At 71.8% G+C, this 55,761-nt stretch carries 51 protein-coding genes and 3 pseudogenes (1 of these 54 running past the window's edge); 34 read left to right on the forward strand and 20 right to left on the reverse strand.

The window, feature by feature from the left end:
* Positions 1-618, forward strand: the 3' portion of a protein-coding gene (locus tag AB0G20_RS10665; RefSeq protein ID WP_361298978.1) for a nitronate monooxygenase family protein. Its footprint begins 492 nt before the window's first position; the window shows 618 of its 1,110 coding nt (coding positions 493-1,110); its start codon lies off the left edge, out of view; the stop codon is at positions 616-618.
* Positions 615-2,168 carry an acyl-CoA synthetase gene (locus AB0G20_RS10670; protein ID WP_361298981.1) on the forward strand — a complete coding sequence of 518 codons (1,554 nt, stop codon included), beginning with the start codon at positions 615-617 and terminating at the stop codon, positions 2,166-2,168. The genes AB0G20_RS10665 and AB0G20_RS10670 overlap by 4 nt, the downstream gene beginning before the upstream one ends.
* Positions 2,169-2,192: 24 nt before the next feature.
* Here the strand turns inward: AB0G20_RS10670 and AB0G20_RS10675 are convergent, their stop codons facing one another.
* The gene (locus AB0G20_RS10675; protein ID WP_361298984.1) at positions 2,193-4,619 is read right to left on the reverse strand and encodes a penicillin acylase family protein; all 2,427 of its coding nucleotides are present in this window, start codon (positions 4,617-4,619) and stop codon (positions 2,193-2,195) included.
* 188 nt (positions 4,620-4,807) lie between these two features.
* Here AB0G20_RS10675 and AB0G20_RS10680 point away from each other — a divergent pair, with 188 nt between their 5' ends.
* From AB0G20_RS10680 to AB0G20_RS10690, 3 genes are all read left to right on the forward strand, one after another.
* On the forward strand, positions 4,808-6,310 hold the full coding sequence (locus tag AB0G20_RS10680; RefSeq protein ID WP_361298987.1) for an acyl-CoA synthetase: 1,503 nt from the start codon (positions 4,808-4,810) through the stop codon (positions 6,308-6,310).
* Positions 6,311-6,370: 60 nt separating this feature from the next.
* Entirely contained in the window at positions 6,371-7,204 is an 834-nt protein-coding gene (locus tag AB0G20_RS10685; protein ID WP_361298990.1) for an alpha/beta hydrolase, read from the forward strand.
* A gap of 79 nt (positions 7,205-7,283) precedes the next feature.
* A complete protein-coding gene (locus AB0G20_RS10690; RefSeq protein ID WP_361298993.1) occupies positions 7,284-7,997 on the forward strand; it encodes an alpha/beta hydrolase in 714 nt (237 codons plus the stop codon).
* Here AB0G20_RS10690 and AB0G20_RS10695 read toward each other — a convergent pair.
* Together AB0G20_RS10695 and AB0G20_RS10700 are read right to left on the reverse strand one after the other, a co-directional pair.
* Positions 7,969-9,882, reverse strand: a complete 1,914-nt coding sequence (locus tag AB0G20_RS10695; RefSeq protein WP_361298996.1) for a sulfatase — start codon at positions 9,880-9,882, stop codon at positions 7,969-7,971. The two genes, AB0G20_RS10690 and AB0G20_RS10695, sit on opposite strands and share 29 nt — an antisense overlap.
* A 113-nt stretch (positions 9,883-9,995) precedes the next feature.
* Positions 9,996-11,615, reverse strand: coding sequence for an acyl-CoA synthetase (locus AB0G20_RS10700; protein WP_361298999.1), 1,620 nt, complete (start codon positions 11,613-11,615; stop codon positions 9,996-9,998).
* A 175-nt stretch (positions 11,616-11,790) separates the two neighbouring features.
* Here AB0G20_RS10700 and AB0G20_RS10705 point away from each other — a divergent pair, with 175 nt between their 5' ends.
* From AB0G20_RS10705 to AB0G20_RS10745, 9 genes and pseudogenes are all read left to right on the forward strand, one after another.
* Positions 11,791-12,591, forward strand: a complete 801-nt coding sequence (locus tag AB0G20_RS10705; protein ID WP_361299002.1) for a crotonase/enoyl-CoA hydratase family protein — start codon at positions 11,791-11,793, stop codon at positions 12,589-12,591.
* A gap of 18 nt (positions 12,592-12,609) precedes the next feature.
* Positions 12,610-13,551: an OB-fold domain-containing protein gene (locus AB0G20_RS10710; protein WP_361299005.1), complete on the forward strand. Its 942-nt coding sequence runs from the start codon at positions 12,610-12,612 to the stop codon at positions 13,549-13,551.
* On the forward strand, positions 13,548-14,612 hold the full coding sequence (locus AB0G20_RS10715) for a thiolase domain-containing protein (protein ID WP_361299008.1): 1,065 nt from the start codon (positions 13,548-13,550) through the stop codon (positions 14,610-14,612). Before AB0G20_RS10710 ends, AB0G20_RS10715 begins: the two co-directional genes overlap by 4 nt.
* On the forward strand, positions 14,609-15,775 hold the full coding sequence (locus AB0G20_RS10720; protein WP_361299011.1) for a thiolase domain-containing protein: 1,167 nt from the start codon (positions 14,609-14,611) through the stop codon (positions 15,773-15,775). Before AB0G20_RS10715 ends, AB0G20_RS10720 begins: the two co-directional genes overlap by 4 nt.
* A gap of 82 nt (positions 15,776-15,857) precedes the next feature.
* The gene (locus AB0G20_RS10725) at positions 15,858-16,100 is read left to right on the forward strand and encodes a DUF397 domain-containing protein (protein ID WP_097214820.1); all 243 of its coding nucleotides are present in this window, start codon (positions 15,858-15,860) and stop codon (positions 16,098-16,100) included.
* 161 nt (positions 16,101-16,261) lie between these two features.
* Entirely contained in the window at positions 16,262-17,164 is a 903-nt protein-coding gene (locus tag AB0G20_RS10730) for a universal stress protein (RefSeq protein ID WP_361299015.1), read from the forward strand.
* Between the two features lie 40 nt (positions 17,165-17,204).
* Positions 17,205-17,348 (forward strand): annotated as a pseudogene (locus AB0G20_RS10735) (ABATE domain-containing protein); the annotation flags it as partial.
* Between the two features lie 210 nt (positions 17,349-17,558).
* A complete protein-coding gene (locus AB0G20_RS10740; RefSeq protein WP_361299392.1) occupies positions 17,559-18,164 on the forward strand; it encodes a CGNR zinc finger domain-containing protein in 606 nt (201 codons plus the stop codon).
* A gap of 117 nt (positions 18,165-18,281) precedes the next feature.
* Positions 18,282-18,779 carry a hypothetical protein gene (locus AB0G20_RS10745; RefSeq protein ID WP_031141380.1) on the forward strand — a complete coding sequence of 166 codons (498 nt, stop codon included), beginning with the start codon at positions 18,282-18,284 and terminating at the stop codon, positions 18,777-18,779.
* A gap of 69 nt (positions 18,780-18,848) precedes the next feature.
* Here AB0G20_RS10745 and AB0G20_RS10750 read toward each other — a convergent pair whose 3' ends face one another.
* Positions 18,849-19,988: an aminoglycoside phosphotransferase family protein gene (locus tag AB0G20_RS10750; protein ID WP_361299019.1), complete on the reverse strand. Its 1,140-nt coding sequence runs from the start codon at positions 19,986-19,988 to the stop codon at positions 18,849-18,851.
* Positions 19,989-20,220: 232 nt separating this feature from the next.
* On the opposite strand from AB0G20_RS10750, the gene AB0G20_RS10755 reads away from it, so the two are divergent.
* Positions 20,221-21,714 carry a hypothetical protein gene (locus AB0G20_RS10755; protein WP_361299022.1) on the forward strand — a complete coding sequence of 498 codons (1,494 nt, stop codon included), beginning with the start codon at positions 20,221-20,223 and terminating at the stop codon, positions 21,712-21,714.
* 5 nt (positions 21,715-21,719) lie between these two features.
* On the opposite strand, the gene AB0G20_RS10760 is transcribed toward AB0G20_RS10755, so the two are convergent.
* The 3 genes from AB0G20_RS10760 to AB0G20_RS10770 form a co-directional block, all read right to left on the reverse strand.
* Positions 21,720-23,126, reverse strand: a complete 1,407-nt coding sequence (locus tag AB0G20_RS10760; protein WP_361299025.1) for a SpoIIE family protein phosphatase — start codon at positions 23,124-23,126, stop codon at positions 21,720-21,722.
* Positions 23,127-23,456: 330 nt separating this feature from the next.
* Complete coding sequence (locus AB0G20_RS10765) at positions 23,457-24,551, reverse strand: chemotaxis protein (protein WP_361299028.1); 1,095 nt, start codon at positions 24,549-24,551, stop codon at positions 23,457-23,459.
* 50 nt (positions 24,552-24,601) lie between these two features.
* Positions 24,602-26,173, reverse strand: a complete 1,572-nt coding sequence (locus AB0G20_RS10770) for an alpha/beta hydrolase (protein ID WP_361299031.1) — start codon at positions 26,171-26,173, stop codon at positions 24,602-24,604.
* Between the two features lie 291 nt (positions 26,174-26,464).
* On the opposite strand from AB0G20_RS10770, the gene AB0G20_RS10775 reads away from it, so the two are divergent.
* Positions 26,465-27,130 (forward strand): chaplin, encoded by a 666-nt coding sequence (locus tag AB0G20_RS10775; RefSeq protein ID WP_361299034.1) that lies wholly within the window; start codon positions 26,465-26,467, stop codon positions 27,128-27,130.
* Positions 27,131-27,147: 17 nt separating this feature from the next.
* Here AB0G20_RS10775 and AB0G20_RS10780 read toward each other — a convergent pair whose 3' ends face one another.
* The 3 genes from AB0G20_RS10780 to AB0G20_RS10790 all read right to left on the reverse strand — a co-directional run bounded on the left by AB0G20_RS10780 (position 27,148) and on the right by AB0G20_RS10790 (position 32,831).
* The gene (locus AB0G20_RS10780; protein ID WP_361299037.1) at positions 27,148-27,882 is read right to left on the reverse strand and encodes a class I SAM-dependent methyltransferase; all 735 of its coding nucleotides are present in this window, start codon (positions 27,880-27,882) and stop codon (positions 27,148-27,150) included.
* A gap of 6 nt (positions 27,883-27,888) precedes the next feature.
* Positions 27,889-32,166: an aminotransferase class I/II-fold pyridoxal phosphate-dependent enzyme gene (locus AB0G20_RS10785; protein WP_361299395.1), complete on the reverse strand. Its 4,278-nt coding sequence runs from the start codon at positions 32,164-32,166 to the stop codon at positions 27,889-27,891.
* Positions 32,167-32,345: 179 nt separating this feature from the next.
* Positions 32,346-32,831: a nucleoside deaminase gene (locus AB0G20_RS10790; RefSeq protein ID WP_361299040.1), complete on the reverse strand. Its 486-nt coding sequence runs from the start codon at positions 32,829-32,831 to the stop codon at positions 32,346-32,348.
* Positions 32,832-32,978: 147 nt separating this feature from the next.
* Between AB0G20_RS10790 and AB0G20_RS10795 the strand changes: the two genes are divergently transcribed.
* Entirely contained in the window at positions 32,979-33,755 is a 777-nt protein-coding gene (locus tag AB0G20_RS10795; protein WP_361299043.1) for a GNAT family N-acetyltransferase, read from the forward strand.
* 90 nt (positions 33,756-33,845) lie between these two features.
* Positions 33,846-34,772, forward strand: a complete 927-nt coding sequence (locus tag AB0G20_RS10800) for an NAD(P)-dependent oxidoreductase (RefSeq protein WP_361299046.1) — start codon at positions 33,846-33,848, stop codon at positions 34,770-34,772.
* A gap of 126 nt (positions 34,773-34,898) precedes the next feature.
* Here the strand turns inward: AB0G20_RS10800 and AB0G20_RS10805 are convergent, their stop codons facing one another.
* Positions 34,899-35,339, reverse strand: a complete 441-nt coding sequence (locus tag AB0G20_RS10805) for an SPW repeat protein (RefSeq protein ID WP_361299049.1) — start codon at positions 35,337-35,339, stop codon at positions 34,899-34,901.
* A 228-nt stretch (positions 35,340-35,567) separates the two neighbouring features.
* On the opposite strand from AB0G20_RS10805, the gene AB0G20_RS10810 reads away from it, so the two are divergent.
* From AB0G20_RS10810 to AB0G20_RS10825, 4 genes are all read left to right on the forward strand, one after another.
* On the forward strand, positions 35,568-35,744 hold the full coding sequence (locus AB0G20_RS10810) for a hypothetical protein (RefSeq protein ID WP_248509719.1): 177 nt from the start codon (positions 35,568-35,570) through the stop codon (positions 35,742-35,744).
* 172 nt (positions 35,745-35,916) lie between these two features.
* A complete protein-coding gene (locus AB0G20_RS10815; RefSeq protein WP_361299398.1) occupies positions 35,917-35,994 on the forward strand; it encodes a putative leader peptide in 78 nt (25 codons plus the stop codon).
* Positions 35,995-36,203: 209 nt separating this feature from the next.
* Complete coding sequence (gene ssuE / locus AB0G20_RS10820; protein WP_361299053.1) at positions 36,204-36,758, forward strand: NADPH-dependent FMN reductase; 555 nt, start codon at positions 36,204-36,206, stop codon at positions 36,756-36,758.
* Between the two features lie 96 nt (positions 36,759-36,854).
* The gene (locus AB0G20_RS10825; protein ID WP_361299056.1) at positions 36,855-38,060 is read left to right on the forward strand and encodes a serine hydrolase domain-containing protein; all 1,206 of its coding nucleotides are present in this window, start codon (positions 36,855-36,857) and stop codon (positions 38,058-38,060) included.
* Here the strand turns inward: AB0G20_RS10825 and AB0G20_RS10830 are convergent.
* Positions 38,057-39,106, reverse strand: a complete 1,050-nt coding sequence (locus AB0G20_RS10830) for an acyl-CoA dehydrogenase family protein (protein ID WP_361299059.1) — start codon at positions 39,104-39,106, stop codon at positions 38,057-38,059. The genes AB0G20_RS10825 and AB0G20_RS10830 overlap by 4 nt on opposite strands.
* Before the next feature lie 106 nt (positions 39,107-39,212).
* On the opposite strand from AB0G20_RS10830, the gene AB0G20_RS10835 reads away from it, so the two are divergent.
* Positions 39,213-39,563 (forward strand): YciI family protein, encoded by a 351-nt coding sequence (locus AB0G20_RS10835; protein ID WP_361299062.1) that lies wholly within the window; start codon positions 39,213-39,215, stop codon positions 39,561-39,563.
* Positions 39,563-40,768 (forward strand): RNA polymerase sigma factor, encoded by a 1,206-nt coding sequence (locus tag AB0G20_RS10840; protein WP_361299065.1) that lies wholly within the window; start codon positions 39,563-39,565, stop codon positions 40,766-40,768. Before AB0G20_RS10835 ends, AB0G20_RS10840 begins: the two co-directional genes overlap by 1 nt.
* A gap of 19 nt (positions 40,769-40,787) precedes the next feature.
* Here the strand turns inward: AB0G20_RS10840 and AB0G20_RS10845 are convergent, their stop codons facing one another.
* Entirely contained in the window at positions 40,788-41,906 is a 1,119-nt protein-coding gene (locus AB0G20_RS10845; RefSeq protein WP_361299068.1) for a substrate-binding domain-containing protein, read from the reverse strand.
* Between the two features lie 79 nt (positions 41,907-41,985).
* Between AB0G20_RS10845 and AB0G20_RS10850 the strand changes: the two genes are divergently transcribed.
* The 4 genes from AB0G20_RS10850 to AB0G20_RS10865 all read left to right on the forward strand — a co-directional run bounded on the left by AB0G20_RS10850 (position 41,986) and on the right by AB0G20_RS10865 (position 45,932).
* Positions 41,986-42,423 carry a MarR family transcriptional regulator gene (locus AB0G20_RS10850; protein ID WP_361299071.1) on the forward strand — a complete coding sequence of 146 codons (438 nt, stop codon included), beginning with the start codon at positions 41,986-41,988 and terminating at the stop codon, positions 42,421-42,423.
* A gap of 229 nt (positions 42,424-42,652) precedes the next feature.
* Positions 42,653-43,543: a glycoside hydrolase family 19 protein gene (locus AB0G20_RS10855; RefSeq protein WP_361299074.1), complete on the forward strand. Its 891-nt coding sequence runs from the start codon at positions 42,653-42,655 to the stop codon at positions 43,541-43,543.
* 76 nt (positions 43,544-43,619) lie between these two features.
* The gene (locus AB0G20_RS10860; protein ID WP_361299401.1) at positions 43,620-44,981 is read left to right on the forward strand and encodes a phospholipase; all 1,362 of its coding nucleotides are present in this window, start codon (positions 43,620-43,622) and stop codon (positions 44,979-44,981) included.
* 42 nt (positions 44,982-45,023) lie between these two features.
* Positions 45,024-45,932: an oxidoreductase gene (locus AB0G20_RS10865; protein ID WP_361299077.1), complete on the forward strand. Its 909-nt coding sequence runs from the start codon at positions 45,024-45,026 to the stop codon at positions 45,930-45,932.
* Between the two features lie 7 nt (positions 45,933-45,939).
* Here the strand turns inward: AB0G20_RS10865 and AB0G20_RS10870 are convergent, their stop codons facing one another.
* Entirely contained in the window at positions 45,940-46,398 is a 459-nt protein-coding gene (locus AB0G20_RS10870) for a pyridoxamine 5'-phosphate oxidase family protein (protein WP_361299080.1), read from the reverse strand.
* Positions 46,399-46,445: 47 nt separating this feature from the next.
* Positions 46,446-46,847, reverse strand: a complete 402-nt coding sequence (locus AB0G20_RS10875) for a tautomerase family protein (RefSeq protein WP_361299083.1) — start codon at positions 46,845-46,847, stop codon at positions 46,446-46,448.
* Between the two features lie 138 nt (positions 46,848-46,985).
* On the opposite strand from AB0G20_RS10875, the gene AB0G20_RS10880 reads away from it, so the two are divergent.
* Together AB0G20_RS10880 and AB0G20_RS10885 are read left to right on the forward strand one after the other, a co-directional pair.
* Positions 46,986-47,378, forward strand: a complete 393-nt coding sequence (locus tag AB0G20_RS10880) for a VOC family protein (protein ID WP_104786424.1) — start codon at positions 46,986-46,988, stop codon at positions 47,376-47,378.
* 46 nt (positions 47,379-47,424) lie between these two features.
* Entirely contained in the window at positions 47,425-48,504 is a 1,080-nt protein-coding gene (locus AB0G20_RS10885; protein WP_361299087.1) for an adenosine deaminase, read from the forward strand.
* Here the strand turns inward: AB0G20_RS10885 and AB0G20_RS10890 are convergent.
* The 3 genes and pseudogenes from AB0G20_RS10890 to AB0G20_RS10900 all read right to left on the reverse strand — a co-directional run bounded on the left by AB0G20_RS10890 (position 48,486) and on the right by AB0G20_RS10900 (position 50,203).
* The gene (locus tag AB0G20_RS10890) at positions 48,486-49,001 is read right to left on the reverse strand and encodes a DUF664 domain-containing protein (RefSeq protein WP_361299090.1); all 516 of its coding nucleotides are present in this window, start codon (positions 48,999-49,001) and stop codon (positions 48,486-48,488) included. The two genes, AB0G20_RS10885 and AB0G20_RS10890, sit on opposite strands and share 19 nt — an antisense overlap.
* Before the next feature lie 41 nt (positions 49,002-49,042).
* Positions 49,043-49,162 (reverse strand): annotated as a pseudogene (locus AB0G20_RS10895) (carotenoid oxygenase family protein); the annotation flags it as partial.
* A 126-nt stretch (positions 49,163-49,288) separates the two neighbouring features.
* The gene (locus tag AB0G20_RS10900; protein WP_361299093.1) at positions 49,289-50,203 is read right to left on the reverse strand and encodes a LysR substrate-binding domain-containing protein; all 915 of its coding nucleotides are present in this window, start codon (positions 50,201-50,203) and stop codon (positions 49,289-49,291) included.
* 117 nt (positions 50,204-50,320) lie between these two features.
* Here AB0G20_RS10900 and mgrA point away from each other — a divergent pair, with 117 nt between their 5' ends.
* Positions 50,321-51,313: an L-glyceraldehyde 3-phosphate reductase gene (mgrA, locus tag AB0G20_RS10905; protein WP_361299096.1), complete on the forward strand. Its 993-nt coding sequence runs from the start codon at positions 50,321-50,323 to the stop codon at positions 51,311-51,313.
* A 41-nt stretch (positions 51,314-51,354) separates the two neighbouring features.
* On the opposite strand, the gene AB0G20_RS10910 is transcribed toward mgrA, so the two are convergent.
* Together AB0G20_RS10910 and AB0G20_RS10915 are read right to left on the reverse strand one after the other, a co-directional pair.
* The gene (locus AB0G20_RS10910) at positions 51,355-51,642 is read right to left on the reverse strand and encodes a DUF1905 domain-containing protein (RefSeq protein WP_361299099.1); all 288 of its coding nucleotides are present in this window, start codon (positions 51,640-51,642) and stop codon (positions 51,355-51,357) included.
* A 70-nt stretch (positions 51,643-51,712) separates the two neighbouring features.
* On the reverse strand, positions 51,713-52,096 hold the full coding sequence (locus AB0G20_RS10915) for a nuclear transport factor 2 family protein (RefSeq protein WP_361299102.1): 384 nt from the start codon (positions 52,094-52,096) through the stop codon (positions 51,713-51,715).
* Between the two features lie 337 nt (positions 52,097-52,433).
* Here AB0G20_RS10915 and AB0G20_RS10920 point away from each other — a divergent pair, with 337 nt between their 5' ends.
* The 3 genes and pseudogenes from AB0G20_RS10920 to AB0G20_RS10930 form a co-directional block, all read left to right on the forward strand.
* Positions 52,434-52,844 carry a hypothetical protein gene (locus tag AB0G20_RS10920; RefSeq protein WP_361299105.1) on the forward strand — a complete coding sequence of 137 codons (411 nt, stop codon included), beginning with the start codon at positions 52,434-52,436 and terminating at the stop codon, positions 52,842-52,844.
* A 60-nt stretch (positions 52,845-52,904) separates the two neighbouring features.
* Complete coding sequence (locus AB0G20_RS10925; RefSeq protein WP_361299108.1) at positions 52,905-55,244, forward strand: FHA domain-containing protein; 2,340 nt, start codon at positions 52,905-52,907, stop codon at positions 55,242-55,244.
* Between the two features lie 8 nt (positions 55,245-55,252).
* Positions 55,253-55,741: pseudogene (locus tag AB0G20_RS10930) on the forward strand (hypothetical protein); the annotation flags it as partial.
* Positions 55,742-55,761: the final 20 nt, after the last annotated feature.

Here is a 55,761-nt window from a genome sequence, read left to right on the forward strand (position 1 = left end):
CTCGCGGGCAGCGCCCGGCACGCCCGCAAGCACCGGGACGCCGGGATCGACATCGTCGTGGCGCAGGGCTACGAGGCGGGCGGGCACACCGGCGACATCGCCTCCATGGTGCTCACCCCCGAGGTCGTCGACGCCGTCGCCCCCCTGCCCGTGCTGGCGGCGGGCGGCATCGGCAGTGGACCGCAGGTGGCTGCCGCGCTCGCGCTCGGCGCTCAAGGGGTGTGGCTGGGCTCCCTGTGGCTGACCACCACAGAAGCGGACCTCCACTCGCCCGCCCTGACCCGCAAGCTCCTCGCGGCCGGCTCCGGCGACACCGTCCGCTCCCGCGCGCTGACCGGCAAGCCGGCACGTCAGTTGCGCACCGAGTGGACCGACGCCTGGGACGACCCGGACGGGCCCGGCACCCTGCCCATGCCGCTGCAGGGGCTGCTGGTCGCCGAGGCCGTCTCACGCATCCAGAAGTACGAGGTCGATCCGCTGCTCGGCACCCCGGTCGGCCAGATCGTCGGCCGGATGAACAGCGAACGCAGCGTCCAGGCCGTCTTCGACGACCTCACCCGCGGCTTCGAACAGGCCGTGGACCGCGTCAACCGCATCGCCGGAAGGAGCGGCCAGTGAACACCAGTGCTCCCGTGGGCTTCTGGGCCCAGGCCACCGCCGATCCCGACCGCGCGGTCCTGGTCGCCCCCGACGGCGAGGAGTGGACCGCCGGACGCCTGCACGCCGCCGCCAACCGGCTCGTGCACGGCCTGCGCGCGGCCGGGCTGGAACGCGGCGACACCTTCGCCGTGGTCCTGCCCAACAGCGTCGAGTTCCTCACCGCGTATCTCGCCGCCAGCCAGGCCGGGTTCTACCTCGTCCCCGTCAACCACCACCTGGTCGGACCGGAGATCGCGTGGATCGTCTCCGACTCCGGCGCCAAGGTGCTGCTCGCCCACGCGCGCTTCGCCGACGCCGCTCGCGACGCCGCCGACGAGGCCGGGCTGCCGGGCAGCCACCGGTACGCCGTGGGCACGGTCGAGGGCTTCCGCCCGTACACCGAACTCCTCGACGGGCAACCCGAGTCGGCGCCCACCGACCGCACCCTCGGCTGGGTCATGAACTACACCTCGGGCACCACCGGCCGTCCCCGCGGCATCCGCCGCCCCCTGCCCGGCAAACCGCCGGAGGAGGCGTACCTCGGCGGCTTCCTCGGCATCTTCGGCATCCGCCCGTTCGACGACAACGTGCACCTGGTCTGCTCACCGCTCTACCACACGGCCGTCCTGCAGTTCGCCGGCGCGTCCCTGCACATCGGCCACCGGCTGGTCCTCATGGACAAGTGGACACCCCAGGAGATGCTCCGCCTCATCGACGCCCACGGCTGCACCCACACCCACATGGTCCCCACCCAGTTCCACCGGCTGCTGGCCCTGCCCGGCGAGGTGAAGGAGCGCTACGACGTCTCCTCCATGCGGCACGCCATCCACGGCGCCGCGCCCTGCCCCGACCATGTGAAGCGGGCCATGCTCGACTGGTGGGGCCCCTGTGTGGAGGAGTACTACGCGGCCAGCGAGGGCGGCGGCGCCTTCGCCACCGCCGAGGACTGGCTGAAGAAGCCCGGCACCGTCGGCAAGGCCTGGCCCATCAGCGAGCTCGCGATCTTCGACGACGACGGCAACCGGCTGCCGCCCGGGGAACTCGGCACCGTCTACATGAAGATGAACACCGGCGGCTTCTCGTACCACAAGGACGAGGCCAAGACCCGCAAGAACCGCATCGGCGACTTCTTCACCGTCGGCGACCTCGGCCACCTCGACGAGGACGGGTACCTCTTCCTGCGCGACCGCAAGATCGACCTGATCATCTCCGGCGGGGTCAACATCTACCCGGCCGAGATCGAGTCGGCCCTGCTCGCCCACCCGGCCGTCGCGGACGCCGCCGTCTTCGGCATCCCGCACGACGACTGGGGCGAGGAGGTCAAGGCCGTCGTGGAACCGGCCCCCGGACACCGTCCCGGACCCGCCCTCGCCGCCGACCTCCTCGACCACTGCACTCACCGGCTCGCCGGCTACAAGCGGCCCCGGAGCGTCGACTTCATCACCGAGATGCCCCGCGACCCCAACGGCAAGCTGTACAAGCGGCGGCTGCGGGAACCGTACTGGGAGGGCCGGACGCGCCCGGTCTGAGAGCGCCCGGCCCCCGCGCCCCGGTCAGCGGCGCTCGTGCACCCGCACGACCTTCAGCTTCGGCGAGGACAGGATGTCCTTCTCGCAGAAGCGCGACGTCACCCACTTCTCACCGGAGAACAGCCGGGTCTGATCGGCGAAGTGCGGCGACTTCGGGTTCGACGACTGGGAGTACGTCAGCAGCGTGCGCGCCACCGGGCAGCGACTGCCGTCCCAGCCGACCGCCTGGAGGTGGCTGCTCCCGAACGGCACCTCCGTATAGCCGCCACCGGCCGCGTCCCACGTCGGCTCGATCACGTTCCACACCCCGAGCCGTCCCGCGCCGCCCGGCACGGGCAGGCGCTTGCCGTCGCGCACGACGAACTGGTGCGCGCCCAGCGGCGCGTCCAGCGCGATGCCCGCGGCCCGCAGCTCGGCCACCGCGTCGGCGAGAGCGGTGGGGAAGCCGGGAGCGTCCGTGTTCAGGGTGTTCGGGGTACGGACCGGGTCCGCCGCCGAGAACGGCACCTTCCACAACCGGTCGCCCGGCACCGCCTGTTCGAGCCTGCGCCAGAACCGGTCGAAGAGCAGTGCTCCCCGGCTCCCGGTGTCCATGGTGCGGTCCCACGCCTTCAGCACGCCGCAGGCCCCCGACACGTCGACCGCTGTGCCGTCGCTGCCCGTCGCCGTACCGCCGGGCAGCGCGGCGCACGCCCGTGCCACGTCTCCGGCGGCGAGGTCACCCGCGGGAACCCGGTTGGCGAACTGCTGCCGTTGCAGGTCGCGTACGGTCAGGCCGCCGCGGTCCGCCATCGCGTCCACGTCCTCGATCGCGCCACGGGTGCGCAGGCCGAGCTGAGTGCCCACCGTGCCGAAAATCCGCTCGTAGCCGGTGAGCGGCCGGTCGGCGTTGGTCATCCACGCGGTCCCGTTGGAGTTCTCCGCGTACGGGGCGTCCTTCAGCGTCGGCATCCTCGCCGGACCGAAGATCCCCGGCGCGACGGCGCCGGGGTCGCGGCCGAGAGCGCAGTCGCCGCGCGAGCCGTCGAGGATCGCGATCCCGGACGCCGGGTACGTGGTCCTGCCGAGTTCCGTCGAGCAGCTTTGGGCCAACTCGTCGGTGATGCGCGGCAGTACCTGGGACTGGGTGTAGAGGGAGTGCCCCGCCCGGTCGGCGGCGATCGTGTTCACCCAGGGGATGCCCTGGTGCCGATCGAGGGAGGCGAGGACGTCGGCCGTGCTCCGCGCCTTGCCGAAGCCCAGCGAGGTGTCGGCGAAGCGGAGGTTCGCGGCGTTGGGGTCGTTGAGGACGTACGCCGCCTTTCCGGTCCACGGCAGCGGGACCTGGGGGCTGAGGGAGGTGACGACGGGGCCGTAGCGGGTCCACCACTGGGTGCGGGTCACCGGCGTGCCGTCCTTCACCGCGACCGTCACGGTCCGCTTCTTCATGCGCTCCGGCCTGCCGTCCACGAGGTAGGTCGTGGGATCGGCCGGATCGAGCGTCAGCTGGTGGAAGTTGGCCGGAATGCCGGTGGAGACGGTGTGGCTCCACGCCACATGCGCGTTGAACCCGATGGAGATCGCCGGGGTGCCGAGCAGGGACCCGCCGGACACGTCGAGCTCGCCCGGGATCGTCTGCTGCGACTGCCAGAACCGGCGTCCGCCGTCCCACGGGTAGTGCGGGTTGCCCAGCAGCAGGCCGCGGCCGTTCGCCGTCGTGTCCCCGCGGAAGGCGACCGCGTTGGAGCCCATGCCGGGATCGCCCCACAGCTCGTCCGCTGCCTTCGCCACGGTCTTCGCGCCCGGCGTGCGGACGGACGGAGTGCCGGAGGCGGCGCCGGCTCCGGTCGGCGGCTGCGCGGCCGTGATCGTGTCCACGAACCGCCCCTCGCCGGATATCGACGCGATGGCGAGACCACGGGCCGCCACGTCCAGCTCGGTGACCGGCCGGACCCAGGAGACGCCCGCACAGGCCGGATCCGTGATCTTCTGCTGCTTCAGCCAGGCGTTGTAACCGGCAGCCCAGCCCCGCATCATGTCCCGGACCTCACGGCTCGGCCCCACGGGCGCCCGCTCGGCGAGCAGCTTCTCCACGGTGCGGCTCTCGCGGACCCCGCGGAAGTACAGGTCGCTGGCGAGGTTCGTCCTGGCCGCCGAGAGATCGCCGCCGGCCCGCGCGTCGGCGCCGAAGTACCGGGACCGCTCGCCCCGCAGCGTCACGAACCCGTCGGCGAGCGTGCACACCTCGTCGGCGGCCTGCGCCCAGCCCGTACCGAAGCCCAGGTTCGCGTAGTCCTTCGCGAGGATGTGCGGAATGCCGTACTCGGTGTAGCGGACGACGGCGGACAGGCCGTCGCGGGAAGGGTGTTGCTCTGCTCGCTGCTGGGTCGTGGCGGCGGCCGCGGGTAACGCGGACGCGGCGGTGAACAAGGCCGTGGCCCCAAGTACGAGGCGTCTCAGACGGCTGCGCATCGTGCCCTCCAACATCGTCGAGGGAAAGGAGTGACGAGTGTACGAACCTGATTCGAACGTCCGTCGGTTTCATGACACCGGACGCCGTCGAAGGCGGCAGGGTTGCTCGCCCGTGGCCGGTCACCGCCCCGGCTCGTCCGGTCCGGGGTCCTTGACCTCCCCGGGCGGTGAACCGAGGATCATGTGTCATGACGACGCCCGGACACGGCAGCACGGTCGACGGAGTCCTGCGGCGCAGCGCCCGGCGCACACCGGCGCGCGTCGCGGTGGAGTACGCCGAACGCACCTGGACGTACGACGAACTCGACACCGCCGTCTCCCGCGCGGCGAGCGTCCTCCTCGGCCAGGGGCTGTCCCCCGGGGACCGGGTCGGCGCCTACGGCCACAACTCCGACGCCTATCTGATCGCCTTCCTGGCCTGCGCCCGCGCGGGCCTGGTGCACGTACCCGTCAACCAGAACCTGACCGGTGACGACCTCGCCTACATCGTCGGCCAGTCCGGCAGCGCCCTGGTCCTCGCCGACCCGGACCTCGCAGGCCAACTGCCGAGCGGCGTACGGACGTTGCCCCTGCGTGACGCCGACGACTCGCTGCTCGCACGGCTGCCCGAGGCGCCCGCGTACGACGGCCCCGAGCCGCGCGCCGAGGACCTCGTGCAACTGCTGTACACATCCGGGACGACCGCCCTGCCCAAGGGCGCGATGATGACGCACCGGGCGCTGGTGCACGAGTACCTGAGCGCGATCACCGCGCTCGACCTCAGCGCGGGCGACCGCCCCGCGCACTCCCTGCCGCTGTACCACTCGGCGCAGATGCACGTCTTCCTGCTGCCCTACCTCGCCGTCGGCGCGACGAACATCATCCTCGACGCACCCGACGGCGACCGGCTCTTCGACCTGATCGAAGCGGGCCGCGCGGACAGCCTGTTCGCGCCGCCCACGGTATGGATCGCCCTGTCCCACCGCCCCGACTTCGCCACCCGCGACCTGAGCGGTCTGCGCAAGGCCTACTACGGCGCGTCGATCATGCCCGTCCCGGTACTCGAACGGCTGCGGGAGCGCCTGCCGGACCTGGCCTTCTACAACTGCTTCGGCCAGAGCGAGATCGGCCCCCTGGCCACGGTTCTCGCGCCCGACGAACACAAGGGCCGCATGGATTCCTGCGGCCGGCCCGTCCTGTTCGTCGACGCCCGCGTGGTCGACGAGGACGGCAAGGACGTACCCGACGGAACCCCGGGCGAGATCGTCTACCGCTCCCCGCAACTGTGCGAGGGCTACTGGGACAAGCCCGAGGAGACCGCAGCGGCCCTCCGCGACGGCTGGTTCCGCTCCGGCGACCTCGCGGTACGCGACGCGCACGGCTACTACACGATCGTCGACCGGGTGAAGGACGTCATCAACTCCGGTGGCGTCGTCATCGCCTCACGCCAGGTCGAGGACGCGCTGTACACCCATCCCAACGTCGCCGAGGCCGCGGTCGTGGGCCTTCCGGACGAGCGCTGGATCGAGGCGGTCACGGCCGTGGTCGTCCCGCGCGGCGAAGTCTCGGAGGCCGAGCTGATCGACCACGTCCGTGAGCAGCTCACCCCCTTCAAGGCGCCGAAGCGGGTGGTGTTCGTGGAGAGCCTTCCGCGCAACGCCAGCGGGAAGATCCTCAAGCGGGAGCTGCGGAACGACCTAGGGAACGGGTAGCGCGCACGGGCCAGGAGAACCCGGTTGTGCCGGAGCGGCCCGGGCCGCAGGATCGAGGGCATGCCGATCTTCAGTGCCCCGGACGGGACCCGACTCGCCTGTCACCTGCGCGGCGAGGGTAAGCCGCTCGTCGTGCTGCCCGGTGGGCCCATGCGGGCATCCGCCTACCTGGGGAACCTGGGAGGACTGGACGCCCATCGGCAGTTGGTGCTCCTCGACCTGCGCGGCACGGGGGAGTCCGAGGTGCCGGCGGATCCGGGGACGTACCGATGTGACCGGCTCGTGGACGACGTCGAGGCGTTGCGGCTCCATCTGGGGCTGGAGCGGATGGATGTGCTCGCGCATTCGGCGGGCGGCAGTCTCGCCATGCTCTACGCGGCCCGGTATCCGGAGCGGGTGGGACGGCTGGCGCTGGTCACCGCCATTCCATGGGCCCTCGGCATGCCGGCGACCGCGCAGGACCGGCTGGCCGCGGCCCGGCAGCGTCAGGACGAGCCGTGGTTCCCCAAGGCCTTCCCGGTGTTCGAGGCCTGGCTCGCGAACCCCGCCGACTTCGACCCCATCAACTGGGCTTTCTGGTACGGGCGTTGGGACACTGCCGCACAGGCGCACGCCGAGCGGGACGAGGCCGAGACCAACGACGAGGCCGCCGACCGCTACGGCGCGGACGGTGCCTATGACCCGGCCGCGACACGGGCGGCGCTCGCCCGGGTCACGGCCCCGGTGCTGGTCCTGGCCGGGGGAGTCGACGGCGGCCCGAGCCCGGCCCTCGCCCGCCGCACCGCCGACGCCTTCCCGAAGGCCGAGTGCGTGGTGCAGCCGGGCGCCGGGCACTACCCCTGGCTCGACGACCCGGAATGGTTCACGCGCCGCGTGACGGCCTTCCTCTCCTGACCGGAGCGGGGCACGCAGGCCCCTCTGCCGTCGGCAGAGCGGCCCCGCATCCGCAGCACCCTCGCCTACCGTGCCCTGCATGGACACACCACCGCGCACCGTGCAGGCGAACGGCATCTCGCTGGCCTACCGCGTCTGGGGACCGCAGGACGCGGAGCCCCTCGTGCTGCTGCACGCCCGCGGGGCCGACGGCGCGGACTGGGCGGACATCGCCCCCGCACTGGCCGCGGGACCCCGCCGGGTCTACGTCCCCGACCTGCGCGGCCACGGCCGCAGCGACTGGCCCGGCGGATACGCGTACGAGACCATGCGCGACGACATCCACGCCTTCCTGGCGGCGCTCGGCATCCACCGCGCCGACGTCGTGGGCCACTCGCTCGGCGGCGCCGTCGCCTACCTGCTCGCCCAGCACAGCCCGGGGCTCGTGCGGCGGCTCGTCCTGGAGGACGTGCCCGCGCCGTTCCCGCTGGACCCGCCGCGCCCGGCCGCCGAACGGCCCGACGGGGACCTGCCGTACGACTGGGCGATGATCCTCGCCACCGACGAACAGCGCAACGCTCCGAACCCCATGTGGTGGGACCACATGGGGCGGATCACCATGCCCACGCTGCTGATCGGTGGCGGGCCGGCCAGCCCGATCCCGCAGGAGCAGATCGCCGCGCTCGCCGAACTGCTTCCCGACGCCCGGCACATCACCGTCGACGCCGGGCATCTCGTGCACGAGGCCCGCCCGGAGGAGTTCCTCGCGGCCGTGACGGAGTTCCTCAGCCCTGCGGGCCGTACGCCGTCATGAAGCGGTCGCGGAACTTGTCCATGCCCCACCGGGGCGCGTTGTCCGCCGGCTTGAGACCGTCCGTCCAGCCCCAGTCGGCGACCCGGTCCAGGACCTTCTTGTCGTGGGCGACGATCGTCACCGGCACGTCCTTGCCGGTGTCCCCGGCGGTGACGGTCGGCACCGGCTGGTGGTCGCCGAGGAAGACCAGCACCGTGTCGTCGTCGCCGTAGCGCTCGACCCACTCGGTCAGGCTCCGGATCGAGTACTCGATGGCGCGCCGGTACTCCGTGCGCACCTTCTCCGGGTCCTTCCAGACCTCCGTGGGGTTGGTGCCCTCCTTCTTGATCCGGTGGAACACCGAGCCGTCGCCCAGGTCGTTCCAGTCGATCATCCGCGCGATGGGGGACCAGGGGTTGTGACTGGAGGCCAGGATGATCTCCGCCATGATCGGCTCGCGGTCCTTCTTGCCGTGCTCCAGGCGCTGGAAGGCCTCCATGCTGAACTGGTCGGGCACGGGCGTCCAGCTGAAGTACGGGCCGTGGTAGCCGAGGTGCTCGGAGTCGTAGATGTGGTCCAGCCCGAAGAACTTGCCCTCCGGCCAGGCCCGCCGCACCCCGGGCACGACGCCGACGGTCCGCCAGGCACCCGTCTTGCCGAAGTACTTCGTCAGCGTCATGCGATCGCTCGTGGTCAGACTGCGGTACCGCTGCTGGTTCTTGATCCACAGGCCGGACAGGAAGGTCGAGTGGGCGAGCCAGCTGCCCGCGCCCGTCACCGGCGACTGCAGCCAGCCGCTGCGCGACTCGAAACCGGCCGCCTTCAGCCTGCCGGTGCCCTCCTTGAGCACGGCGTCCGTCTGCTTCGCCATCGCCGGGTCGTCGATCGCGACCCGGCCGTAGCTCTCGATGAACGTGAACAGGACGTCCTTGCCGCGCAGCCCCGTGAGCAACTGGTCGGGCGGCGTCTTCGCGAAGGCGTCCACCGAGGCCTGCTTCTCGAAGACCCGGGCGTCCTGCAGTCCCGCACGCACCGCGTCGACGCGGTTGCCGATGAACTCGGCATTGCCCTTGGTGGCGACCGGCACGGTGCCGATCTGCACGCCCAGGGTCATGCAGGTGATCCACGCCGTGCCGAGGGTCAGGACCGTGCGCCCGGCGGCGGGCCGGTGCCGGACCATCAGGTTCGTCAGCCGCACCACCGCGAGCGTGGTGAGGACGAGCAGCGCGACGAACAGGACGAGCACCCCGGCCACGGCCAGCACCTGGCCGGTGCGGCCGAACGACTCGCGCAGGAAGTCCGTCGCGTCATCGAGCAGGATCCAGTCCAGGACCAGGTCGAAGGGCCGGGCCAGGATCTGGTAGAAGCCCATGTCGACGAACTTCAGGACCGTGATCAGGCCCAGGAACACTCCCGTGACGACCGCCATGATGCGCCGGGCCTTCGACGGCAGCGCGAGAAGCAGCCCGGCGAGCAGGACGCCCTCGGCGGGGATGCGGAGGAACGATGCGAACTCGATGCGCTCGATCCGGTTCGGCACGAGCAGCGCGAACAGCACGAGGGCGCCGGCCAGCACGGTGGTACCGATGGAGATGCCCTGTGCCGTACGGGGGTAGCGGCGCCGCCAGCCGAACCAGCCGGGCTTCGTGGCACCGGGCGCCGGCGGCTGCTCGGGCAGGGCCTCCTGTGCCGGGGTGGCGGTGGCGCTCTCGGGGGCGTCCTTGCCGGTGCCGCCCTCCGGATCCGCGGGAGGGGTGCCGTCTTGCGGGTCCGCTGTTCCGGTGCCGCCCTCCGGATCCGCGGCAGGGGTGCCGCCCTCCGGATCCGCCGTACCGGTGTCGTCATCCGGTTCCGCCCTGCCCTCGGTCGTGTCCGAGAGCTGACGGGAGCGAGTGAAGAGCGACACCCGGTGGTCCTTCCGTGCGGTCTTGCTGGCATGACGAACAGGGCCCGGAGACCGAGCCTGCCACCACCAGTACGTCCGCACGTCACCTTAGGTTCAATGTTCCGGCCGGAGAATCACCCGTCCGCCGTCACCGCCACCTCCCGCGCCCACCGGTAGTCCGCCTTGCCGCTCGGCGACCGCTGGATCGACTCGGTGATCACCAGCTGGCGCGGGATCTTGTAGCCGGCGAGCCGGTCACGGCAATGGGTCTGTATGTCCTCCAGCGACGGCCGCACCGCGCCCGTGCGCAGTTGCACCACCGCCGCCACATGGTGGCCCCACTGGGGATCCGGCACCCCGGCCACCAGCGCGTCGTAGACGTCCGGGTGGGACTTGAGGGCCTGCTCGACCTCCTCCGGGTACACCTTCTCGCCGCCGGTGTTGATGCACTGCGAGCCCCGGCCCAGGACGGTGACCACGCCCTCCTCGTCGACGGTGGCCATGTCGCCGAGCAGCACCCACCGCTCGCCGTCCCTCTCGAAGAAGGTCCCTGCGGTCTTGGCCGGGTCGTTGTAGTAGCCGAGCGGCACATGTCCGCACTGCGCGATCCGGCCCACCTCACCGGCCGGCACCGGTTCGTACGTGCCCGGGTCCACCACCTGGGTACGGGCGTTGACCCGCACCCGGAAGCCCCGCTCGGGGCCGGAGTCCTCGGTCGCCGTCCCGTTGAAGCCCGACTCCGACGAGCCGAAGTTGTTCAGCAGCATGGCGTTCGGCACCAGCTCCTGGAACTGCCGGCGCACCGTGTCCGACAGGATCGCGCCGGACGACGACACGCTGAACAGCGACGAGCGGTCGATGTGCCGCAGCGGACCGCTCAGCGCGTCGATCAGCGGCCGCAGCATCGCGTCCCCCACCAGCGAGATGCTGCTGACCCTCTCCTTCTCCACGGTCCGCAGCACCTCCTCGGGCACGAACTTGCGGTGGATCACGACCCGCTGCCCGAAGTTGAAGCCGATGAACGCCGTGAGGGTGGAGGTGCCGTGCATCAGCGGAGCCGTCGGGAAGAACGTGATCCCCGCACCGCCGCCCGCGACCCGCTCGGCGAGTTCCTCCGGCTTCTTCACCGGCTCACCGGTCGGGGCGCCGCCGCCGAGGCCCGCGAAGAACAGGTCCTCCTGCCGCCACATCACACCCTTGGGCATCCCGGTCGTGCCACCGGTGTAGATGATGAACTGGTCATCACCCGAGCGGGCCGGGAAGCCGCGCGCGGGTGATCCCGCGGACTCCGCCTGGGCGAACTCCACACAGGGCAGCCCCGCGGCTCCCGGCGCCGGAGCGCCCACCCGGATCAGGTGCCGCAGCATCTCCGCCCGGGGACGCGCCGCCGCCACCCGGTCGGTGAACTCGGCGTCGAAGACCAGCGCCGCCAGGTCCGCGTCCCGGTAGAGGTACACCAACTCCTCTTCGACATAGCGGTAGTTGACGTTGACCGGGACGATCCGCGCCTTGAGGCAGCCCAGCACCGTCTGCAGGTACTCCACCCCGTTGTAGAGGTGCAGCCCGAGGTGCTCACCCGGGCGGATCCCGCTGTCGAGCAGATGGTGGCCGACGCGGTCGGCCGCCGCGTCAAGCTCCGCGTACGTCAGGCGGCGCTCCGCGCCCGTGCCGGGATGGTCGGCGTACACCAGCGCCTCTCGGCCGGGGACGACGTCGACGACCGACTCGAACAGGTCGGCAAGGTTGTACTCCACCGCTCCTCCTGACCCCGGGCGTGCCTGGCATCGGACGGTTCGCCGGTCATCAGAGCAAAGGGCGGTCCAACTGTGAAGGGCCCGCGCGAAAGAATCTGACTGTCTGTCAGAAAACCCTTGAAGTGCTTCTCGCCCTACTGCAACCTGTTCTCGTTCCACGAGAGGGGAGTTCGCCATGGGTGGGACGGAACACCTCACCGTGCAGCGCGAAGGCGCCACACTGGTGCTCACGCTCAACAGGCCGGAGGCCAGGAACGCGCTCTCACTGCCGATGCTCGTCGGCCTCCACGACGGGTGGCTGGAGGCCGACGCGGACGACTCGGTCCGCTCGATCGTCTTCACCGGCGCGGGCGGCTCGTTCTGCTCCGGCATGGACCTCAAGGCCCTCGCCGGGGACGGCATGGCCGGAGAGGAGTACCGCGACCGGCTCAAGGCCGACCCCGACCTGCACTGGAAGGCGATGCTGCGCCATCACCGCCCGCGCAAACCGGTGATCGCCGCCGTCGAGGGCTACTGCGTCGCGGGCGGCACCGAGATGCTCCAGGGCACCGACATCCGCGTCGCCGCCGAGTCCGCGACCTTCGGCCTGTTCGAGGTGAAGCGCGGCCTGTTCCCCATCGGCGGCTCCACCGTCCGCCTGCAACGCCAGATCCCGCGCACCCACGCCCTGGAGATGCTGCTGACCGGCCGCCCCTACAGCGCCCGCGAGGCCGCCGCCATCGGCCTGGTCGGCCATGTCGTCCCCGACGGCACCGCACTCGACAAGGCCCTGGAGATCGCCGAACAGATCAACTCCTGCGGCCCGCTGGCCGTCGAGGCCGTCAAGGCGTCCGTCTACGAGACCGCCGAGATGACCGAGTCCGACGGCCTCGCCGCCGAACTCACCCGCGGCTGGCCGGTCTTCGGCACCGCCGACGCCAAGGAGGGCGCCCGCGCCTTCGCGGAGAAGCGGCCGCCCGTCTACAAGCGCGCCTGACCGAAGGAGCCCTGCGGCATGCCCGAAGTCCTCAAAGCCCCCCTCGTCGTCGAGTTCCCCTTCACCCGTTCCCTCGGCCCCGTCCAGAGCGCGTTCCTGACCGGCCTGCGCGAACGCGTCGTCCTCGGCGTCCGCACCGGCGACGGCCGCGTCCTCGTCCCGCCCGTCGAGTACGACCCCGTCACCGCCGAGGAACTCAGCGACCTGGTCGAGGTCGCCCCCACCGGCACGGTCACCACCTGGGCCTGGAACCCCGCCCCGCGCCGAGGCCAGCCCCTCACCACGCCCTTCGCCTGGGTCCTGGTCCGCCTAGACGGCGCCGACACCGCCCTCCTGCACGCCCTCGACGCCCCCGGCCCCGCCGCCGTGCACACCGGCATGCCCGTCCGCATCCGCTGGGCCGGGGAACGCACCGGCGCCATCACGGACGTCGCCTGCTTCGAGCCCTACGACGGCCGCCGAGCCGAGCCGACGGGCCACACCGGCGAGTTCGAGGACCCCGTCACCGGCATCGTCGCCGCCGCCCGCCTCGACTACACCTACTCACCCGGCCGCGCCCAGACCGCCTACATCAACGCCCTCTCCGGCCGGCGTACCGTCGGCGAGCGCTGCCCGTCCTGCCGGAAGGTGTACGTCCCCCCGAGGGGAGCGTGCCCCACCTGTGGGGTGGCCACGTCCGAGCAGGTCGAGGTCGGCCCGCGCGGCACGGTGACCACGTTCTGCATCGTCAACATCAAAGCGAAGAACCTCGACATCGAGGTGCCGTACGTCTACGCCCACATCGCCCTCGACGGCGCCGGCCTGGCCCTGCACGGCCGGATCGGAGGCATCCCCTACGACGAGGTCCGCATGGGCCTGCGGGTCGAACCCGTCTGGACCGACGACGCCCGCTACCCAGACCACTACCGGCCCACGGGCGAACCCGACGCGGACTACGACACCTACAAGGAGCTGCTGTGACGAGCGCACCGCGGGACCGCGAGATCGCCGTCGTCGCCTTCGCCCAGACCGACCACCGGCGCACCAGCGAGGAGCTCTCCGAGGTGGAGATGCTGATGCCGGTGCTGCACGAGGTCCTCGACCGGACCGGCCTGAAGACCGCCGACATCGACTTCACCTGCTCCGGCTCCAGCGACTACCTCGCCGGTCGCGCCTTCTCCTTCACCCTCGCCCTCGACGGCGTCGGCGCCTGGCCCCCGATCTCCGAGTCGCACGTCGAGATGGACGGCGCCTGGGCCCTGTACGAGGCCTGGACGAAACTCCTCACCGGCGAGGCCGACACCGCCCTGGTCTACTCGTACGGCAAGTCCTCACCCGGCTCGGTCCGCGACGTCCTGACCCGCCAGCTCGACCCGTACTACGTGGCACCCCTGTGGCCCGACTCCGTGGCACTGGCCGCCCTCCAGGCGCAGGCGCTCATCGACGCCGGCGACACCGACGAGCCCGCACTCGCCGCCGTCGCCTCCCGCAACCGTGAGGCCGCCACCGCCAACCCGCACGCACAGCTGCGAGGATCCGTGCCGCAGGGCGACTACCTCGTACAGCCCCTGCGCACCGGCGACTGCCCGCCCATCGGCGACGGGGCCGCCGCCGTGATCCTCGCGGCGGGGGACCGGGCCCGTGAACTGTGCGCCCGCCCCGCCTGGATCCGCGGCATCGACCACCGCATCGAGGCCCATGGCCTCGGCGTGCGCGACCTGACCGACTCGCCGTCCACCCGCCTGGCCGCCGAGCGGGCCGGAGCCTTCGAGCGGCCCGTCGACACCGCCGAGCTGCACGCGCCCTTCTCCGCGCAGGAGATCGTCCTGCGCAAGGTGCTCCGGCTGGGCGACGACGTGCACGTGAACCCCTCCGGCGGAGCCCTCGCCGCCAACCCGATCATGGCCGCCGGGCTCATCCGCATCGGCGAGGCCGCCGCCCGCATCCAGCGCGGCGAGTCCGACCGCGCCCTCGCCCACGCCACGTCCGGCCCCTGCCTCCAGCAGAACCTGGTCGCCGTCCTCGAAGGGGAACCCCGATGAGCAAGGAGCCCGTGGCCGTCGTCGGCATCGGCCAGACCAGGCACGTCGCGGCACGCCGGGACGTGTCCCTCGCGGGACTGGTCCGGGAAGCAGCCCAACGCGCCCTCCGGGACGCCGACTTGTCGTGGACCGACATCGACGCCGTCGTGATCGGCAAGGCGCCGGACTTCTTCGAGGGCGTCATGATGCCGGAGCTCTACCTCGCCGACGCCCTCGGCGCCGTCGGCAAACCCATGCTGCGCGTGCACACCGCCGGCTCCGTCGGCGGCTCCACCGCGCTCGTCGCGGCGAACCTCGTCGCGGCCCGCGTCCACGGCACGGTCCTCACCCTCGCCTTCGAAAAGCAGTCCGAGTCGAACGCCATGTGGGGCCTGTCCCTGCCGATCCCCTTCCAGCAGCCTCTGCTCGCCGGGGCCGGCGGGTTCTTCGCCCCGCACATCCGCGCCTACATGCGCCGCAGCGGCGCGCCCGAGACGATCGGCGCCCTCGTCGCCTACAAGGACCGCCGCAACGCGCTCAAGAACCCCTACGCCCACCTGCACGAACACGACATCACCCTGGACAAGGTCATGGCCTCGCCCATGCTGTGGGACCCGATCCGCTACTCGGAGACCTGCCCCTCCTCCGACGGAGCCTGCGCGATGATCCTCACCGATCGCGCCGGAGCGGCCCGGGCACCGCGACCGCCCGCCTGGATGCTCGGCGGCGCGATGCGCAGCGAACCGACCCTCTTCGCCGGCAAGGACTTCGTCTCCCCGCAGGCCGGGCAGGACTGCGCCGCCGACGTCTACCGGCAGGCCGGGATCACCGACCCCCGCCGCGAGATCGACGGCGCCGAGATCTACGTGCCGTTCTCCTGGTACGAGCCCATGTGGCTGGAGAACCTCGGCTTCGCCGGCGAGGGCGAGGGCTGGAAGCTCACCGAGGCGGGCGTGACCGAACTGGACGGCGACCTGCCCGTCAACATGTCGGGCGGCGTGCTGTCCGCCAACCCCATCGGCGCCTCCGGCATGATCCGCTTCGCGGAAGCGGCACTCCAGGTGCGCGGACAGGCCGGAGAACACCAGGTGGACGGGGCTCGCAGGGTCCTCGGACACGCCTACGGCGGCGGATCGCAGTTCTTCTCCATGTGGCTCGTGGGCGACCGGCCGCCGGACTCCTGAAAGGTCCCCCTCACGTGCCCTGTTGGCCATGGGACACGATCGCTAGGCTGGCCGCGGACGACGAACCGGGAGGAGCACGGACGTGGCCGAGACCACCACCCAGCAGCGCCCGCTCACGGGCTGGGACAAGCCGGAGCTGGACCTCACCAACGCACAGTGGCAGTCCAGCAGCCGGGGGCGGGGGGATGTCCAGATCGCCTTCGTGGAGGGCTTCATCGCCATGCGCAACAGTGGCCGCCCGGAGAGCCCTTCGCTGATCTTCACGCCCGCCGAGTGGGGCGCGTTCGTGTCGGGAGCGCGGGAGGGAGAGTTCGACCTCACCTGAGGTCGGGGCCAACCGTTCCGGACGGCCGGGATCCGAGGGCCGATCCGGGGGTGTTCCGCCCGCATTTCCGGACACGCGACCGGAGGCATCTTTCCCGAGCCACCGCCTGAGTCAGGCTGGCCCCCGGGAGGGGACGGTCGGATCCCGGAGGTGAGGAACCCATGAGCACCCTGCCTGTCGTCGCGGCGGTCGACGGTTCGGACGACAGCCTGCGCGCCCTGGAGTGGGCTGTCGACGCCGCTCACCGGCGCGCGGCACCCCTGCGTGTGGCGCACGTACGCCAGTACGCCCACTGGGCACAGCCCGAGGTCCTCGCCGCCGGGCCCGCGGGCCCGCAGGACGACCCCGTCCTCGACCGGGTCCGCGCCCATCTGGAGGGCCGCGCGGACCAGCCGGACACGGAGTACGTCGGCCTGGAGGGCGCGGCCGGCGCGGTCCTGCCCGAACTGGGTGCCACCGCCCAGCTGCTGGTGCTCGGCTCCCGGGGCCGTGGCGGCTTCGCCAGTCTGCTGCTCGGCTCGAACAGCATGGCCGCCGCCCGTGACGCCGAGTGCCCCGTCGTCGTGGTGCCCCGGCCCGGACGCGAGGTCCCCGACGGGGCGCCGGCCGGTCCCGGCTCACGGGTGGTCGTCGGCCTGAAGGTGGACGGCCCCGACGAGGCCACACTCGAGTTCGCCTTCGCCGAGGCCGCCCGGCGCGGTGTCCGGCTCCAGGCGGTCGCCGCCTACCCGTGGCCCGCGCAGCCCTGGATGATGCCCGGGGAGATGCCCCCGCCGGTCGTCGACCAGGACGTCATCGAGGACGAGACCCGGGTCCTCGCCGACGGCTTCCTCGCCCCGCACCGCGAACGGCACCCGGACGTCCCGGTCGAGCTGGTCCCGGCTGCGGGTGACGCGGCGGGCCACCTCGTCGCGGCCTCCCTGGACGCCGACCTCGTCGTCGTGGGCCGCCATCGGCGGCGTCTGCTCTCACCCGTCCGCATGATGGGCTCGGTCACCCAGGCCGTACTGCTGCACGCCGCGAGCCCCGTCGCCGTGGTGCCGCCGTCGCTCACGCAGGACTGACCTCGCCGTAATGGATACGGCCGGGCCTATCATTAGCCGCATGCGGGAACCGATCAACAGGCACGCCCGGCTCGCCTTGGACCTTGCCCTCACCGTCCGCCACGACGGCAACGGCGGCATCACCGACGACCTGACCGACCCGGCAGGCCTGACCGCATGGGTCCGGGCACACCCCGAGATCCTGCAGCCCGCCGACGCCGATGGCGGCAGTGGCGGCGGTACCGGGTCCGACGCCGACGCCGCGCAGCCGGCCCGCCGAGGGCATGCTGCCGATCCCGCGCGGCGTGCCGGCCGAGACGGTGTTGCCGTCGATCCCGCGGGGGGTGCCGGTTCAGGTGCCACCCTCGCCGAGGCTGCGCTGCGTGCTGATCGAGGGGCCGCTGCCGCCGATTCCATGCGGCGTGCCGACCGAGACGGCTTCGCCGACGATTCCGCCGGGGGGCGCAACCGCGAGGGCTTCGCCGACGACCCCGGCCAGCGAAGCGACCCCGACCGCTTCCCCGTCGGCACGGCATCGCAGCCCGCCGACGCCGATGGCGGCAATGGCGACTGTGCCGGCTTCGCAGCCGACGCCGCGCAGCTCGTCGCCGTCCGTGAGCTGCGGGCCGCCGTCCGTGCGCTCTTCGCCCGGGCCGTGCGCCCCGGCCGGCCGAGCCCCGCGGACGCGGCCCGCCTCATGCCTCTGCCGGAAGCGGTGCGGCATCTGAACGAGGCGGCTGCCCGCACTCCCACCGTGCCGGTCCTGGACTGGCCCGAAGAAGCCGCCCCGGCCGTCCACCAGAGGCCTGTAAGCCCCGGTGGCGACCTGACAGCGGCCCTCGCACACGCCGTGATCGCCTTCCTCGCGAGCCCCGACCGCGACCGGCTGCGGGCCTGCCACGCGCCGCGCTGCGTGCGGTACTTCCTCAAGGAGCACCCACGCCAGGAGTGGTGCAAGCCCTCCTGCGGCAACCGCGCACGGGTGGCCCGCCACCACCAGCGGCACAAGGCCACGGCCTAGGCCGACCGGTACCGCCTGAGCGACCTGCCGCCACTCCCGGCACAGGGCCGCAACCCGGCCCATCCGGTCCGCCGCCCGCCCCGCACTTCGCAGGCCGGGGCACGTACCATTGGCGACATGTCGTTCCTCCGCCGCCGCAGCGCCACGCCCGCCGGGCCAGACTTCGACGTACTGGCCATGGACCCGGGCGACTGGCCCGGCAACCTCGGTGCGGGACTCCTGCCCGCCCCCGACGGCACCTGCCAGGGCGTCTTCCTGCGCTACGACCTGTTCGGCGGCCGCGGCCCCGCGATGATCATCGGCAATCTGCCGGAGGGCTCCCCGGCCCGCGAGGTCCCCGAGGGCCAGGTCCCCTTCGAGGTGGCCCAGCTGCTGCTGGCGCTGGAGAACGACGAGGAGGTCACCGTCGTCAGCACCGAGGACGTACCGGTGATGCAGGGCGACAACCTTCTGATCGTGCGGCGCGTCAAGCTCTCCGAGAGCCGGATCTCCTGCGTGCAGTTCGACCGCAGCGACAACGTCCTCGTGACCATCGCCGCCTGGGACCGCCCGATCACGGACGACCTCTACGCCCTCCTCAAACCGCTGCCCGCGGAACTCTTCCAGCAGGGCTGAGCCGAACCGACCGCACACGAAGGGGCCGCTGTACGCCTGGCCAGGCGTACAGCGGCCCCTTCGTCCCCGTCAGCGAGTGCCGACCGCCGCGCGCACGGCGCGCCGGGCCAACTGGCAGTCGTCGTGCAGCCGCCGCAGCAGCAGCCTCTGCTCCTCGCCGGTCGGCGCAGCGCCCGGGTGGGCCGTGCCCGGTGCCGCCGGGGTCGCGTCGTGCATCGAACGCTGCACGGCCGTCTCGTAGGTGCGGATCTCGCGGGTCAGCACCAGCATCAGGTTCACCAGGAAGGCATCCCTGGACGCCGGCCCCGCCGACTGCGCGATCTGGCTGATCTGACGACGGGCGACCGGTGCGTCCCCGAGCACCGACCACAGGGTCGCCAGGTCGTAGCCCGGCAGGTACCAGCCCGCGTGCTCCCAATCCACCAGCACTGGACCGGCCGGTGACAGGAGAATGTTGGACAGCAGTGCGTCGCCGTGGCAGAACTGGCCCATGCCCTGCCGGCCGGACGCCTTTGCGATGCCGTGCAGCAGCTTCTGCAGGTCGCCCAGGTCCCGGTCGGTGAGGAGGCCCAGCTCGTGGTACCGGGAGATCCGGGCCGCGTAGTCGAGCGGGGCGTCGAACGTGCCCGCCGGCGGCCGCCAGGCGTTCAGCCGGCAGATCGCGCCGAGTGCCGCTCTGATGTCCGCTCGGGGCGGCGCCTCCGCCGGGTGCCGCTGGAGCGCCGCCACCCGGCCCGGCATCCGCTCGATCACCAGGGTGCAGTTGTCCGGGTCCGCCGCGATCAGTCTCGGCGCCCGCACGGGTGGGCGGTGCCGGACGAACGAGCGGTATGCCGCTATCTCGTGGCGGATCCGCTCCGACCAGGCGGGGGAGTGGTCCAGTAAACACTTGGCGACAGCCGTGCTGCGACCGGTCGTACCGACCAGGAGCACGGACCGTCCGTTGCGGCGCAGGACCTGCACCGGGGCGAACTCCGGGCAGATGCGGTGCACGGACGCGATCGCCGTGCGCAGCTGCGCGCCCTGGGGGCCGGACAAGTCGAGTCTCCCGCTGAGCGGTTGGGTACCGAGGACCGCGCCGCGCCGAGCCCTGCCCGCACCGAGCACGGGGGCCGCCGGCCGCGCGGGGGCGAGGTAGGGGCCGCTGTCCGTGGGACGCGGGTGCAGCGACCGGGGCGGTGCGGACACGGAGGACGATGCTGTGTACATGGGCGAAACAGATCCCTTCGTGTGCCTGCGACGACAGCGCACCACCCGACTCGGACGCCCGGGAGAACCCTGGGGAGTGTCCCCGGCGACCGGGTCGGGGTGGCGCGTTCCTACCTGACACCGGATGGCCGGTGGCACACCATCTGGCGCACCCTGGCGAACCCTGGCGAATAGTCGCCCGGCAAGTCTCCCCGGGCTACTGTCAACTCAGCCGAGAACCTGGGGGCTTGACGTGAGCGGACAACCCAACACCCGGCTCTCGGACCTGTTCGGCCTGGCCGGCTGGTCCAAGGGCGAACTCGCGAGGCTGGTCAACCGGCAGGCGGCGGCCATGGGCCATCCCCAGCTGTCGACCGACACCTCCCGGGTGCGGCGGTGGATCGACACGGGAGAGATCCCGCGCGATCCGGTGCCGCGGGTGCTGGCGGCTCTGTTCACCGAGCGTCTCGGCCGTGTCGTGACCATCGAGGACCTCGGTCTGGTCCGGCACGGGCGTGCGGGGAAACGGCAGGGCGGCGGGAGCGCCGATGCTCCCGACGGTGTGCCGTGGGCGCCCGAGCGGACTGCTGCGGTCCTCACCGAATTCACGGGAATGGACCTCATGCTCAACCGACGCGGCTTGGTGGGCGCGGGCGCCGCGCTCGCCGCGGGATCCGCACTCAGCAGCGCCATGTACGACTGGCTGCACACCGACCCTTCCTTGGCTGTCGACGGCCCCGACCTCGACCATCCCCTGCACGCCGACCCCGCTGGGTTCGACCGCTACGAGGCCGCCCCCATCGGGTCGCAGGAGATCGAGGAACTGGAGCGCTCGGTCGAGGTGTTCCGCGCCTGGGACGCGGCCCGCGGCGGCGGGCTCCAGCGCAAGGCAGTGGTGGGCCAGCTCAACGAGGTGGGCGGCATGCTCGCCTACCGTCACCCACCCCACCTCCAGCGGCGTCTGTGGGGCGTCGCCGCCAACCTAGCCGTCCTCGCGGGCTGGATGTCGCACGACGTCGGCCTGGAGCCCACGGCCCAGAAGTACTTCGTCATCGCCGCGCACGCGGCCAGAGAGGGCGGGGACCGGCCCCGTGCGGGCGAGGCACTCTCCCGCGCTGCCCGCCAGATGGTGCACCTGGGCAAGCCCGACGACGCCCTGGACCTGATGAAGCTCGCCACGTCCGGTTCCGGTGACGAGGTGCTGCCCCGTACCCGGGCGATGCTCTACACCATCGAGGCCTGGGCGCAGGCCTCCATGGGCAAGGGCCAGGCCATGCGCCGCACACTCGGGCGCGCGGAGGACCTGTTCGTCTCCGACAAGGCCGACGTGCCCCCGCCGGACTGGATGCAGACCTTCAAGGAGGAGGACCTCTACGGCATGCAGGCCCTGGCCTACCGCACGCTCGCCGAGTTCGAGCCGGGCGCGGCCGCCCATGCCCAGCACTACGCGGAGAAGGCGCTGGCCCTGCGGGTCGACGGCCGGCAGCGGTCGAAGATCTTCGACTACCTGTCGATGGCGTCGGCCTGCTTCATCGCAGACGACCCCGAACAGGCGGACCGGTACGCGCGACTGGCCCTGGTGTCGATGGGATCCAACTCCTCCCACCGCACCTGGGACCGGCTGCGCCAGATGTATCGCCTGACCGCCGAGTACTCCGGCTACCCGAAGATCCAGGAGCTGCGAGAGGAGATCAAGCTCGCCCTGCCGAAGACGAAGGGCAGGGGCGGCAACCGCGCACAGGCCTGAGATTCCTAAGACATGACCTTGGCGACGAGCACACAGGCGTTGTCCTCGCGCTCGCTCTCGCCGAACTCCTGGACCACGGTCCGTACGCAGTCCTCTGCCGTGCGGTTCCCGGCCAGACGGGGTGCGAGGCCGAGGAGGAGGTTCGCGGCCGCCGATCCGGTGTGCCCGGGTACCAGCCCGTCGGTGTGCAGGAGCAGCAGGTCGCCGACCTCGAGCGTCTCTTCGGCCTGCCCGTAGACGGCACCCGAGGTGGCGCCGAGCAGGACGCCGTCCGGTGCGTTCAGCGCGCGTCCCGTCCCGTCGCGGAACAGCAGCGGGGCGGGGTGTCCGGCCTGCGCCCACATCAGGGTGCGGGTCGCGGGCCGGTAGCGGCAGCAGACGGCGCTGCCCAGGGCGGGTTGCACGGTGGCGTCGAGTAACTGGTTCAGCCAGGCCATCAACGGCCCCGGCTGGGCACCGGCCATCGCCATGCCGCGCACCGCACCGAGCAGCATGGTCATGTTCGAGGTGACGCCGACTCCTTGGCCGGTGAGATCGCCGACGCTGAGGAGCGTCTCGCCGTCGGTCAGTTCGAGTGCGTCGTACCAGTCGCCGCCGATGAGTGTCTGCGTGGACGCCGGCAGGTGCCGGGACGCGAGGTCGAGGGTCCGGGGGCCGCGGTGCGGGAGCCGCAGGGAGCCGCGCCACGGCGGCAGCACGGCCTCCTGCAGCTCGACCGCGAGCCGGTGCTCGCTTCGCGCCGCCTCCTGCCGGTGGTGGAGCGAGTCACGGGTCTCGCTCACCGCCCGCTGGCTGCGGCGCAGTTCGCTGACGTCGCGCAGGACCGCCCACATCGAGGCGGTGCTGCCGTCAGTGTCGAGCACCGGTTCGCCCATCATGTGCACGGTCCGTACGTCGCCGCCCCGGCGGGCGATGCGGAACTCGCCGTCGATGGGCCGGGCGTCGACGAGGCAGTTGGTGACCATCGCCGTCAGCTTCGGCCGGTCCTCGTCCACGACGAGCGACGGCAGCTCGTCGAGGGTGAGCGGGGGAGCGGCCGGGTCGCGGCCCAGGATCTGGAAGAGCTCCCCGGACCAACTGGCCTCGTCCGTCAGCAGGTTCCACTCGGCGCTGCCGACCCGGCTGAGCAGGGAGCCCTGCGAGGGTGCCGGAGGTTCAGGGGTCGCCGTGGGCAGGGGGCCGTCCCGCAGCTGGGCCAGGTGCTCGTCGAGGTCGTTGAGCTGGTGCAGGGCCAGGTCGCACAGGGCGCGCTGCCAGCGTTCGCGCGGGTGGTCCGATCCCTCTCCCGCGGCGTCGCGGCGCACCGCGTCCACATCGCCCTTGAGCCGCCGCGTCTGCGATATGAGCGCGTCGACCGAGCCGCGTCCGGGCGGCTGGCCGGCGGGGCGGTCCGCGGAGAGGTGGGACGGCATGACGCACTCCGATGCGGGACGGTACGACCAAGGCGGACGGAGGGACCGTTACGACTGTTGCACAGCCCGCGACGCCCTGTAAGGGATTCGGCAACACACGATACGGTGGTGCTTCTGGCATATGCCACAGTCTCACGGAGTTACTCCGAGGTAGGTGCGGAGTGCGCCACTCGGAGATCCAAGTCGTAGATTACACAGGGCATTTGACGATCCGTCGGGGTGGCGGAGGCAGGCTGCTTCGGGTGTTCGACGGCCCTGTGTTCGAGCCTCGTCGGGCAGGTGCTCCAGGGCCGTCGAGTGCCTCCCGGGGGAGGCAGGCCGGTGCTCCGGTCAGTACCGCAGCACCCCGGCCATGCCGTCCGCCTCCCCGAGCGTGCCGTCCGGTACGAAGCGGACGTCGGCTCCGGTCTCCAGGCACTGCTCGACGATCTCGTCCACGATGTCCTCGCGTGAGTCGAGGTCGCCGCTCTCGGCGAGGATCAGATGGTCCCCGGCGGCACGGACGGTCACGCGGTAGTTCTCCTCGACGGCCAGCAGCCGGACGCGGCCGTCCCGGGCGCTCTGCCACAGCTCGTCGACGCCGGCGGCGAACTCCCGCCGCCCGCGGGCCGTTTCGAGGGCGCGGGTCACGGCGTCCGTGCTCCTGCGGGCCTCCGCCTCGACCACCGGACGCACGGCCTGCCACACGACCTCGGGGGTCCCGTGCGCGAGCCCGCCGTGCGGGATGTGCACCGCACTCCGGGCCGTGCTGCCGACCTCGTCCAGCAGGGAGAGGGCGGCCGGCTCGCCGGTGACGTACAGCTGTCTCGGGTGGTCGCGCAGCACGGCGCTCATCGCGGTGTCGGCCTCGCGGAGGAACTGGCGGGTGCGTTCCTCCCGGAAGGCGCTCGGCGTGTCGCCGATCTGCTGCTGCCGTTCCGGGTCGAAGTTCTCCACGCGCCGGGTCAGCGGGAAGCCGCCGATCCGAGCCCCGGAGACCCGGTCGACGCCGCCGTTCCAGAGCACGGCGCGGTCCGCGGCGAGGGACAGGACCCAGAAGGGTCGCCCGGCCGTCTGGGCGGAGACGAGGTTGCGGGTGAGGAAGGTGTCCGAGAGCACCACGCGTTCGGGTACGGGCCTGGCCAGTGACCACACCTGGTGCTCGCCCGGAGCGGCGAAGATCGCCAGGCCGTCCTCGGCGTGTGTCAGGTCGACCTCGGCCATGGCCCGGTCGAGGTGCCCGGCGACCTCGGTGCGTCGCTCGCGAGTGACGGCCGGATCGGCCTCCAGCTGCCTCTTGGCCTCGGCCACCACGTTGCGCAGCCGGACCTGGTCCTGGGCGTTGTAGGGATCGCGCCGGTGTGTCGGCGTCAGCACGGAGACCGCGGGGTAGGGGCGCGGGCGCCGCAGCTCGGCAAGGGTCGCGGGACTCAGAACGTGCTCCATGACAGAACGATAGAGCGAATTCGCCATTGGGGCATTCGGGGCATCCGGTCTCATTCGTCGTCGCGGTCGGAGCCGCAGGAGCTGCCGTCGGGAGGGAGCGTTCCGTACAGCAGGAAGGCGTCGACCTTGCTGTGCACGCACTTGGAGGAGCCGTAGCCGGTGTGGCCCTCGCCCCGGTTGTCGAGCACCACGGCCGACGATCCGAGCCGCCTGGCCGTCTCCACCGTCCAGCGGTACGGGGTGGCCGGGTCTCCCCGGGTGCCGACGAGCAGCATTTTCGGCGTGTCGACGTGCTTGACGTCGTCGCGGATGTAGTCGGTGCCCTTGGGGCGGCCGTAGCACATCAGCACCTGGGTGAGCCGGTACCGGCCGAAGACCGGAGACGCCTGCTCGTAGCGGGCGCGCAGCCGGCCGAGGTCCTTGGTGACCTGCGCGGCGGCGGGGCGGTCGGGATCGTCCGCGCAGTTGACCGCCATCAGCGCCGCCGGCAGGTTGTCGAGGGGCACGTCCGCCGGGTCGGTGAGTCCGGCGTGCGGGCCGCGTCGCAGCGGGAGGGTGAAGCCCCCGGACAGGAAGGTCTCCAGGCCGCGGGTGTCGCCGTCCTCGAGCAGCTGGCCGATGGCCCGCTGCAGCGAGGGCCACAGCTCCCTGCTGTAGAGACCCTGCCCGAGGGCGCCCGCGAAGTCCTGGCCGGAGAACGCCTCGCCGAAGTCGGTCGGCAGTGGGTCCTTGTCGAGCGACTCGACCACCTGTACGACGTGTTCCCGGGCCTCGCGCGGATTCCGTCCGAACGGGCAGGCGATGTCCTCGGTGCACCAGGTCAGGAAGTTCTCCAGCGCGGTCTGCTGCCCTTGGGCGCTCACCACACCCTGGTCGGCCAGCGGCTCGGTCAGCGTGTCGACGCCGTCCAGCACCATCCTGCCGACCTTCTCGGGGTACTGGGCCGCGTACACCGCACCGAGTCGGCTTCCGTAGGAGAAGCCCAGATAGTTGAGCTTGTCGTCGCCGAGCGCGTCGCGCATGACGTCCAGGTCGCGGGCGGCGTTGACCGTGCCGATGTGGGGCAGGACCGGGCCCGAGTGCTCGGTGCACTCGGCCGCCGCCGCGCGCAGCTCCTCGAGCACGGCCCCGGGATCGGCCGCATCGGCATTGCCGTCCGTCGCGTCCAGGGCGTTGTCCGAGGCGTTTCCGCAGCTGACCGGCGAGGAACGGCCGACGCCGCGGGGGTCGAAGGAGACGACGTCGTAGCCGTTGGTCAGGCCCATGAAGTCCTTGGCGCCCACGGCGAGTTGGGCCACGCCCTGGCCGCCCGGGCCGCCGAAGTTCAGCAGGACCGAGCCCCGGGACTCGCCCGTGGCCCGGTAGCGGGCGACGGCGAGGTCGAGGGTGCCCTTCCCGGGCTCGGCGTAGTCGAGCGGGACGGTGACCTTCCCGCACTGGAGGTCCTTCGGCATGTCCGTGCCCTCGCACCGGGACCATGTGACCTTCTGGTCGTAGAAGCGCGTGACGCCGGGCGGAGGGCTGTCGGCGGCCGGCAGCGCCGTGCCCAGCAGGGCCAGCCCGGCCGTGCCGGTGACCGCGCAGCGTCGTATCGAGGGGCGCGTGGACAGCTTGGCCAGCATCGATGCCTCCAGGGACGCGGGGCGCCCCGCAGCGGACCGGGATCGGCGCCCTCGCTCACCTTAAGCGGGCCCCGGAAGCCGCGCCTCCGGGCGGGCGGGGCCGGGCGACGCGCCGGATCCTGCGCGGATCGCCCCGCTGTGAGGCCCGCATACGAAGGGCTTTACCGCTAGTTCGACAACCGGGCCGCTCGATGGAGTGAAAGGCCGATCAGCCATAACTAGGACCGGGCGCCCCGCGTTCTACCCGGTGCGGGCGAGTGCCCGTGACGATGTCTGGAAGGCAGGGGTCCCATGAGACGGGTTACCCGAAACGGAGTGATCGCCGTCGCCGCCGCCTCGGGCGCGATGGCCGTGACCGTCCCCGCGTACGCCGGTTCCGGTGCGGACGGCTCGACGGCCGGTTCGCCCGGGGTGGTCTCCGGCAACACCGTCCAGCTGCCGGTGCACGTTCCGGTGAACGTGTGCGGGAACACCGTGAACGTGGTGGGGCTCCTGAACCCCGCCGCCGGCAACAGCTGCGAGAACGAGGACGACGGGAGGGCCCGGCCGGGCAGGTCCGGCGGCGCGGTCGCCGAGGGCGGCGGAGAAGATTCACCGGGCGTGATCTCCGGCAACGGCGTGCAGCTTCCGGTCGACCTCCCGGTCAATGTCACGGGCAACTCGGTGAACGTGGTCGGCATCGGCAACGCGTCGACCGGCAACGAGTCCTCGAACACCCCCGGCGACCCTCGCCCGGCCCGTCCCCAGCAGCCGCCGAAGCCGCTCCCGAAGCCGACCCCGCCACCCCGGCCGAACCCGGCTCCCGAACCCGCCCCGCCCACCGCCCGGCACGCCACCACCGGCGCCCTGGCCCACACGGGCATGGACCACACCCTCCAGGCCGTCGCGGCGAGCGCGGCACTGGTCGCCGGGGGAGTGGTGCTGCGCCGGAGGTACCGCCCGGGCTCGGACGGCTGACACACACGGGAGACGGGCTACACCGCCTCCGCCACCCCCGTGAGCAGCACCATCCCCGAGTCGCCGTAGTCCGGCAGGGTCGGGTCCACGTCGATGTGGGTCACGTCCAGGTCCCGGGTCAGGGGCGTGAAGACCTCCGTGACCGCCGCCGGGTTCACCGGGCAGCCCGGCCAGCGGGAGGCCGGGCCGATGCGGTACGTCGGCATGTTCTCCATGAACGCGGCGATCAGATAGCCGCCCGGCCGGGCGGTGCGGACGAAGGTGCGGCAGAAGTCGGCGAACTCGGTGAAGTCCTCTGTGACGCTCTCGGCGACGAAATGCATGGAGGCGAGTTCGTACGTGCCCGGTGGCAGGGTCCGGACGTCGGCGTGGACGATGTTCACCGGCGCCAGCGCCCCGGCCAGTGTGGGGGGCACGTCGGGGTTGAGCCGACGGCACAGCGCGTGGAAGGGCAGCCAGCTCGCGTCGAGACGGTGGCAGATCTGGTCCTCGAGGTAGGCGACATTGCTCGCCCCGGCCTCCACGGCGTCGATCCTGCGGCACGCGGCGGACGCGAGGATCAGCGGGTACAGGTTGGGGCCCGCCCCGAATTCCACCGAGCGGGCGATCCTGCCGGGGCGAAGGTTCCGGTAGAACGCGGAGTGGTGCGCGATGACCGCCGCGTCCGACGCGTGCACCTCGCGGTAGTTCTCCGCGAGGTAGTCGGCGACCGGCCAGCGGTCCCAGTCCACGTCGTCGTTGTGCGTCGTCATGGCCGTCTAGCCCTTCAGCCGCAGCGGGAAGCGTTCGGACAACCGGTTCAGAGTCCCGTTCAGGTGATCGATGTCGTCGTCGGAGTTGAGGGCGGTGAGCTGGACGCGGAAACCCACCCGGTCACGCGGGACCAGCGGGTAGGAGGCCAGTGTCACGTACACGCCCTCCTTCCACAGAAACGCGGCGACGGCGTCCAGGTCCGCGGGGTTGGCCAGCGGCACCTCCACGATCGGCAGCCGGTCCGTGTTGAGGGTGCTCACCCCCATGCCCTCCAGGTGGTCCAGCACGCGGACCGTCTTGCGGTACAGGTCGGCCCGGATCGCGTCGCCCCGGCGCTCGTTGACTTCCATACCGGCCAGCGCGGTCGCCAGTGATGCCGTCGGTGACGGCCCCGAGTACAGATAGGGCGCCGCCGCGGTCTTCAGCCGGTTCTTGAGCTCCGGCGGCAGCGCGAGGAACGCCAGCAGCGACGAGTACGCTTTCGAGAAGCCGCCGGCCAGCACGATCCCCTCGTACGACTCCCCGGTGTGCCGCACCACGCAGTTGCCGCGCGTGCCGTACGGGCACGTCTCGCCCGGCCCGCGCTCCCCGATCACCCCGAAGCCGTGCGCGTCGTCGACGTACAGCGTCGCCCCCTGGCTGCGGCACACCGCCGCCAGCGCCGGCAGGTCGGGGATGTTGCCGCTCATGCTGTTGACGCCGTCCATGCACACCAGCCGAGGTGTCCCCGTCGGCACCCCGGCCAGCAGGGCGCGCAGTTCGTCGAGCCGCTCGGCGTGGAAGCGGTGCAGGGTCGCGCCCTGCGCACGGGCCACCACGCAGCCGTCGTAGACCGTGCGGTGTGCGGTCGCCTCCACGAACACGTGGCCGTCCTCGACCAGCGCCGGGATCACCGACGAGTGGACCAGCGTCAGCGTGGGCAGCAGCAGCGTGTCCGGCGCGCCCAGCAGCGCGGCGAGCCGCTCCTCGATGTCGGGGTACAGGCGTGGACTGCCCAGCAGCCGCGACCAGCTGGGGTGCGTGCCCCAGCGGCGCACGGCGGGGTCGATGGACTCCATGATCTCCGGGTCCCAGTCGAAGCCCAGGTAGTTGCACGACGCGAAGTCGATCAGCCAGTGGTCGCCGCTGCGGATGTGACGCCCGCGCACCTCGTCGAGGACCGCGTCGCTCATCGGACTGGTGCGCCGCAGATGCTCCAGGTCCGCCCAGCGCGCCTCCCGGCGTCCCCGGGGGGCGGTGTCCACACGCGGCCGTCGCGTCCGGGGGGCCGCGAAGGGCTGGACACTCGGCTCCTGCAGCACGTGTGCGCTCTGCTCCACCGTCATCGGCCGGGCGAACAGGAACCCCTGCCCGAACCGGCACCCCATCTCGGCCAGCAGATCCCGCTGCGCCGTGTTCTCGATGCCCTCGGCGATGACCTGCAGGCCCAGGGTGTCGGCGATCCGCACGATCCCCTCGACCAGGGCCACCTGCTGGGCATCGCGCGCGATGTCGTCGATGAACGACTTGTCGATCTTCAGCACGTCGATGGGGAAGTCCTGCAGATAGCGCAGCGAGGAGAACCCGGTGCCGAAGTCGTCGACCGCGATGTGCACGCCGAGCTGCTTCAGCGTGTGCAGCACCGTCTGGAGGCGGTCGTCGCGGTGCAGCAGCACCGTCTCCGTCATCTCCAACTGCAGCGACCCCGGTTCCAGACCCGGCGTGCTCAGCACCTGCCCGACCTGCTCGATGAACCCGGCATCGCGGAACTGGCGGGCGGAGACGTTCACACTCACGTACGGCGGACGGGCGGGCCCCGGCAGCTGCTGCAGACCGGCGATGTCGTTGACCGCGTTCTCCAGCACCCACGATCCCAGGGGCGAGATGTGCCCCGTCTCCTCGGCCAGGCTGATGAACTGGGACGGCGCGACCGGCCGGCGCTCGTGCGGCCAGCGGACCAGGGCCTCGAACCCGACGACCTCGCCCGCGGTGATGTCCACGACCGGCTGGTAGCGCAGCGCGAACGATTTGTCGGCGACCGCCTGGGCCAGCTCGGACTGCAGATCGTGCCGCTCGACCATACGGCTGCGCAGCAGCGGCTTGAAGCGGCGCCACTGCCGCTTGCCCGCCGCCTTCGCCGCGTACAGCGCGAGGTCGGCGTGGCCGAGCAGTTCCTCGGCGTCGGTACTGTCGCGTGCCGTGGCCACGCCCACGCTGGCGGACACCGGCACCGACTCGTCGGCCAGGTCGAAGGGCCGGCCCAGCGTCTGGATCACCTGGGCTGCCAGAAGTTCGGCGTCGAGCGGCTGCTTGGCGTCCTCCATCAGCACCGCGAACTCGTCCCCGCCCAGCCGGGCCGCGGTGTCGGTGCGCCGCAGCGTCCGGGCCAGCCGGTCGCCGACCGCGATCAGCAGTTGGTCGCCCGCGCTGTGTCCCATCGTGTCGTTGACCAGCTTGAAGTCGTCCAGGTCGATGAAGAGCAGACAGGTGAGGGTCGACTCGCGGCGGCCGCGCAGCAGGGCGCGCTCCATCCGCTCCAGCAGCAGTGTCCGGTTGGGCAGACCGGTCAGCGAGTCGTGGAACGCCCGCTGCGTCAGCTCCTGCTCCAGCCGTCGCTGCTCGGTCACGTCCCGCAGGGTCACCACCAGTCCGGACACGGTCCGCTCGTCCCGGAAATCGCTGAACCGGACCTCCACCTCGACGCGCCCGTCCGGGCGGCGCACCCACCAGTGGTCGTGTCCCGCCCGCGAGCCCCTCTCCCGTACCGCGGCGAGTCCCCGGGCGGCCCGCTCCCGGTCGGCCGGGTCCACCAGCTCCGACAGCAACCCGCCGATGAGATCGTCGGTGCCGAACACGGACCGTGCGGACGGGCTGGCGTACCGGATGGTGTTGTCGTCCTCGAGGATCAGGATGACGTCGGAGGTGTTGCGGACGAGGGTGCGGAAGTACGCCTCGCTCTCCCGGCGGACGACCTCCTGGCGCAGTGTGACGCGCACCAGGGCCAGGCCCGCGTGTGACGCCAGGATCTCCAGGGAGCCCCAGGTCTCCTGCAGCTGCCGTTCGGGTGCGGCGATCAGCAGGACGCCCGGGACCGTTCCGCCCGGGCGGTCCGGCTGGGTCATGGGGCACACCAGCACGGACGGCAGACCGTCCAGCCCTGCGGCGATGTCCGGGTCGAGGTCGGCCGGGCTGACCAGACGAGTGCCGTGGGCGCCGAGGTCCGCCGAACGCTCCTTCGGCAGCAGCATGGTCCGGTGCGGTACGTCCGGGCCCATCAGGTGGTCGACCGCCGCACGGCAGGACTGGTCGACCTCCTCCTGCCGGAAGGCGGAGACCAGCGACGCGGCGGCTCCCCGCAGGGCCAGCTCCCGCGTCACCGCGTGGCGATGTGCCACGACCATCCCCGCCAGCCGGAGGATCACCAGCAGGAACAGCATGCCCGAGAAGGCCGCGATCACGGCGGCGTCCCGGGTCTCGCCGCTCACCCCCTCCCAGAGCAGGATCCCCGGCGCGATGAGTGTGGCCAAGGCGAGCATGACCAGCCGGCGCGGCGGCGGAAGCAGCGACTCCCGCTGTCGCACGGAAGCCGTCAGCTCGACCATGGAGGGATGCAGCGCTGCCAGGCCCCAGGCGGTGTAGAAGGCGACCCAGCCGAGATCCAGCAGGCTGCCGGTCTGCCACACGTCGTTCAACTGCAGGATGCCGTAGGCGATGTCGGTGACGAGCAGTGTCACCGTGCCGAAGACCAGCAGGCGTACGGCGCGATTGGAACCGTCGACCGGGCTGGGGGTGAGCAGCCGGACCAGCAGTGCCAGCACGAGGATGTCACCGAGGGGGTAGGCGATGCTGATGGCGCGCTGCTGCCAGGTCAGGCCCTGCAGGACGGTCAGCGGCTGCACCAGGTACACCCACACGGGCAGCGCGAGGCCGGCGGTGACGATCAGCGCGTCGAGCAGGCTCGGCAGGTCGCGGTCGGCCCACCGGTGCCGCACCAGCCCGGACAGGCCGATCGCGATGAGCGGGTACATGGCGAGGTAGCAGGCGTCGGCCGGGGACGGGAACGGGTTGGAGACTCCCAGGTACTGCTCCATCACGTAGTAGTACGTGTCGCCCACGATGAAGATGAACAAGCCGCCGGCCAGGACCCACCAGGGCCACTGGTGGGCGGGCCGGTGGTGGCGCGTGCCGATCAGGATGGCGGCGACACCGGCCAGCCCCATCACGGCCCACATCACGGGGACCATCACCGGGACGGTCATGTACACGATGGTGACGACCGCAACCAGGGCGATGTAGACGGCCATGAGCCGACGTGCCGGCAGCGAGGACATGTGCCTCCCCCCGTCGGGGAGAACAGGGCGTACGCCTGGTCTACACCCGGTCCAGTTGAAATCGATCGTAGGTTCGTCCGAGCGGCCCTGCATCTCGGGCGGGCGTTCCGCCGGGACGGGCCCGGCACTCTCGGCCCGGGGCGCCCCCTGTCTCAGTCGCGTCCGCGATGGAACCTGATGTGCAACTCCCGTACCTGTTGAGTCAGTTCGGGTACCGGGCCGTCCACGGCTACACCGGGTGCTACCTCGTGTACGGGGAGTGTCCGCACCGGCGGTGCGGGGACACCCAACTCGCCCAGCCAGGCGCCGAGTTGCTCCGACGAGGCGACGTAGACGATGCGGCCGAGGCCGACCCAGGCGTGCGCGGCCGCGCACATCGGGCAGTGCTCGCCGGAGGTGTAGACCGTGGCCGCCGCCCGTTCCTCGGGCGTGAGGTGCGCCGCCGACCAGCGCGCCAGCTCGAACTCGGGGTGGCGGGTGCGATCGCCCGAGGCCACCCGGTTGTGGTCCTCGCCGAGGACGGTGCCGTCCCCGCCCACCAGGACCGAACCGAACGGTTCGTCCCCGGCCTCCAGGGCCTCGGCCGCGAGTTCCACGCAGCGGCGCAGATGCGGCAGTTCCGTGTCCTTCACGACCATGGGGGCCGGCCTTTCCCGTGACGATGTGATCAACAGGACCCTATGGCGCCGGCGCACCGGGGGAAAGGAACGGGGCCGGGGGCCCAGGGGTGCCGCTGTCCCGGAAAACCCTTTGCCGTCCGGCCCGGCGGCTGCTGAAGTCTGCCCATGGATCATGCCGAGCTGCTCGCCCTGTTCGACCGCGACCTGCGTGCGGGAGCGCGGCCGGACGGTCCAGGCGCCCGTGTCGAGCGGACCGGCGGCGTCGTTCGCCAGGTCGCCTCCGCGCAGGGCTGGAACGGCGTCGTGTGGTCCGCCCTCGACGAGGCCGGAGCGGATGCCGCGATCGCCGGGCAGATCGACCACTACACCGGGCTCGGCCTCGACTTCGAGTGGAAGCTGTACGGGCACGACCGGCCGGCGGACCTCGGGCGGCGGCTGCGCGCGGCCGGGTTCGTCCCCGAGCCGGAGGAGACGCTGATGATCGGCCGGGTCGGCGATCTCGCCCTCGCCGCCTCGCCGCCCGAGGGCGTCCGGGTCGTGCCGGTCACCGACCCGGCGGGCGTCGATCTCGTGGCGGCCGTCCACGAGCAGGCGTTCGGCGCGGACAGCTCCTGGCTGCGCCACCAGCTCCTTGCCCGGCTGTCGGCCGACCCGGACACCGTCGTCGCCGTCGTGGCGATGGCCGGGGACGAGCCGGTCAGCGCGGCCCGTATGGAACTCGTACCCGGCACGCCCTTCGCCGGCCTGTGGGGCGGCGGGACCGTCCAGGGCTGGCGTGGCCGCGGCATCTACCGCACCCTGGTCGCCCACCGTGCCCATGCCGCCGCCGCCCGCGGCTACCGCTACCTCCAGGTCGACGCCTCCAGCCAGAGCCGGCCGATCCTGGAACACCTCGGCTTCGTGCCGCTGACGACCACGACGCCGTACGTGTACACGTCCTAGCCGCTGCACGTCCTGGCCGCGCGGCGGGCGGATGCAGCATCCGCCCGGATGCGATGTCACATCCGCGCCCGCCCGATCCGTCGCATGGTCATGACGACGAACGACAGGAACCAGAGCATCCTCCTGGCCGGCGCGAGCGGTGTCCTCGGCGGGCACATCACCCACGCCCTGACCGAGGCGGGCCACAAGGTCACCGGTCTCGGCCGGAGCGGGGAGAACGGCATCCGGGCCGACCTCATGGACCGTGACGCGCTGCTGCGCGCCGTCGACGGGCGCCACTTCGACACCGTGATCCACGCCGCGACCGCCCTGCGCAAGCCCCCCATGCGTGACCGCGACATGTACGCCACCGACGCGCTGCGCACCCAGGGCACGGCCCACCTCGTCGAGGCCGCCCGTGCCACCGGGGCCCGCCGCTTCATCGTGGAGTCCATGGTCTTCGGGTACGGCTACGGCGACCACGGCGACCGCCCGCTCACCGAGGACGACCCCTTCGGCCCGCCCGGCGGCACACCGCGGCGGGAACGGCACATCGCGGCCATGCGGACCAAGGAGCGGCTCGCCTTCGAGTCGCCGGCGCTGGAGGGCATCGCGCTGCGCTTCGGCCTGTTCTACGGCCCCGGCGGCACCGACGCCCTGCTGCCTCTGCTGCGCAGGCGACAGCTCCCCGTGCCCGGCGACCGGGGCCGCGTGCTGCCGTGGGTGGAGCTCACCGACGCCGCCCGCGCGGTGGTCGCCGCCGTGGAGCGTGGCAGGCCGGGGCAGGCCTACAACATCGCGGACGCCACCCCGATGGGCTTCCGCACCCACGTCGAGGCCGTGGCCCGGGCGTTCGGACTGCCGAAGCCGATGACCGTGCCGCTGTGGCTGATGAAACCCATGTCGTACGCGCACACCATGATGTCGTCCCGGCTCCGTGTGTCCTGCGCCAAGGCGGAACGCGAACTCGGCTGGAGGCCGCTCTACGCGTCGAGCGGTGAGGGGCTCGCCGCGATGCGGTCGGCGAGCCGGTCCTGAGGTCCGCGCGGCCTGAGACGGCAGCACGGCCCGGGATGTGTGCGGTGCCTGCGGCTGTTGGGCGGCGCGGACATGAACGGGCCGGTCCGGGGCGCGGACCGGCCTTCGGCTCCCTTCCGGCGGGCGCTACGGCCTGGACGAGGCCTTCGCCGCCGTTCCGGCGCACACCAGCCCCAGGATCACGGCCAGTGCACCGATGATGATGTTGTTCCACACGACACCGGCGTCCGGGCTTTCACCGACGACCCACGGCGAGATGACCAGCCACACCCCGAGGGCACACATGGCCCAGCTCAGGCCGTACATGCGCTCCGGAGCGCGAGTGAACCCGAGCGCCAGCAGGCCGATCGCGATACCCATGATCAGGTTGTGGGCCACGAGCGCCGGCTGGCTGGTCGTGTAGTGGACTATCCACGGGGAGGCGGCGCAGTACAGACCGAGCAGGAACACCGGTCCGTCCACGAGCGCCACATCGCGGCCGCCGAGCACGCGGGCGTACCGATCCCGCATCTCGGAGGCATCGGGGTGGCTGGTTATGTCACCCCTGGTGGGCGAGACGTTGGCCATGACTCGTCTCCTTCATGGTGCAGGGCGACCGCGTCTGGAGGGGTATGCGGTAAGCGCCGCGTAAGTAGCATTCTGCTCTTACTTTTCCTTTATGTGTAGGGGTCTGCGGGGGATGCGGGACCTACCCGGCGGTACATGTCCGGGCGGATCGGGGGCATCCGGATGTGTACGACAGCGACCGATCGACGTCGCCCGGCGGGCGGCGCGGGACAGGGGAGGGCAGCGGACGTGACTGCGGCCATCAGCGCGAAGGTGTTGGAACGGTTCCCGGCGGGGTCTCCGCGCGGATCGTGGCCCGCGGAGGAGTACGCGGCGCGCCGCCGCGCCGAGGGCGAGCCCGCCACGGTCGTGATGGACCTGGAGTCGGACGCCTTCCTCGTGGTCGTTCCGGCGGACGAAGGCTGAGATCCGGCACACGCCCGTGCAGCGACGGAGCGCGCGCCAGGCCGTGCCGAACCGAGGGCGCGCGCATGCCTTTCCCGGGCGCCTTTCGTGAAATGCCCGGTCCGGGATACGAGATGAGCCGCGCATTCCTTGACGGCCCTCGACTTCCACTGCCACGATCCATGGCATGACCATGCGACTGGAGCTCACGCGGCGACGCCACGTCGACCTCGCACGCGTCTCCAGCGCTTCCTGTCGCGCCGCAGCCTGAGTCTCCCGGCTCGCCGCTTCCTCACACCGCCGTATCCGCCGTCGGCCGACAGTTGTCGTCTCGACGGAACGCCCCGTGCGTACGGAACGCCCCGTGCGGTGAATTCTCCTCACCCCTGAATTCGGTGCTCCGGCGCGCCCGTTCTCCTATGGTGTCCCCGAATTCGGCGGTGCCCCGCGCAGTCGCGCCTTCTCCCGGAAAGAGAACCCATGGCCACCGTCCTGTCCGTATCCGGCAGCCCCTCCGCCTCGTCCCGCACCAGCCGACTGCTCCGCCACCTGGACAAGCGGCTGGCCGCCCAGGGCCATGACGTGATCCCGCTCGACGTCCGCACGATCCCCGCCGAGGCGCTGCTCGGCGCGGACTTCCGTCACCCCGCGATCGTCGAGGCCACCGAGCTGTTCGCGCGGGCCGACGGCGTCGTCGTCGGCACACCCGTCTACAAGGCGTCCTACTCCGGTGTCCTGAAGGCCCTGCTGGACCTGCTCCCGCAGTACGCCCTCGCCGGCAAGACCGTGCTGCCGCTCGCCACCGGCGGCAGCGTCGCCCACGTCCTGGCCATCGACTACGCCCTGCGCCCGGTGCTCAACTCCATGGGCGCGGCCCACATCGTGCAGGGCTGGTTCACTCTCGACAAGGACATCACCGTGCAGGACGACGGCTCCCTGACCGTCGCGCCGGCCGCCACCGAGGCACTCGGCCAGGTGGTCGACCAGTTCTCCGCCGCGCTCGGCCGCACCCCGCTGCTGGCCGTGGCGGGCTGACAGTCGCCGCCAAAGATCAACCCTGGAGCCGGACTTGGGCGTCCTGGTCACCGAGGGGGCAGTCCCGCCCTCTCGGTGACCAGGAGGCACACACCCATGAAGCAGCGCGTCGCACGCACCGTCTCGATCGCCCTGGCCGTGGCGCTGTCCGCCGGCACGGCGGCACTCGCCCCGGCAGCGCAGGCAGCGGAACCGAAACACGGCCACGAGGCGACCCGGACCGCGTTACGCGCTCTGGTCGAGCAGGGGGGCCTCCCCGGAGTGGCGGCCAAGGTCCGTGACGAAAAGGGGAGTTGGTTCGGGCAGTCCGGATACGCGGACACCGGCACGGGCCGCAAACGGTCGGCCGGCGAGCACTTCCGCGGGGCCAGCATCACCAAGCCGTTCGTCGCGACCGTCCTGCTCCAGCTGGATGCGGAAGGCAGACTGGACCTGGACGACACGGTCGAGCGATGGCTGCCCGGCCTGCTGCGCGGCAACGGCTACGACGGCGGCAAGGTGACGCTGCGGCAACTGCTCAACCACACCAGCGGCATCGCCAACTACAACGACGACCCCGATTTCAGCCACGCCACCACAGGGCTCGGCTTCCCGGAGCACCGGTACGACACGTACACACCCGAGGAACTCGTGGCGATCGCCCTGAAGACCCCTGCGCAGCCCGACCCGGAGAGCCGGCCGTCGTACTCCAACACCAACTTCGTCCTCGCGGGAATGGTCGTCGAGAAGGCCACGGGCCACTCGTACGCGCAGGAGATCACCCGCCGCATCATCCGGCCGCTGAAGCTGCGCGGGACATCGTTCCCCGGCACATCACCCCACATGCCGAAGCCCCACCCCGTCGGCTACTCCCGGCTCGACCAGGACGCCACCCCGGACGCCGAGATCCACGACGCCACCGAACAGAACATGACCTGGCTCGGCGCGGCCGGCGACGTCATCTCCACCAGCGGCGACCTCAACCGCTTCCAACGGGCCCTCGTGAAGGGCGAGTTGCTGCCACCGCAGCAGACGAAGGAGATGTTCGAGGAGGTCCCGGCCGGGCACGGCCTCGGGTACGGACTCGGTGTCGAGTTCGCGCAGTTGTCCTGCGGGGTGAAGGTGGTGGGCAAGAGCGGTTCCACGAACGGCTCCCTGTCCGCGATGGTCGGCACCCAGGACGGCGAGCACCAGCTCACGTTCAACGTCAACGGCGACTGGCTCCAGGACTCCTCCCTGTACGTCAACGTCGTCGAAGCGGAGTTCTGCGGCCGGATCCCGGCGCGGACGGACCAGGCGCCCGCCGTGCCCCGCCTCGGCTAACCCGAAGCCAGCGAGCCGAGGTGCGTCCTGCGGGCCTCGGCCGTCTGGCCCTGCACCAACAGGAACATCCCCTCGCGCGCCAGCCGCTGCGCCCGGCTGTCCAGGGACATGGACCGGCCGCCCCCGGCCACGATCGCCGCGGTCGTGGCCGCGCGCAGGAGGTCGTGCGCGCGTGTCTTCACGGCCAGTCGCTGCGGAACGGAGTCGTGCGGGGCGGGCCGATCGGCCAGGGCGTAGGCCTCCCGGCGCACTTCGTCGAGCCGGGCCCGCAGCGACCGGGCCGTCTCCCGGCCGTCCGGGGTCTGCGCCACCAGGTCCAGCGCCGCGTACGCCACCCCGAACACGGCCGGACTGGCGTTGGCGGCCCGGGGCAGGTCGACCAGGGCGAACTCCGCCTGCGACGTGCGCAGCACGACGGCCTCCTCCGGCACCCGCAGGCCGTCCAGTTCCAGGGACACCGTGCGGGCGGCGGTGAGGGCCGCGAGCCGCATCGGTGCCGACGGTGTCAGCCCCGGCTGCTCGCGGGCCTCGGCGAACGCGAACACCACCTCGGCCGCGTCCGTCACCCCGGCCAGCAGCATCACGTCGTTGAGACCCCAGCCCGTGTACCAGGGCACCCGGCCCTCGAACCGCCAGCCGCCCTCCTCGGGAACGGCCCGCACGGGCACCCGGGGGAAGGCACGGACATGGGCGAAGGCGATGCCCGCCATCAGCTCGCCGGTCGCCAGGGGACGCAGCAGCTTCTCCCGGACGGGCGAGTCGTGGGTGGCGAGCAGCTTCACCGGTGTGTGGTGCTGTGTCTGCACGAACCATGTGGAGCAGCACGCCCCGGCCAGGATCTCCGCGGTCTCCCGCGCCACGGCCACGGGCGCGTCGGCCCCGCCGTACTCCTGCGGCGCGACCACCCCCAGCAGCCCCGCCCGCTTCACCGCGTCGACATGACTCGCGGGCACACCCTCCTGGTCGACGCGCTCGGCCTGCGGGACGAGCAGATCGCGCGCCAGTCGTTGTACGCCGGTGACGAGGGGATGGGGTGTGGTGGTCATGGGAGGAATTCTCGCGGTCGGGCGGCGCGGGGTGTCGATCCGGGGCTGTGTCGTTCGTGTAGGAGGTGCGGGGACACCCGGACGACGTCAGGCCAAGGAGGCCGTCATGAAGTACTACCTGCTGAGCGTGATGCAGCCGGTCGGCGGTATGCCCGACCCCGACACCCTCGAGGAGATCGGCAGGAACCTCGACGCCTTCCATCAGGAGCTGCGCGAGGCGGACGCCTGGGTCTTCGCCGGAGGGCTGCACGGCCCGGACTCCTCCACGGTGCTGCGACCCGGCGACGGCGATGTCCTGATCACCGACGGGCCGTACGCCGAGGGCAAGGAGATGCTCGGCGGCATCTGCCTCGTCAAGGCACCCGATCTGGACGCCGCCCTGGAGTGGGGGCGCAAGGCGGCCCTGGCCACGACCCTGCCGATCGAGGTCCGTCCCTTCATGGGAGACGCCGACTGATGGACGTGGACGTCGAGGCGGTCTTCCGCGCGGAGTACGGCCGCGCGGTCGCCGTCCTCGTCCGCTTCCTCGGCGACATCGACCTCGCCGAGGAAGCGGTCCAGGACGCCTTCACCGCGGCGGTTCGGCGCTGGCCGGAGACCGGCGTCCCGCCGAGCCCGGCCGGGTGGATCATCACGACCGCCCGGAACAGCGCCGTCGACCGCCTGCGCCGCGAGGCGTCCCGGCCGGCCCGGCACGCCGAGGCCGCCCTGCTGCACACCCCCGACGCACCGCCCGAGGAGGGCCCCGTGCGCGACGACCGGCTCCGCCTGATCTTCACCTGCTGCCACCCCGCGCTGGCCCTCCAGGCCCGGGTCGCCCTGACCCTGCGGCTGCTGGGCGGCCTCACCACGGCGCAGATCGCGCGCGCCTTCCTCGTGCCCGAGCCGACCATGGCCCAGCGGCTCGTCCGCGCCAAGGCGAAGATCCGCAACGCCGGGATCCCTTACCGGGTGCCCCGCGACGCGGATCTGCCCGACCGGCTCGGCGGGGTCCTGGCCGTCGTCTATCTGGTCTTCAACCAGGGGTACGAGGGTTCGCCCGAGCTGTGCGGCGAAGCCGTACGGCTCGGGCGGCTGCTGGCGGAACTCATGCCCGACGAGCCCGAGGTGACCGGCCTGCTCGCGCTGATGCTCCTCGTCGAGTCCCGCCGGGACGCCCGCGGGAGCGACCGGGGCGAACTGGTGCCGCTGCCCGAGCAGGACCGCGCTCGCTGGGACCGCGACCTGATCCGCGAGGGCCAGGAGCTCGTTCGCCGCTGCCTGCGCCGGAACCGGCCCGGGCCCTACCAGATCCAGGCCGCCGTCCAGGCCGTCCACAGCGACGCGCCGACCGCGGAGGCCACCGACTGGGCGCAGATCCGGCGGCTGTACGACCAGCTCATGACCATCGCCCCGAGCCCGGTCGTGGCGCTGAACCGGGCCGTCGCCCTGGCCGAGACCGAGGGCCCCGGGCCGGCCCTCACGCTCGTGGACGCCCTCGACCTCGACGGCTACCACGTCCTCCACGCCGTCCGTGCCGACCTGCTGCGCCGTCTGGGCCGCGACACCGAGGCGGTACGGGCGTACGACAGGGCCGTCGCGCTCGCCGAGAACCCGGCGCAACGCGCGTTCCTCGAGCGTCGCAGGAGAGCATTCGCACGGCACCGGCCGGACGGTCCGTGAAGACCGGCCGGGCCACTCGTCAGGACCGCGAGGCGGGCAGGTCCAGCTCCGTGAGGACGTCGAAGTCGAGCCCGTCGGCCCGCGCCAGGTAGATCCGCTGGCGCACATGGGCGTCCCGCAGGTGCAGCAGCCCGCGCGGGCCCTCGTACGACACCGCCCCCGCTCCCGCCGCCGCGCCGATCGCCGAGACGTCCAGCGTCCCGGCCCTCTTCAGCAGTGCGGCCAGCAGCAGCACACCCTCGTAGCAGGACTCGCCGAGGCTGCCGAGGGCGGGGGCCTGGACGCCGTAGCGGGCGGCGTACTGGCCGTGGAAGTCGAGGGTGTCGCGATTGGCCAGCGAGGCGAAGAACCCGGCCGTGCTGTACAGGTCGTCGGTGGCCGCCGGGCCGCTCGCCACCAGCATGTTCTCGTCCATCAGGGTGCTCAGCCGCAGACAGCGCGCGTGCAGGCCGTATGCCGCGAACGCCCGGTTGAAGCGCACCGCGTCACTGCCGACGAGCAGCATCAGCACCGCGTCGGCGTCCGAGCGTTCGACGCGGCGCAGCACCGGCTCGAAGTCGTGGGTGCCCAGCGGGAGATAGGCCTCACCGGCGACGCACCCGCCGCGGTCCCGGGCGTAGTGGCGGGCCGAGCGGGCCGTGTGCCGCGGCCACACATAGTCGTTGCCCACCACGAACCAGCGCCGCACCCCGCGTTCGCGTGCCAGCAGATCCATCGCCGGCCGGAGCTGGTCGCGCGGGGTCTCGCTCGTCAGGAACACCCCCGCCGTGTCCTCCCCGCCCTCGTACAGCGCGGTGTACACGTACGGGACGCGGTGCGCGATCCGCGGCGCCAGCGCCTGCCGTACGGAGGAGATGTGCCAGCCGGTGACGCCCTGCACGGCACCCAGGTCCACCAGCGCCTCGACCTCGTCGGCGATCTCGTGCGGCGCGCCCGCGCCGTCGACCGGCACCAGCCGGAGCTCTCTGCCGAGCACGCCGCCGTCCCGGTTGACCTCCTCGGCGGCCAGCCGCGCGCACAGCTCACAGGTGGGCCCGAAGATCCCGGCAGGCCCCTGGAGGGGGAAGACGAGGGCCACGCCGAGCACGGAGTCGTCGGCCGTGAACCACTCGGGCCCGGAAAGGTCGTGCCGGAACATGGCGTCATGATTCCGGCTCCACCGGACGAACTCCAGTGCGTCTCCTACGATGGACACCCCTCGTGACCTAGGAGCAGGGATGCCCAGCCCCACCCCGCGTCGGCCCGACGACCTCGTGCAGTTGCTGACGCGGGCCGAACGGCTCGCGGCGCGGCGGTTGCAGGGCGTTCTGGAGGCGGAGGGCTGTTCGCTCGACGCCTGGCGGGTGCTGGCCTCGCTGTCCGACGGCGAGGGGCATCACATGACGGGGCTCGCGGAGGCCGCCTTCCTGCCGCCTCCGACGCTGACCAAGCTGGTCGACCAGCTCGTCGACCAGAACCTGGTGCACCGCAGGGTCGACCCGTTCGACCGGCGCCGCATCCTCGCCCATCTCACCCCGCGCGGACAGGAGTACTGGCAGCGCGTCGACCGCGCGGTCCGCGCCGGGCGGCCCTCGCTCGGGGAGGGCGAAGACGACCTGCTGCGGTCCCTGCTGAACCGGTTGGCGGCGACGCTGGAGGACGCGGCGCACGTGTGAGCCCCCGGCGAGGGAATGACGGGCCGTCACCCAGCGCGAATACGGCAGGTCTATACCTGACTGGTCTACACCCTTGACTGGTACAGACCAACGCGGTTGAGTGTCCCTCCACAGCCCCCCACCACGGCCGCCCCCACGCCGTGACCGGACCACCGGCGCGTGCGGTCAAGGGCCTGCTTCACCCTGCCCTTGTCAGGGTGCGGCCGTGCTCCGCAAAGGAGTTGAACCCGTGTCGAGACGCCGCATCTCCGCAGTCCTGGCCACCCTCGCCCTCGCCGGCACCGCGCCGGTGCTCCTGCCCGCCTCGAACGCCTCGGCCGCCGCGTGCTCCAGCTACCCGAACTGGACGGCCGGGAAGTCGTACGCCGCCGGCGACATCGTGCGCTACACCGACGGCAAGGCGTACATCGCCGAGCACGCCAACCCGGGCTACGACCCGGTCATCAGCACCTGGTACTGGGAGCCGTACGCCTGCGACAACGGTCCGGGCACGCCCGACGCGCGCTTCGTGGTGAGCGAGGCCCAGTTCAACCAGATGTTCCCGAACCGCAATTCGTTCTACAGCTACAGCGGCCTCACCGCGGCCCTCAGCGCCTACCCCGGCTTCGCCAACACCGGCAGCGACACGGTGAAGAAGCAGGAGGCCGCCGCCTTCCTCGCCAACGTCAGCCACGAGACCGGCGGCCTGGTGCACGTGGTGGAGCAGAACACCGCCAACTATCCGCACTACTGCGACTGGAGCCGGCCCTACGGCTGTCCGGCCGGGCAGGCCGCCTACTACGGGCGTGGCCCGATCCAGCTGAGCTGGAACTTCAACTACAAGGCCGCGGGCGACGCGCTCGGCATCGACCTGCTGAACAACCCCTGGCTGGTGCAGAACGACTCGGCCGTCGCCTGGAAGACCGCCCTGTGGTACTGGAACACCCAGACCGGCCCCGGTTCCATGACCCCGCACAACGCCATGGTGAACGGCGCAGGCTTCGGCCAGACGATCCGCAGCATCAACGGCTCTCTGGAGTGCGACGGCAAGAACCCGGCACAGGTGCAGAGCCGCGTGAACAACTACCAGCGGTTCACGCAGATCCTCGGGACTTCGCCCGGCGGCAACCTGTACTGCTGACGCCGGACCGCGCGGCGTGGTGTCATGCGGGATGTCATGAACCTGACTGGTTGACCGAAGGGCATCCCTCATGCGACTGCGCACCCCCCACGCCCTGCTCGCCACGACCGCGGCGCTGGCCGCCGCGGTCGTGGCCCCCCAGCCCGCTGCCGCCGCCGTTCCGGCTCCGGGTACGTACTACGTCCAGAGCGCCACGACCGGGCTCAACGCGGCCGACAACGGCGGAGCGGTCGAGCAGCACAGACCCCGCGGCAACGAGGACCGCCAGCAGTGGCGGCTGAAGCCGAGCGGCTCCTCGTATCTCCTGGAGAGCACGGACGCACCAGGCCGTTGCCTCGGCCGCAGCGGCGACCAGGCCGCGACCGTCGCCTGCGCGAGTGCGGACGCCGGGTGGGAGATCAGTCCTCTCGGCGCCGACCGCTACACGCTCAAGGCCCCGGGGACCGCGCGTCACCTCACGGTGGCGCCCAAGCCGTCCGGTGCCACCTACCCCGCCCGGCTCGCCCTCGGCGGCTCCGGCGACCTCGCCTCCTGGTACCTCACCCCGGTCGACCCCGCCACCGGCCCCATGCCGCCCCAGGAGCGGCGCACCCTGGACCAGGTCACGTTCCTCACCACGCACAACGCGTACGCCAACGGCGTCGACGGCGGCTTCGCCCCGCCCTTCGTCAACCTCGTGCCCAACCAGACCCGCGGCATCGAAGGCCAACTCGCGGACGGCGTACGGGGATTCATGCTGGACATCCACCAGACCCCCGACGGCGCGATCCTCTGCCACAACAGCTGCACCCTCGTCAGCAGGCCCGTCGCCCTGTGGGTCGACCTCCAGCGCATGGTCGACTTCCTGAAGGCCCACCCGGACCAGTTCGTCACCGTCTTCCTGGAGGACTACGTCGACCCGGCCGTCCTGCGCGCCGAACTCGCCCGGGTCAGCGGCCTGTCGGACGTGCTCTACCGGCCCGACCTCACCGGCGTACGGCAGAACGGCTGGCCCACGATGGCGGATCTGGCCGCCGCCGGCGACCGGCTGCTGATCTTCACGGATCACAGCCGCTCCGCCGACCAGGCCGCGGGCCTGACCCGGGACAGCTTCGGCGTCATGTACCAGCGCGAGTGGACCGTCGAGAACTACTGGTCCATGGGCTCGGGGGTCGGCACCTCCGACTGGTCCTGCTACAGCCGCTGGTACGGCGCCGACACCAACATCCCGCTGACCCGCACCGAGCCCGGATTCCGTCCGCTGTTCGTCATGAACCACTTCCGTGACGTCCCGATCACCGGCACGGCCGGCACCGACAACACCAAACTCGCCGACCGCGCCCAGAGGTTCTGCCAGCCGGCCGCGCGCAAGAAGCCCAACTTCCTCGCCGTGGACCACTACGACCGCGGCAACCCGGCCTCCGCCGTCACCACCCTCAACTCGTACACGTATCCGTAAACCGGGTTCGCCGGTCCGCGCGTCGTGTGTGAGACTCCGCCGATGAGCTCACAGATGATCACCGCGGACGCCGCGGGTACCTGGAAACTCGGCGACCTGCCCGTCCACCGCCTCGGCTTCGGCGCGATGCGGCTGACGGGCAGCGCCGCCTTCCACCACGGCACACCGAGCGACCGCGGCAGGTCGATCGCCGTCCTGCGCAAGGCGATCGACCTCGGCGTCAACCACATCGACACGGCCGCCTTCTACTTCTCGTCGCTGCGCTCCGCCAACGAACTCATCAACAGCGCGCTGGCGCCGTACCCCGACGACGTGGTCATCATCACCAAGGTGGGCCCCTACCGGGCCTGGGACGGCGACTGGGGCACCTCGGCCCGACCCGAGGACCTGCGCGGCCACGTCGAGGAGAACCTGCGCCAGCTCGGCCGCGACCACCTGGACGTGGTCAACCTGCGCCGGATGCCCAAGTGCGACTCCATCGCCGAGCACTTCGGCGCCCTCGCGGAGCTGCGCGAGGCAGGTCTGATCCGCCACCTCGGCATCTCCAACGTCGAGCCTCGCCATCTGGCCGAGGCACAGGCCATCGCCCCCGTGGTCTGCGTCCAGAACCGGTACGCCCTCGACCGCCCCGACCCCGACACCGACGAACTGCTCCGCATCTGCGGCGAACAGGGCATCGCCTTCGTGCCGTTCTTCGCCGTCGCCGGCGAGGCCGGTGAGCACGGCGCCGTCACCGCCCATGACGAGGAGCTCCGCGCCGTGGCCCGGGCCCATGGCGCGAGCCCCGCCCAGATCCGCATCGCCTGGACCCTGCACCAGGGCCCCCACGTCCTCGCCATCCCCGGCACCGGCAACCCCGACCACCTCACGGAGAACGTGGCGGCCGGCGCGATCCGCCTCGGCGAAGAGGAACTGACCCGGCTCAACACGCTGCACGGCAAGGCCGGTTGAGCCACGGCTAGACGGCCCAGACACCCTCCCGCATGAGATGCCTGCGCGGCAGCTCGTGCGCCTCACACCACGCCTGCACCGCTCGGGGCAGCACCCGGAAGAACGCGTACGACGCGTGGTCCTCGCGCGGATCCCAGCCGGTCTTCGCGCGGAACGCCTCGATGGCCTCCGACGGCGCCTCCCGCATCGGGTAGGTCCGCACCTCGCCCTCCACGAGCACGACGTCCCGCGTGTCCCCGAAGGCCAGCCGGGTCCGCCCGCCGTCCCGGAGATTCCGGCCGGTGGGGTTGGTCAGCCGGGTGCACAGCCACACGGCCTCGTCGTGCCACACGAACCACAGCGGGACCAGACACGGCATCCCTTCGGCGTCCGCCGTCGCGACCCAGATGTCGATCTCCCGCTCCAGACGGCCGAGCAGGTCCGTCTTGCGCTGTTCGGGGGTGCGGGGCGGCTCGGTGATCTTCATGACGGGACGCTATCGGGCAGAGCGCCGCGGCGCCTCGGGCCCCGGCCCTAGGCCCGGGGCCCAGGACTCCCGAGGTACTGCGCCACGCCCTCTCCCAGGGACCAGTCGGCAGACTCGTTCTCGGTCAGGACGACGAACACGTTCCGCGGCTCGGTGCCCGCGTAGGCGTGGGCGAGCTCCGCGATCCTGCGGTACAGCGCCTGCTTCCGCGCGGGCGTGCGACCGGAGCGCAGTGTGATCGCGACGTAGACGATGCCCTGGTCGCGGTGCACGCCGAGGTGGTCGTCGTAGCGCAGGGTGCCGCTCGTGCCGTCATGGTCCACCAGGACCTGGAACCGGTCGTCGGGCGGGATGCCGATCGTCTCCGTCAGGGCGTCGTGGACGGCACGGCCGAGTGCGGCGAGGCGCTCGGGTCCGGCCCGAAGCGTGTCGATGCGGACGAAGGGCATGGGGCCTCCGGGTGTCGTTGATCGCGAGTGTACATACTAGTAGTTACAGACGTGATGGAGGGAGTGGACCGGGCGGTTGGCATCCCGGGGGTTTTACGTATAACCTCTCCGGTCAACCGCCCGCTCCGAGAGGCCCCGATGAGACGTATCGCCCTGGTCACCCTCGTCGTCGACGACTACGACGAGGCGATCCGCTTCTACACCGACGCCCTCGGATTCCGCCTCGCCGAGGACGCCCCCCGGCCCGACGGATCACGCTGGGTCGTCGTCGAACCCGGCACCCCGGGAGCCGGTACCGGCCTGCTGCTGGCTCGCGCCAAGGGGGAGACCCAGGCCGCACGGGTCGGGGACCAGACCGGCGGACGGGTCGGGTTCTTCCTGCACACCGACGACTTCGCCCGCGACCACGCCCGGATGACCGCCGCGGGCGTGACCTTCCTGGAGGACCCGCGGCACGAGCCGTACGGGACCGTCGCCGTCTTCCAGGACCTGTACGGCAACCGCTGGGACCTGCTCCAGCCCGCCGGCTGACCCCTTCCCGCCGCTTCGAACCACCCGCTCGAGGAAAGATCCCGCCATGACTGCTACGCGCGTAGACGCCGACCTGATCCGCCGCCTCCCCAAGGCCGTGCTGCACGACCACCTCGACGGCGGCCTGCGCCCCGCCACCGTGGTGGAGCTGGCGGAAGCGGTCGGCCACACCCTGCCCACCAACGACCCGGACGAGCTGGCCGCCTGGTACTACGAGGCCGCCAACTCCGGCGACCTGGTGCGCTACATAGCCACCTTCGAGCACACCCTCGCCGTGATGCAGACCCGCGAGGGCCTGCTGCGCACCGCTGAGGAGTACGTGCTCGACCTGGCCGCCGACGGTGTCGTGTACGGCGAGGTGCGCTACGCCCCCGAGCTGAACACCCGGGGCGAGCTGACCATGGCCGAGGTCGTGGAGACCGTCCAGGAGGGCCTCGCGGCGGGCATGGCGAAGGCGGCTGCCGCGGGCACGCCGGTGCGGGTCGGCACCCTGCTGTGCGGGATGCGGATGTTCGACCGGGTGCGCGAGGCGGCCGACCTGGCCGTGGCGTTCCGCGACGCCGGTGTCGTCGGCTTCGACATCGCCGGTGCCGAGGACGGCTTCCCGCCCGCCGACCACCTCGCGGCCTTCGAGCACCTGCGTCGCGAGAACGTGCCGTTCACCATCCACGCCGGGGAGGCGCACGGGCTGCCCAGCATCCACCAGGCCCTCCAGGTGTGCGGCGCCCAGCGCATCGGCCACGGTGTGCGGATCACCGACGACATCCCGGACCTCGCGGCGGGCAAGCTCGGCCGGCTCGCGAGCTGGGTGCGCGACCGGCGCATCGCGCTGGAGATGTGCCCGACGTCCAACCTGCAGACGGGCGCCGCCACCTCGATCGCCGAGCACCCGATCACCGCGCTGAAGGACCTCGGCTTCCGCGTCACCCTCAACACCGACAACCGGCTGGTCTCGGGCACCACGATGACCCGCGAGATGTCCCTGCTGGTCGAGCAGGCGGGCTGGACCGTCGAGGATCTGCGCACGGTCACCGTCAACGCCCTGAAGAGCGCGTTCCTGCCGTTCGACGAGCGGAACGCACTCATCCGGGACGTGGTGCTGCCCGGTTACGCCGCCGCGCTCTGAAGCAGCCCGCGGAGGTAGGCGGCCTGTCCGACGTGCTGGAGATCGTCGGACAGGACGCTGACCAGCCGGACGCCCAGGGTGACCGGCGGGTCCCAGCGCTCGTCGATGACGCGTTCCAGGTCCTTGGCGGCGAGTCCCCGCAGGGCGTCCAGACTCTGGTCGTGCACGGCGTCGTAGTAGCCGGTCAGCAGCTCGCCCGAGTCGACCCGGACCCTGGCGACCTTGGCGGGGCTGTGGCCGTAGCCCGTATCGCGGCGGGGCAGGTCGAGACCGAAGCGCTTCTCCCAGTCCTGGGACAGCCACACCTGGTCGAGTCCGAAGGCGTCGGCCAGGTGGTCGTCCTGGACGCGGGTGAGATGCCAGACCAGCCAGGCGATCGAGTTGGTGTCGGGGGAGGGGCGGGCGCTCAGCTCGTCGGGCCCGAGGCCCTCGACGGTGGCGTGGACTTCTTCGCGGATGCGGTTGAAACCGTCGATGAGGATGTCCTTCGCATGCATAGCTCCACCATCGCGCATCGCCGGGGATCACGCGCCGGGAATCACGCGTCGGGAATCCAGCTCCCGTGGAAGCCCAGCGGCACCCGGCCCGGGAGATGGATCCGGGCCACCGGCTCCCTGGTGAAGTCCTGGGCCGCGAGGATCACCAGGTCCGACGCCCCGGCCCTGGCGGCGCCGCGGCCGCGCCGCGCAGCACGCTGCGTCGTGCGGGATCCGTCATCTGCCCTGCTCCTGACCGTGGTTGGTCTCGGGAACGGTCACGAGTCCGCTGCGCGGGACGGATCGGGTCAGGACGGGTGGACACCCTCCTGGGGTGGTGCCTGACCCCCTGTTTCCAGCAGGGCCATCAGCGCCCGGGCCGCCGGACTGGTCGCCTGCTCCGGCGGCAGCAGGGCCACCGTCTCGTAGACGGCCTCGCCGGTGCCCTTCACGGGCAGCGCGGTCAGGGAGGCGCGCTTGTGCGCGAAGTGCCGTGGCACGACGGCGACGCCGAGGTTCTCGTCGACCAGGTCGAGCAGCGTGTGCACGTCGTTCACCTCCAGGGCCACCGTCCGCCGTACACCCGCGGCGGCGAACACCGTGTCGGTGGTGCGGCGCGGGCCCCAGTCCGGCTGGAAGTCGACGAACACCTCGCCGCCCAGCTCCTCCGGTGTGACCGCCGCACCGGCGGCGGCGAGCCGGTGGCTGGAGTGGCACAGCAGCGTCATCGGCTCGCTGGTCAGCGGCACCGAACGCAGCTGGTCGCTGTCCGCCTGCGTCCGCACCGCGAACGCCAGGTCGAGCCGCCCCGCCTCGACGTCCTCCGCGAGCGCGCCCGACCCCGCCTGCCGCAGACAGATCTCCACGTCCGGATGACGGTGCCGGAAGGCGGCGAGCAGCCCCGCCACGTGCACCCCGGCGATGCACTGCTCGCTGCCCAGCGTGAGCATGCCGCGCAGCACGCCCTGCACCGCGGCCACCGCCTCGTGGGCCGAGCGGACCTGCGCGAGGATCCGCTCCGCCTCACCGAGCAGCGCCCGCCCGGCCGGGGTCAGCGTCACCCGGCGGGTCGTGCGCACGAACAGTGGCGTCTGCAGCTCCCGCTCCAGCGCCCGGATGGACGCCGACAGGCCCGACTGGGACACCAGGAGTCGTTCCGCCGCCCGGGTGAAGTGCTGGTCCTCGGCGACCGCGACGAAGTGCTGCAAGTGACGCAGTTCCATGACTGAGAAGCGTAGCCGCTGAATTCCATCGGATTCTTCTGTTGGACGCATGGGCGCAGGTCACGCCAGAGTGGACACCGGTTTCCTCCCGACCGAGCCAACCCCTCTGGAGTCGCGTTGTACACCGCACACCCCGACCGCTACGCGGACATGCCCTACCGGCGCACCGGACGCAGCGGCCTGCAGCTCCCCGCGCTCTCGCTCGGCCTGTGGCACAACTTCGGCCCGGACCGGCCCGTCGAGACGCAGCGCGCCATCCTGCGCCGCGCCTTCGACCTCGGCGTCACCCACTTCGACCTCGCGAACAACTACGGCCCGCCGCCCGGCGCCGCCGAGTCCGCGCTGGGCGAGTTCCTGAAGACGGACTTCGCGCCGTACCGCGACGAGCTGGTGATCTCCACCAAGGCCGGCTACCTGATGTGGCCGGGCCCGTACGGCGAGTGGGGCTCCCGCAAGTACGTGCTGTCCTCGCTGGACCAGAGCCTGAAGCGGATGGGCCTGGACTACGTCGACATCTTCTACTCGCACCGCCCCGACCCGGACACCCCGCTCGAGGAGACCATGGGCGCCCTGCACTCGGCGGTGCAGCAGGGCAAGGCGCTGTACGTCGGAGTCTCCAACTACTCCGCGGAGCAGACCCGCGAGGCCGCCCGGATCCTGGGCGAACTGGGCACCCCGCTCCTGATCCACCAGCCGCGCTACTCGATGCTGGACCGCCGCCCCGAGGACGAGGGCCTGCTCGACGCCCTCGACGAGCTCCAGGTCGGCTCCATCGTCTTCTCGCCGCTGGAGCAGGGCGTGCTCTCGGCCCGCTACCTCGACGGCATCCCCGAGGGTTCCCGGGCCGCGAGCGACAGCCCCTTCCTGAAGTCGGACGCGCTCACCGAGGACCTGGTGGGCCGGCTGCGCGACCTGAACGACATCGCGAAGTCGCGCGGCCAGACCCTGGCCCAGATGGCTCTGGCGTGGGTGCTGCGCGGTGGCCGGGTCACCTCCGCGCTGGTCGGCGCGAGCAGCGCGCAGCAGATCGAGGACAGCGTCGGCGCCATCCGCAACCTGGACTTCGACGCGGACGAACTGGCCCGGATCGACGCCATCGTCAAGCAGTAGCAGTCCGCCTGCCCGGGGGCGGCCGCCCCCGGGCGGCTCCGCTAGGAGCTGATCCGCTCCTCGAGGCGCACGGTCACCGTGTCGCCCTCCTCCTTGCCGATGGCCTTGCGGATGTCGGCCTTCACGGGCAGCTTGTGCGTGCCGTCCCCCAGGGCCATGAACGAGCTGCGGAACGGGTGCCCGTCGATCGTCCCGCGGACCTTGACCAGGCCGCGGGTGCCGAAGAACTCGACGGACCGGGGCCAGACCAGATAGGTCCAGCCGCCCTCGGCGGGGCTTCTGCGCAGGACCGCGGTGAACTCCGCGTCCAGTTCTCCCGTGACGGCCATGACGTCCTCCGGTGCTCGGCGGTCTCCTCCTCATGCAGACCGCCGGGCACCGGAGAACTCATCGCCGGTCTCACACCCCGGCGGGCACCCGGTCCAGGAACCCGAGCACGGACCTGATCCGGCCCTGCCCGTCCAGCGTGATCACATCCGACCCGGCGACCGGCGCCGAGCCGTCGGCCGCGCTCACCAGCTCCCACGAGAACCGGGCGGTGTCGTGATGCCCGTCGACGGCGCCGGTGAGCCGGAACTCGAACCCCGGGAACTGCTCGTGGGCCGCCGCGATCACCCCGGCGATGTCCTCGTGGCCGCTGACATCGGCCAGCGGGTCGGTGTAGCTGCCGTCCTCGGTCCACGCGGCGGCGACCGCCTTGGTGCGCGCCACCGGGTCCCCGGCGTTCCAGGCCTCGAAGTAGCGGGCGACGGCGTCCTCGTGGCGGTGGGCGGTTGCGGACATGGGCGATCAGCCTCCGGATAGGTCGAACCTGCTGGTCAGGGCCCGGATCTCACCCCCGGTGAACCCGGTACGACCACCTTGCCCGCACCCGCCGGGAGCGTCGATTACCTCCGGAGTCATGGGCCCTCGCGACAGCTCGCCGGATTTCGGCCAACTCGGGGGGTGAATATGCCAGGAGAGTGGCCGGAAAGTCGTGGTGACAGTGATTCAGTAGTGAACATACTGACCTGCGAGAGCGCTTTTCACATCGAGCGACGGCGCCCTCACGCACAGCACGCGAGCCGCAGTGATGCGAGGCCGGGCCGGCAGAACGGGCAGGGCAACGGGGGAGGGTCACGTGCACGACGAGTTTCTGTGCCACGTCACGGCATACGGAGTCTGCGACGGCCGCCGTATCGGAGTGCCCCTCGGTACCTACCGCGCGCCCACCCTCGCCCTCGCCCTGTGGTGGCTGCGTGACCGCGCCTCCTGGATCGCCCAGCGTCTCGACCCCCAGCCCGACGCCGAGCACTTACCGCCGGGCGCGCTCGTGCCGGTCGCCCACACCGTGCCCGACGTGCCCGGGCTGCTGCGCGCCTGGTGCGCCGACCCCGCCCAGCAGGAGCGCATCGCCGAGGAGTTGGCGGCCGGACGGCTGGTGCGCATCGCCACCAGCGACGACACCACCGAATACGAACTGCTCGCCGAGTCCGTGGACGCCCTGCGGATGCAGCGCACGGCTCCCTTCGTCGGCATCTCCGTCGGCTGACCCCGCCGCCCGTCCCGCCCGCCCAGGCGCACAACAGGGCAAATCGGTAGAATCTTGACCATGGCGCAACCCTCGGTAGCACCAGAACTCGTCCTGGAGACGGAGACGAGCACCACCGTGATGATTCCGGGCCGCGACTACCACGTGGGGCGCGATCCGCTGTGCGACATCGTCATCGACGACGACCGGGTCTCCTGGCACCACGCGGTGCTGCGGCCCGAGGACGGTCACTGGACCATCGAGGACGAGGACAGCACCAACGGCACCTTCGCCGACGGCCGGCGCATCCACGAGTGGGACGTCGGACCCGGCAGCGTCATCCGCTTCGGCAATCCGGCCGACGGACCGCGCATGACCCTCACGGGCCGCCCCGCCCCCGCCGCGCCCACCCCGGAACGCCCCTCCGCCGTCTCCATGCCGGCCAGCACCGGCACCTACCGGCAGCCCACGACCGTACGGCCGCTGCCCTCCCGCACCGTCCGCATCGGCCGCGCCACCGACAACGACCTGGTCATCGACGACCTCGTGGTCTCCCGCCGGCACGCCGAACTGCGCGCCCTGGCCGACGGAACCTACGAGATCACCGACCTCGGCAGCCACAACGGCACGTACCTCAACGGCAGCCGCGTGACCACCGCCCCCGTGGGCCAGGGCGACATCGTCGGCATCGGCCACTCGGCGTTCTGCCTCGTCGGCGACCAACTCCAGGAGTACGTCGACACCGGCGAGGTCTCACTCGACGTGCAGGACCTCGCGGTCACCGTCGACCACGGCCGCAAGACGCTCCTCGACCACGTGTCGTTCCCGGTGGGGGAGAAGTGCCTGCTCGCCGTCGTCGGCCCGAGCGGCGCCGGCAAGTCCACGCTCCTCAACGCCCTCACCGGCCAGCGGCCCGCCAACCACGGCACCGTCCTCTACGACGGCCGCGACCTCTACCGCGACTACGCCGAGCTGCGCCAGCGCATCGGCCTCGTGCCGCAGGACGACATCCTGCACGCACAGCTGACCGTCCGCAAAGCCCTCTCCTACGCCGCCGAACTGCGCTTCCCGCAGGACACCGCCAAGGCCGAGCGGCGCGCCCGGGTCGACGAGGTCATCCGCGAACTGGGCCTGGAACAGCGCGCCGACCAGCACGTGCACAGCCTGTCCGGCGGCCAGCGCAAGCGCGTCAGCGTCGCCCTGGAGCTGCTGACCAAGCCCTCGCTGCTGTTCCTCGACGAGCCGACCTCCGGCCTCGACCCCGGTATGGACCGCTCGGTGATGCACATGCTGCGCGGCCTCGCCGACGACGGCCGGACCGTCATCGTCGTCACCCACAGCGTGCTCAGCCTGGACGTGTGCGACCGGCTCCTCGTGCTCGCGCCCGGCGGGAAGATCGCCTACTACGGGCCGCCCGAGGACGCCCTGTCCTTCTTCGGCTTCGAGGAGTGGCCGGAGGCCTTCGAGGCCTTCGACCGGGACACGGACCGGGACTGGGCGGGGGAGTACCACGTCTCGCCCTTCCACGGCCGGTACGTGGCCGACGCCTCCGCGCAGCCCCAGCAGCCCCGGTCCGAGCCCGTCGTCATCACCGCCCCGCCCCGGCCGCGGAGCCGGAGCGCCCAACTCGGCACGCTGGTGCGCCGGTACGCGGCCGCGCTGAGCGCCGACCGCACCTTCCTGATCATCATGATCGCCCTGCCGTTCGTGATGGGCGCGATGGCCCGCGCCCTCGCGGGCGGCAAGCTGACGCTCGACACGGCGATGAACGCACTGCTCATCCTGTGCGTCGGCGCGGTGCTCACCGGGGCCGCCAACGCCGTGCGCGAACTCGTCAAGGAACGCGTGATCTACCAGCGCGAACGGGCGGTGGGCCTCTCCAGATCGGCGTACCTGATGTCCAAGGTCGTCGTCCTGGGCGTCATCACCGTCCTCCAGGCGGTGGTGCTGACCCTGGTCGCCCTGCTCGGCGTCGACCTCAACGCACCGGGCGGCGAGGGCGTGCTGATGCCGCCCCTGGTGGAGATCACGGTCGCCGTCGCCCTGCTGGCGTTCACGGCGATGATGCTCGGCCTGCTCGTCTCGGCGCTGGTGCGCAAGGAAGAGGTGACGATGCCGCTGCTCGTGCTCATCGCCATCGTCCAGGTCGTCTTCTGCGGCGCCCTGCTGAAGCTGGCCGAAACCCCCGGGCTCGAACAGCTGGGCTGGCTGGTGCCGGCGCGCTGGGCACTGGCCGCGATGGCCGGCACCGTCGGGCTGGGCCGGATCGTGCCCGGCGACCTGACGAAGGACCCGCTCTTCGAGCACTCGGCGGGCACCTGGCTCATCGACGTCGGGATGCTGGTCGTGCTGTCGGTGCTCTTCGGCTTCCTCGTGTCCCGGATGCTGCGCCGGCACGAACCGGCCGTCATGCGGAAGTAGGGAGCGCGATGACGACCCCCGGCTTCCGGCCCACGCACGTCGTCCCGCAGCACGGGATGCCCGCCTGGGAGGCCCCCGACCCGGCCCGGCCCACCGTGGACCTCGACCCCCTGCTGCCGGTGCAGCTCCTGGAGCGGCAAGGCGACTGGGGGCACGTGCTGTGCTTCAACGGCTGGTCGGCCTGGGTCGACGGCCGCCGCCTGGTCGCCGTACCGCTGGATCCGCCCGCCGCGGACGGGCCCCTCACCCGCGCCGCCGATCCGCGACCGCTGCTGGGTCGCGCGCAGGAAGCCCTGGCACGCTACCGCTCCGCGGTGGAGGACTTGGCGGGCGGCCTCGACCGGGAGTCGTTCCGCACCCGCACCCACGGCATGCGGATCGGCGTCGTCATCGACGGCGAGTCCGTGTGGCTCTACGACTCCGCCCACGGGCACTGGGTGTACGCCGACGGCACCCGGCTGACCACGTACGCGACGGACGAGACGCCCGTGGCCGAACCGCAGTCCCGCCCGGCCGA

This window comes from Streptomyces sp. NPDC024017 (genome assembly GCF_040638895.1).
Classification (GTDB): Bacteria; Actinomycetota; Actinomycetes; order Streptomycetales; family Streptomycetaceae; genus Streptomyces.

Coding starts and splice junctions, on each gene's coding strand:
- AB0G20_RS10675 (WP_361298984.1), bottom strand. CDS start 4,619: ATGCGCAGCCGTCTGAGACGCCTCGTACTTGGGGCCACGGCCTTGTTC.
- AB0G20_RS10680 (WP_361298987.1), top strand. CDS start 4,808: ATGACGACGCCCGGACACGGCAGCACGGTCGACGGAGTCCTGCGGCGC.
- AB0G20_RS10685 (WP_361298990.1), top strand. CDS start 6,371: ATGCCGATCTTCAGTGCCCCGGACGGGACCCGACTCGCCTGTCACCTG.
- AB0G20_RS10690 (WP_361298993.1), top strand. CDS start 7,284: ATGGACACACCACCGCGCACCGTGCAGGCGAACGGCATCTCGCTGGCC.
- AB0G20_RS10705 (WP_361299002.1), top strand. CDS start 11,791: ATGGGTGGGACGGAACACCTCACCGTGCAGCGCGAAGGCGCCACACTG.
- AB0G20_RS10710 (WP_361299005.1), top strand. CDS start 12,610: ATGCCCGAAGTCCTCAAAGCCCCCCTCGTCGTCGAGTTCCCCTTCACC.
- AB0G20_RS10720 (WP_361299011.1), top strand. CDS start 14,609: ATGAGCAAGGAGCCCGTGGCCGTCGTCGGCATCGGCCAGACCAGGCAC.
- AB0G20_RS10730 (WP_361299015.1), top strand. CDS start 16,262: ATGAGCACCCTGCCTGTCGTCGCGGCGGTCGACGGTTCGGACGACAGC.
- AB0G20_RS10740 (WP_361299392.1), top strand. CDS start 17,559: ATGCGGCGTGCCGACCGAGACGGCTTCGCCGACGATTCCGCCGGGGGG.
- AB0G20_RS10745 (WP_031141380.1), top strand. CDS start 18,282: ATGTCGTTCCTCCGCCGCCGCAGCGCCACGCCCGCCGGGCCAGACTTC.
- AB0G20_RS10750 (WP_361299019.1), bottom strand. CDS start 19,988: ATGTACACAGCATCGTCCTCCGTGTCCGCACCGCCCCGGTCGCTGCAC.
- AB0G20_RS10760 (WP_361299025.1), bottom strand. CDS start 23,126: ATGCCGTCCCACCTCTCCGCGGACCGCCCCGCCGGCCAGCCGCCCGGA.
- AB0G20_RS10765 (WP_361299028.1), bottom strand. CDS start 24,551: ATGGAGCACGTTCTGAGTCCCGCGACCCTTGCCGAGCTGCGGCGCCCG.
- AB0G20_RS10770 (WP_361299031.1), bottom strand. CDS start 26,173: ATGCTGGCCAAGCTGTCCACGCGCCCCTCGATACGACGCTGCGCGGTC.
- AB0G20_RS10775 (WP_361299034.1), top strand. CDS start 26,465: ATGAGACGGGTTACCCGAAACGGAGTGATCGCCGTCGCCGCCGCCTCG.
- AB0G20_RS10780 (WP_361299037.1), bottom strand. CDS start 27,882: ATGACGACGCACAACGACGACGTGGACTGGGACCGCTGGCCGGTCGCC.
- AB0G20_RS10785 (WP_361299395.1), bottom strand. CDS start 32,166: ATGGCCGTCTACATCGCCCTGGTTGCGGTCGTCACCATCGTGTACATG.
- AB0G20_RS10790 (WP_361299040.1), bottom strand. CDS start 32,831: ATGGTCGTGAAGGACACGGAACTGCCGCATCTGCGCCGCTGCGTGGAA.
- AB0G20_RS10795 (WP_361299043.1), top strand. CDS start 32,979: ATGGATCATGCCGAGCTGCTCGCCCTGTTCGACCGCGACCTGCGTGCG.
- AB0G20_RS10800 (WP_361299046.1), top strand. CDS start 33,846: ATGACGACGAACGACAGGAACCAGAGCATCCTCCTGGCCGGCGCGAGC.
- AB0G20_RS10805 (WP_361299049.1), bottom strand. CDS start 35,339: ATGGCCAACGTCTCGCCCACCAGGGGTGACATAACCAGCCACCCCGAT.
- AB0G20_RS10815 (WP_361299398.1), top strand. CDS start 35,917: ATGCGACTGGAGCTCACGCGGCGACGCCACGTCGACCTCGCACGCGTC.
- ssuE (WP_361299053.1), top strand. CDS start 36,204: ATGGCCACCGTCCTGTCCGTATCCGGCAGCCCCTCCGCCTCGTCCCGC.
- AB0G20_RS10825 (WP_361299056.1), top strand. CDS start 36,855: ATGAAGCAGCGCGTCGCACGCACCGTCTCGATCGCCCTGGCCGTGGCG.
- AB0G20_RS10830 (WP_361299059.1), bottom strand. CDS start 39,106: ATGACCACCACACCCCATCCCCTCGTCACCGGCGTACAACGACTGGCG.
- AB0G20_RS10835 (WP_361299062.1), top strand. CDS start 39,213: ATGAAGTACTACCTGCTGAGCGTGATGCAGCCGGTCGGCGGTATGCCC.
- AB0G20_RS10840 (WP_361299065.1), top strand. CDS start 39,563: ATGGACGTGGACGTCGAGGCGGTCTTCCGCGCGGAGTACGGCCGCGCG.
- AB0G20_RS10845 (WP_361299068.1), bottom strand. CDS start 41,906: ATGTTCCGGCACGACCTTTCCGGGCCCGAGTGGTTCACGGCCGACGAC.
- AB0G20_RS10850 (WP_361299071.1), top strand. CDS start 41,986: ATGCCCAGCCCCACCCCGCGTCGGCCCGACGACCTCGTGCAGTTGCTG.
- AB0G20_RS10865 (WP_361299077.1), top strand. CDS start 45,024: ATGAGCTCACAGATGATCACCGCGGACGCCGCGGGTACCTGGAAACTC.
- AB0G20_RS10870 (WP_361299080.1), bottom strand. CDS start 46,398: ATGAAGATCACCGAGCCGCCCCGCACCCCCGAACAGCGCAAGACGGAC.
- AB0G20_RS10875 (WP_361299083.1), bottom strand. CDS start 46,847: ATGCCCTTCGTCCGCATCGACACGCTTCGGGCCGGACCCGAGCGCCTC.
- AB0G20_RS10880 (WP_104786424.1), top strand. CDS start 46,986: ATGAGACGTATCGCCCTGGTCACCCTCGTCGTCGACGACTACGACGAG.
- AB0G20_RS10885 (WP_361299087.1), top strand. CDS start 47,425: ATGACTGCTACGCGCGTAGACGCCGACCTGATCCGCCGCCTCCCCAAG.
- AB0G20_RS10890 (WP_361299090.1), bottom strand. CDS start 49,001: ATGCATGCGAAGGACATCCTCATCGACGGTTTCAACCGCATCCGCGAA.
- AB0G20_RS10900 (WP_361299093.1), bottom strand. CDS start 50,203: ATGGAACTGCGTCACTTGCAGCACTTCGTCGCGGTCGCCGAGGACCAG.
- AB0G20_RS10910 (WP_361299099.1), bottom strand. CDS start 51,642: ATGGCCGTCACGGGAGAACTGGACGCGGAGTTCACCGCGGTCCTGCGC.
- AB0G20_RS10915 (WP_361299102.1), bottom strand. CDS start 52,096: ATGTCCGCAACCGCCCACCGCCACGAGGACGCCGTCGCCCGCTACTTC.
- AB0G20_RS10925 (WP_361299108.1), top strand. CDS start 52,905: ATGGCGCAACCCTCGGTAGCACCAGAACTCGTCCTGGAGACGGAGACG.